The organism is Mesorhizobium amorphae, assembly GCF_014843845.1.
In the GTDB taxonomy this organism is placed as follows: domain Bacteria; phylum Pseudomonadota; class Alphaproteobacteria; order Rhizobiales; family Rhizobiaceae; genus Mesorhizobium; species Mesorhizobium amorphae_A.
The window spans coordinates 168,505-225,052 of record NZ_JHQS01000060.1; the positions used below are offsets into that span (position 1 = coordinate 168,505).

The following is a 56,548-nucleotide window of genomic DNA, read 5'->3' on the forward strand; positions in this document are numbered from 1 at the left end:
TCGCAGCAAAGCACGGTGAAGGGTGGCGTGCCGGCGGCGCGGCGGCGCGCCAGTGCCTCGCTCAGGAAGCCATGCGCGGTCTTCGGCGCATACGGGTTCGCCAGGTCATAGACAATGTCAGGATGGGCGGCGTCCAGCCCGCCGCCCGCTGCCCGCAGATAGGCTTTCTCGGTGATCGTCAGCGTGACGATGCGGGTGCGCGGATCGGTGAGCACGGCCAGCACCGCGCCCGGATCCTCCGGCGCCACCAGCATCGACAGGATCGAGCCGACGACACGCAGTTGTTCGCCGCCGCTGTCCCTGACCGCCAGCGAGTAGAGCCCGTCCTGCGGCGCCAGCGCGTCGCGTGTGTCGGCGCTGCGCAAGGAGACGCCGACAATGCCCCAATCCGTCTCTCCCGCCGCCAGGCAGTCGTCGACATAGGCAGCCTGGTGGGCGCGGTGGAAGGCGCCGACGCCGAGATGGACGATGCCCGGCGCGACGCGGCCGCGATCATAGGAGGGGATTGCGACCTGCTCCGGCAATGACCGCAGTGTCGTGTCGGACAGATGGCGGCTGGTCATGACACCAAAAGAAGCTTCAAACGGAGCGGCATGTCGATGTCCCTGTGCGGTGAGTCACACGCGGCCTAACACCTGTTTCCCGCTGCCGCAAGGACAGCCCGAGTGCCGTCGGCAACGTTGACATCATCCGTTACCGACCATACCGATACCCGACCCTGGAGCAGCCGCTTTTGCGCATATCTGGCGCGTCTCGTCGTCGAGCACAGGCTGCGTGAGGACGAGGCGCATGTGCTGGCCGGGGAACTGGCCTACACCTTTGCCAAGAAAGCCTATCGGCTCTGACGGGCTGTTCACGAGACATCCAATGATGGGCAGGCGCTGGATACAATGAGCAAGACCGACCTCAGGGCTTTCAGCCTTTCCGGCAAGAGCATTCTGGTCACCGGTGCCAACACCGGCATCGGCCAGGGCATCGCCGTCTCGATCGCGCGCGCCGGCGGCCGGGTGATCGGTGTCGGCCGCTCGGCGATGGATGAGACGGCTGACAAGTCCGCAGATGCGGGTGGACGTTTCGAGGCGGTGCGCTGCGACCTGGCCGACCCTAGGGCCGCGCAGGCGATGCTCGACCAGGTCTGGGATGAAAGCGGGCCGCTCGACGGGCTGGTCAACAATGCCGGTATCATTCGGCGTGCCGACGCCGTCGATTTGACAGAGACCGACTGGGACGACGTCATCGACGTCAATCTGAAGACGGTTTTCATGCTCAGCCAGGGCTTTGCTAGGCGCGTGCTTGCCGATCCGGGACAGCGCGGCAAGATCGTCAACATCGCCTCGGTGCTGAGTTTTCAAGGCGGCATCCGCGTCGCGTCCTACACGGCGTCGAAGCATGGCGTGCTCGGCATCACCAGGCTGCTCGCCTGCGAATGGGCAGCAAAAGGCATCAACGTCAATGCCATCGCGCCGGGTTACGTCGAGACCAACAACACAGAGGCGCTGCGCGCCGATCCCGACCGCAGCGCCGCCATCCTGGCACGCATTCCAGCGGGACGCTGGGGCAGACCGGAGGATATCGGCGATGCGGCCGTCTTCCTGCTGGCGCCGGCGTCGAACTATATGCATGGCGCCGTGGTGCCGGTGGATGGCGGCTGGCTGGCGCGATGAGGAACTCGTGATGACCGAGACAAAACTCTTCCGGCATGCCGGCGAGGGCGCATGGACGCCGACGCCCGACGGCAACCGCAGGCGCGTTCTGCTCCACACCGACGAGCTGATGATGGTCGAGTTCGCCTTCGACAAGGGCGGCATCGGCGCGCTGCATTCGCATCCGCATGTGCAGGCGAGCTATGTCGCCGAAGGCCGCTTCGAGGTTACCATCGACGGCAGGAGCGAAATTCTGGACGCGGGCAGCAGCTTCATCGTCCCGTCCAATCTGGTGCATGGCGTCAAGGCACTCGAGGCCGGACGCCTAGTCGACAGGTTTCACGCCGCACCGCGCCGACTTCCTCGGCTGACCGTTTTCGGGCCCTTCCAGAAATGGAAAACCCGCGCCTCCGGAGAGGCGCGGGTGTGTTGCCTGGGCGCTTGTGGCGCCGCGGTACTCAAAACATCGCCGCAGGACCGCAAGCCTGCCGCATGATGGTGAAAATAGACTTAACAGGGCTGGAACTGCCCAGCTTTATCGGCCAAGCAGGACGGCAGGTCTTTGGCGAGTCGAGCGCCAGCGGAATCGCGCGGGCGGACACAAATCCGCGCATGCACTTCAACAGCGGACGATACGGTGATGCAGATATCGGTGGCGAGCGTCCCCGCGGACAGACACGATACCAGGCGGCGTGTCCTGAAGGACGTGTTCGGCTTCGACGATTTCCGTCCCGGCCAGGCAGCCGTGACGGAGGCATTGCTGGCCGGGCGTCACGTGCTGGCGGTCATGCCGACGGGTGCGGGCAAGTCGCTCTGCTACCAGGTGCCGGCGCTGGTCCTGGGCGGGCTCACCATCGTCGTTTCGCCGCTGGTGGCGCTGATGCAGGACCAGGTCGCGGCGCTGCGCCTTGCCGGCGTCGCCGCCGACACGATCAATTCCTCTTTTGACCGCGAGGCCAATGTCGCGGCATGGCGCCGCGTCGCGGCGGGCCAGACGCGCCTGCTCTATCTCGCGCCGGAACGGCTGATGACCGATCGCATGCTCGACGCGCTTGCCAGGCTGGACATCAGCCTGATCGCCATCGACGAGGCGCATTGCATCTCGCAATGGGGGCCGGCGTTCCGGCGCGAATATGAGGAGCTGTCGCGGCTGCGCGACATTTTTCCGAAAGTGCCGATCATCGCGCTGACGGCAACCGCGGACGAGGCCACGCGCACCGACATCGAGGCGCGGCTGTTTGCCGGGCGCGTCGAAACGCTGGTGCTGGGTTTCGACCGGCCGAACATCAAGCTCGGCATTGAGCCCAAGCAGGACAGCAGGCGCCAGCTGCTGGATTTCGTGCGCCGTCATGCCGGCCGCAGCGGCATCGTCTACTGCCTGTCGCGCAAGAAGACGGAGGATGTGGCGGCTTTCCTTGAGAAGAACGGCGTCTCCGCGCTCGCCTATCATGCCGGCATGAGCAAGGAGGCGCGCGACGCCAACCAGAACAGCTTCATGACCTCGCCCGGCGTGGTGATGGTGGCGACCATCGCCTTCGGCATGGGCATCGACAAGCCTGATGTCGCCTATGTGTTTCACACCGATCTTCCGGGCAGCCTGGAGGCCTACTACCAGGAGATCGGCCGCGCCGGTCGCGATGGGCGGCCGGCCGAGGCTCGCATGCTGTTCGGCCTCGGCGATATCCGCATGCGCCGGCTTTTCATCGAGGACGAGGCAACGCCGGCGGAGCACAAGAGGCGCTCGCATGGCCGGCTCGACACCTTGATCGGCTATTGCGAGACGGCCGAGTGCCGGCGCCAGGTGCTGCTCGGTTATTTCGGCGAGGAAGCCTCGTCCTGCGGCAATTGCGACAATTGCCTGGATCAGGTGCCGCGCGCGGAGGGTGGAACGCAGGCACGCATCATCCTGGCGGCGATCGCCGAAACCGGCGAACGCTTCGGCGCCGCCCATGTCATCGATGTCCTGCTCGGCCATGAAACCGAGAAGATCCTGGCCAGAGGCCATCACAGGCTCGCCAGCTTCGGCAGCGGCGTGGCGCACAAGAAGGATTTCTGGCTGTCGCTGATACGGCAGCTTGTCGCGGGCGGATTTCTGATGCCGGATCCGGGCGGCCATGGTGGCCTCGCCATCGCCGAGAAGGGCCATGCGCTTGGCCGCGGCGAGATCCCGTTCCTCTATCGCGTCGAGACGCGGCTGCGCCGCGGCAAAATGCGTTCCGCCCAGGGTGCCGCCATGGACACGGAAAGCCTGGATGCCTCGCTGCTGGCGGCGCTCAAGACATTGCGGTTGCGGCTCGCCAAGGAGCGCCAGGTGCCGGCCTATGTGATCTTCTCCGATCGCACGCTGATCGACATGGCCGCGCGCTGCCCAAGCGACCTCGACGCCTTCGCCGAAGTGAACGGTGTCGGGGCGGCGAAGCTGAAGGAGTTTGGAGAGATATTTCTGGGCGCGATTGCGGCGCACGAAGGAAATCAGGTGGGAGAAGCGGGTGATTTGGCGAGATGAGTGAAGGCAGACGCCTGTCCGTCCGAGACGATCACGCCGCAGCACCGCCCCGGCCCCAGGCGCGCAATTAGATAAGTCAAAGGCAACTTTGGTGTGTTATAAACGCTGCGTTCTCGGTGCGGATACGAGATCGATGGATCAGGAAAGACTTCTAGCCGCAGTCCTCTTAGCTGATGTCGTGGGCAGCACGCCCCTCTATGAGCGCATCGGCGACGATGCCGCTCTGCAGCAGGTCTCGGATTGCCTTGACGCGATACGCGAGATCGTCGCCCGGCACGGCGGTGATTTCATTCACTCGAAGGGCGACGATGTGCTCAGCCTGTTCGAGAGGCCAGAGGGGGCGCTTAGGGCCGTCTGCCAAATCAGCCGCCAACTGACGAACGGGCCGCTGAACGCCCGGATCGGATTGCATTTCGGGGCGGTCATTCGCGCGCGGAGCGCGGTATTCGGCGACGTTGTCAATGTCACCGCAAGGTTGTCTACCACCGCAAACCCCGGCGAGGTGCTGATCAGCCAGAGCTTCTTCGAAGCCCTTTCCGCGGGCAGCCGCAGTGCCTTGCGGCTCCTCGACAAAATGGCCTTCAAGGGGAAGCAAGAACTCTTCGATGTCTATACCCTGAGGAGCGACGATGGGGCCCTCGGTACGCAGATCGCCAGCCGGGGCACCACTATCGACAGGCGCTCCGCCCCGCCGCGGCAGATCAATCTGGTCATCCGCTATGGAGATCAATTGCTATCCTGCCGAAACAGCGAACTAGTGACGATCGGCCGATCTCCGGAATGCAATATTGTCGTCGAGCGGCCCTGGGTTTCAAGGCACCACGCGACCTTCACTATTTCGAATGGCAGGGCCCGGCTTGTCGAGCGAAGCTCGTCGGGCACATTTGTGTCGATGGGACCCGGCCATGAAGTATTCGTACGCCGCGAAGATATTCTCCTCTTCGGCTCCGGCGTCATCTCGCCTGGACTGAGGTTGTCCCTCAGCGACGCTCAGGTTCTTCACTACGAAATTGTCTCAGACTGACCCGGCCGGACTCCTCCTGATCGTCGGCCGCCGGGGCCACCGGGATTTACCGGCAGGCGGGGGTGGGGGCGGTTTGTGGGGCCCCCTATCAGGCGACGGCCGCTAACTTCGCGTAATCCTGCGCCTAGCCCCACTACCGAGGCTGCGCCTTACCTTCCGATTTGCGACGCGACCGACATCATCGCCTCAGAGTTCGGGTGGGCGCCCAAGCCGCCATCGAAAACCTCGGAGAACGTCCAGCGAACGACGCCGTTGCGGTCGAGCAGGAACTGGCCCATGAGCTGGCCCACGCCGGTGGCAATCATTTGCTGGTCCGCTTCAGTGATATCGTAATTGTCTTTTTTGTTCAGATATTCGAGCGTGGCAAACGGATCCATCGGCTCAGGCATTTCGCCCGGCACGTTGAGCCGCATCGCCTTCACATCGCTCATCGAAGCCTTTTGCGGCCATGCGCTCTCGTCTTCGGTGATCTGCATATTCGGCAATCCAAAGGCGCGGTGTGAAGTCCGCTCCGGATCGGATGCCGCGAGCAGGCGGAGCATCGGATGGTACCGCAGATAAAGGCGCGCCCGCTCGATGGGCGTGTTCACCACCGTGAGGCTTTCGATGCCCTTCTCGTTGAGGGCTGGTGTGAGCAGCGAAACCGTCGCGATATGACGCCTGCAAAACGGACAATGGAGACCTCGATACAGCCCAACCAGCACTGGTTTCTCGCCTCGGAAATCGTCGATGGCGATCTTGCCCTCGCGGGTAATCGCGTCGAGCACGAAATTGGGCGCCGTTTCGCCAGGTTGCAGCGGGCCTATGTCGAGACGTTCTGACATGCTGATCCCTCCTCGCGGGCCAATCCACAACGGATGTGCGGCGGGTGGCTTGAGCCCATGTTGCGGCACATACGTCCTTGGGCATGCTGAAATGGCGGTCGGCCTAGGACGGCGTCGCGGTCGGCGCCGGTAGTCCATTTATAGCACGGAGGGCAACGCTTTTACACTAGATGGCGCCCACGAACGCTGGACCTTCTCGCGCAGACGATCCCACAGCCAACTGCTGGTCCTCGTCACTCCATAGCTCATTGCAACCGGATGTGAGTTAATCTCCGCTGGGTCGACTGAGCAACCCCCGGCTTCATCGGCAGCCGGGGGGTGGGGTGGCTTGTGGGGCCTCTATCCAGCGCCAGCCAACTCAAAGCGCAAGGTGACAGCCGACAAGCCGGGAGGAGGTTGTCGCTAAAGTCGTCGGCAGCCAAATCTCACTTGTGAAGTCGGCATTAGACAAAACCGTACACTTTTGTGAGAAGGTGTAGGGAAGGCTACGCCTTGGAGGGGAAATGCAGTCGGCCAATTTTGGCTTTCTTGCCGCCCATGATGTGCGGCTGGTGACGCTCGGCGGTTTTGCGGAGCGGTATTTCCGCGACGACCCCTCGACGGCCATCGTTAAACTGCGCAAACGTACTAATGGCGATGCAATGCTCCTCGTTGATCGCGAAGGCGGAAAGGTCCTGCGCTCAGTCGGCTTTGAGGACCCAGAGCAAGGAGCCCGCTACTTCGGATGGTTGTAGGGCGAGCCCGAGGGCGAATGGCAGGCGGCGGCGTATGTCCAGCGCACCATGCCGGACACAATGAAAATGAGTGGTCGACGCTCTCAGGGCTTTGTCTACAGATGCGGTGAACTGGGCCTGTTTGGCGGTCCAAGCAATGCTTAAAGATGCAGCCAAGGGTGCAGGCGGTCAAAATCCCATGTCGAAAAGAGAAATGAAACCAAAAAGATAGGGAAAATCAATGGCGGAGAGGGAGGGATTCGAACCCCCGATGCCCTTGCGAGCATGCCGCATTTCGAGTGCGGTGCATTCGACCACTCTGCCACCTCTCCGCGGTCATGGTCCGCCGTTGCCGGCGCGGCGCACTAGATAACGGCTGGGCGGGCAGGTTACAAGGCCCTATCTGCCTGATTTCCGGCTTCCGCGAACCACCGCGCTGTCGCGATGGCGCGACCCCTTCCGGGCAGGGTGTTTCAAGGGTGTCCTCGTCGCCTTGCCGGATGCAACCGGCGCTGCGGCCGGTGATGGCGCGGCGGGCGAGTCAGAGATACAGCCGCTTGCCTTGACTTCAGCCCAACCTTCGGTTAGGGACAGCGCGCAATCGGCGTGGAGGGGTCTTCCGCGCCGCTTGTTTTTTGAACCCGCAGACTGACAAAAAGACGGCCGAACCGCCTGAAGCGGTTCATCAAGGCCGACCGAACAGCGAAAGGCAAAAAATGTTCGCAGTCATCAAAACGGGCGGCAAGCAGTATCGCGTTGCCGCCAACGATCTCCTGAAGATCGAGAAACTCGAAGCCCAGGTCGGCGACATCGTCGAGATCGGCAATGTGCTGGCACATGGCGAGGGCGAGAACGTCACCTTCGGCGCGCCGTTCGTCGATGGCGCCACCGTCACCGCCGAAGTCGTCGAGCAGGGCAAGAACCGCACCGTCATCGCTTTCAAGAAGCGGCGCCGGCAGAATTCGCGACGCAAGATCGGCCACCGTCAGCTTCTGACCACCGTTCGGATCGCCGAGATCCTGCTGGGCGGAGCCAAGCCGGCGAAGAAGGCCGCGGCGAAGCCGGAAGCCAAGGCAGAGGCTGCCGTCGAGGCGAAGGCCGAGGCCGCGCCGAAGGAGGCAAAGGCCAAGAAGGAAGCCAAGGCAGAGGCAGCGCCTAAGGAAGAAGCCAAGGCCGAGACTGCTGCCGCCGCGCCGCTGTTCAAGGCGCCGAAGGGCGAGCCGGACGACCTGACCGTGATCAAGGGCATCGGCCCGGTCGCGGCCAAGGATCTTGCCGAGCAGGGCATCATCACCTTTGCGCAGCTCGCCAAGCTGACCGACAAGGATGTCGCCAAGATCGACGAGCACATGCCGTTCAGCGCCGACCAGATCAAGGACTGGCGCGAGCAGGCCAAGGCGCTGGCGAAGAAGTAGGAACGAACCGGCGAAACGCTCGCCGGATCGGACTTGAAACGGAACGCGAACGCGTTCATAAGACCATTCAAGCGCCCTCAGGGCGCATCGGAGTTAGTTAGATGGCACACAAGAAAGCTGGCGGTTCGTCGCGCAATGGTCGCGACTCGCATTCCAAGCGTCTCGGCGTGAAGAAGTTCGGCGGCGAAGCCGTGATTCCGGGCAACATCATCATTCGTCAACGCGGCACCTCGTGGCATCCCGGCGTCAATGTCGGCATGGGCACGGACCACACCCTTTTTGCGCTGGAAGCTGGCGCAGTCACCTTCAACAAGAAAGCCAACGGCCGAACCTACGTATCGGTGAACCCGATTTCCAAAGCAGCGGAGTAGCCGGTTCCGCACCACAACACCGGCGCCCATCTCGGGAACCGGTGTCTGGCCAGGCCAGGAAAAGGATCAGGGGAGATGGGTTTCCATCTCCCCTTTTTCTTGCGCCTGGAGGACTTTGACATGGTTGCCGAAGCGGACGACACGGACGACGAAAGTTACGCGATAGATTGCCCGGTACTGGCCACCGAGCGGCTGGTCATGCGGCGCCCGCGCGAAAGCGATATCAGGCAATTGGTGGCGCTCGCCGACAACCGCCATATCGCCGAAATGCTGGCCCGCATGCCGCACCCCTACGGCGAGGCCGAGGCTCGCGCCTTCCTCGCCATGACGGCATCGCGCCGCGCCGGCATCGTCTATGCGCTGACGCTGGCGGGAACCGACACTTTCGTCGGCTGCGCCGGCCTCAACACCACCGATCGTGGGCTGGAGCTCGGCTACTGGATCGGCGAACCCTACTGGAAGCGCGGCTATGCGACCGAGGCCGCGCACGCTCTGGTCGACCTCGCCTTCCAGAGGACCTCGACCCAGGTGCTGCAAGCCTCGACGCGGGTCATCAACCCGGCCTCGCGCCGGGTCATCCACAAGTGCGGGTTCCAGTATGCCGGCCAGGGCATGCTGAACTCGATCGTCGCCGGCCAGGTGCCGGTCGAGCGCTACCGCCTCGACAGGAAGACGTGGACGAGCCTCAGGAACTGGGTGCACTTTTAGGTGTGTCGATATTCAGGTGAGGCCGGCCTGCGAATGGCGGTTTCCTGCGCTTCCGGTGCTCACGTACTTTAAGTACGCTCCGCTCCGGTTCTCGGAGACCACCATTCTGGTCGCTCGCGCCCGTCTTCGACTCCGGCGCGGCCTGACCTGAATCTCGACACACCTCGGCGCATGGCCCGAAACCAAGGGTTTGGAAAGCATAGGCAAAGTCAGTTGCGGACTTGGGGTCAAGCTGTCTCCAGCCAGACCGGCAGATGGTCCGAACCGACCGCCTGCCGGTCGACCCACAGGCGCTTCAGCGCTCCGGCGAGCGAGGCTGAGGTGAAGACATAGTCGATGCGTTTGTGGCGGCTGACATCGTCGGGCCGTTTGGGATCGACCCAGGTGACGAGATCGGCCGTGTCGAGGCGCTGGGCGGCGTCGACGGCGAGGTCGGCGGTGAGCGGCATGCCGAACTCATGATCCGGGCGGCCGACCAGTTCGACATATTCGGGCGATCCGGGCAGCATGTTGAAGTCGCCCATGACGATGAAGGCTTCAGGATAGGGCAGGTCGGGCAGACCGATCTCGGGAATGCCGGACAGGCCGCCGCCTTCCAGCGCATAGTTCAGCAGACGCTGGCGCAGGAAGCGGATCTGGCCCTGGCGTTCAACCGGGCTGCGATGGTCGAGATGGGTGGAATAGAATCGGATGAAGCCGAGCGGCGTTTCGATCAGCGCTTCCAGCGCGCCGCGCTGGAAGTTCATCGCTTCCAGGCTGCGGCTGCGCGGCAAAAGGAGGTTGCGCGACAGATGAATGGGCGTTTTCGACAGCACCATGTTGCCGAGCTGGAACGTCGTGGTGATGGCGCGGCCAGCTTCCAGGTGAGAGCCGACATTGACCTCGAAATTGCTGCCATAGGCGGCAAAGTAATCGGGCAGCGCGTCGCCGAGTTCGGCCACCATGTCGTGGTTGCCGTTCCTGGGGTTGTTGCGGGTAACCTCCTGCAGCGCGATCACGTCGGCGCCGCGCACGGCGTCGGCAATGCGGGCGACGTCGTAGCGGCCGTCGAGCCCGATGCCGTACTGGATGTTGTAGGTCACAAGCTTCATGCCAGCATTCCCCGGCCCGGCGTTCTGCCCCGAATACCGAAATCGACCTTCGCCGGGGCACGTGCAGGCTCACAGTGCTACCGCGTCCCGCGCCTCAGCAAAAGCCGGCGTCGGCGCAATCCTTCGCAAAACGGCCTCGCCCTTCGCCTCGCCTTGGTTTAGAGCAATCGCGCAAGCCCACTAGCAGAAACCCGAAAATCCGATGAAATTTCTCGATCAAGCCAAGGTTTACATCCGCTCCGGCGACGGCGGCGCCGGTTCGGTGTCGTTCCGGCGCGAAAAATTCATCGAGTTCGGCGGGCCGGATGGCGGCGATGGCGGCCGCGGCGGCGATGTCTGGCTGGAGGCGGTCGACGGGCTGAACACGCTGATCGACTATCGCTACCAGCAGCATTTCAAGGCCAAGACCGGCACCCATGGCATGGGCCGCAACATGACCGGCGCCAAGGGCGCCGACGTGACGCTGAAGGTTCCGGCCGGAACCCAGGTCTTCGAAGAGGACAACGAGACGCTGATCTGCGACCTCACCGTGGTCGGCCAGCGCTTCCTGCTGGCCAAGGGCGGCAATGGCGGCTTCGGCAACCAGCATTTCAAGACCTCGACCAACCAGGCGCCGCGCCGCGCCAATCCCGGCCTGCCGGGCGAGGAGATGAACATCTGGCTGCGGCTGAAGCTGATCGCCGACGCCGGCCTGGTCGGCCTGCCCAATGCCGGCAAGTCGACCTTCCTGGCGGCGGTGACGGCGGCCAAGCCGAAGATCGCCGATTATCCCTTCACCACGCTGCATCCCGGGCTCGGCGTTGCCCGCATCGACGGCCGCGAATTCGTCATCGCCGACATTCCCGGCCTGATCGAAGGCGCACATGAGGGCGTCGGCATCGGTGACCGCTTTTTGGGCCATGTCGAGCGCACGCGGGTGCTGCTGCATCTGGTCTCCGCGCAAGAGGAAAATCCGGGCAAGGCCTACAAGACGGTACGCGCTGAGCTTGATGCCTATGGCAACGGGCTGATCGAGAAGGTCGAGATCCTGGCGCTGTCCCAAGTTGACATTCTCGATGCCGACGAGCGCAAGAAGAAGGCGGCTTCGCTGAAACGCGCCGCCGGCCGCGCGCCGATGCTGCTTTCGGCCGTCACCGGCGAAGGCGTCGAGGCGGTGCAACGGGCGCTGATGGCCGTTGTTGCCGAGGCGCGCGACAAGGTCGTCGTTCCGGTTGGCACGCGCTGGCAATGACCATGCAGTCGCTGAGGAAATACCGGCGTATCACCGTCAAGATAGGCTCGGCGCTGCTCGTCGACAGGACGACGGGGCTGAAGCGCGACTGGCTGGATTCGCTGGCCGACGACATCGCCGTGCTGGCCAATGGCGGCGCGGAGGTGATGGTCGTGTCGTCCGGCGCCATCGCACTCGGCCGCACCATTTTAGGCCTGGGAAAAAGGGCGCTGAAGCTTGAGGAGAGCCAGGCCGCCGCCGCCGTTGGCCAGATCGCGCTGGCCGGCGCCTGGTCGGATGCGCTTGGCAAGGGCGGCCTGAAATCGGGCCAGATCCTTTTGACGCTCGGCGACACCGAGGAGCGCCGCCGCTACCTCAACGCACGGGCGACGATCTCGACACTGCTCAAGATGAAGGCGGTGCCGGTCATCAACGAGAACGACACGGTGGCGACCTCCGAGATCCGCTATGGCGACAACGACCGGCTGGCCGCGCGCGTGGCAACGATGATGGGCGCCGACCTTCTGGTGCTACTCTCCGACATTGACGGGCTCTATACCGCACCGCCGGCGCGCGACCCGCAAGCCAAATTCATTCCGGTGGTCGACCGCATCACGCCCGATATCGAGGCGATGGCCGGGGCTGCCGCGTCCGAACTGTCGCGTGGCGGCATGCGCACCAAGCTCGACGCCGGCAAGATTGCGACTGCCGCCGGCACCGCCATGATCATCACCTCTGGCACCAGGCTGTCGCCGCTGATGGCGATCGAACGCGGCGAGCGCGCCACCTTCTTCAAACCAAGCGCCAACCCGGTGAAGGGCTACAAGACCTGGATCGCCGGCCAGCTCGAACCGGCGGGCCGGCTCACCGTCGATGCCGGCGCCATCGGTGCGCTCATGTCGGGCAAGTCGCTGCTGCCGGCCGGCGTCAAATTGGTCAGCGGCAATTTCTCGCGCGGCGACACAGTGGCAATCCTGTCGCCAGAGGGCCGCGAGATCGCACGCGGGCTGGTTGCCTATGATGCCGCCGATGCCGTAAGGATCGCAGGCCTGAAGACGGCCGAGATCGAAACGGTGCTCGGCTATGAGGCGCGCTCGGCGATGATCCACCGTGACGACCTTGTGGTGAGCCATGCGGGTGACCAAGTACAGGCCGGCGACCAAGTATTGGCTGGCGGCCAAATATCCAGCGGAGGATGAGCATGCTGAAGCTGCATGAAAAATCCGGGGATGACACTGTTGCGCTGATGGCCGATATCGGCCGTCGCTCCCGCGCGGCCGCCCGACCGCTGGCCATTGCCACCACCGAGTCCAAGAATGCCGCGCTGGTTGCCATGGCCGACGCGATTCTGCGTCGCGAGCAGGAGATACTCGACGCCAACGCCCTCGATGTCTCGAATGGTCACGAGTCCGGGCTTTCCGTGTCCTTCATGGACCGGCTGAAGCTCGATCCGGCGCGCATCCGCGCGATGGCCGATGGTATTCGCGAGATCGCCGAACTTAAGGATCCCGTCGGCGACGTCATCGCCGCATGGGAGCGGCCGAATGGCCTGCAGATCGAGCGCGTGCGCACGCCGCTCGGCGTCGTCGGCGTCATCTATGAGAGCCGGCCGAATGTGACGGCGGATGCCGGGGCGCTCTGCCTCAAGGCCGGCAATCCGGTCATCCTGCGCGGCGGCTCGGATTCGCTCAATTCGTCCGCCGCCATCCATACCTGCCTGGTCGAGGGGCTGAAGGCGGCCGGCCTGCCGGAAGATGCCATCCAGCTGGTGCCGACCACCGATCGCGCCGCCGTCGGCGAGATGCTTAAGGGGCTTTCCGGCAATCTCGATGTGATCATTCCGCGCGGCGGAAAAAGCCTGGTCGGGCGCGTGCAGAGCGAGGCGCGTGTGCCGGTCTTCGCGCATCTCGAAGGCATCTGCCATCTCTATATCGACCGTTCCGCTGATCTCGACATGGCGGTCAGGATCGCGGTCAACGCCAAGATGCGTCGCACCGGCGTCTGCGGCGCCGCCGAGACGCTGCTGGTCGATCGTGCCGTCGCTTCAACCCATTTGGTTCCGATCCTCGATGCGCTGCGCGCGGCGGGCTGCGAGATCCACGCCGATCAAGAGGTGCTGAAGCTGTTCTTCGACGCCAGGCCGGCGACCGAAGCCGACTGGGTGACCGAATATCTCGATGCCATCCTTGCGGTAAAGCTGGTCGACGGCGTTGCCGGTGCGGTCGAGCATATCGAGACCTTTTCCTCGCATCACACCGAGGCGATCGTAGCCGAGGATGCGCAGGTGGTCGAAAAGTTCTTCAACGAGATCGATTCGGCGATCCTCTTGCACAACGCCTCGACCCAGTTCGCCGACGGCGGCGAGTTCGGCATGGGCGCGGAGATCGGCATCGCCACCGGCAAGATGCACGCGCGCGGCCCGGTCGGGGTCGAACAGCTGACCTCGTTCAAATACCGCGTGCGCGGGTCTGGCCAGGTGAGGCCGTGACGTTTTTCGCCCCAAGGGCTTGAAGGTTGCGCCCAGCCACCCCCCTCTGTCCTGCCGGACATCTCCCCCTCAAGGGGGGAGATCGACTGTCCTTTCCGGTTTCGACAACTACCAGCGTTGCAGAATTTCTCCCGTCGGTGAAACTGCCAATCTCCCCCCTTGAGGGGGAGATGTCCGGCAGGACAGAGGGGGGTGCCTAGCACCATGCTGTCCCCTTCTGACCCCGCCGTCCCCTCCCACTACCTCCACATGCCGCACGCCGGCAAAGGCCTTGCCGTCGGGCTGTTCGGCGGCTCGTTCAACCCGCCGCATGCAGGTCACGCGCTGGTCGCCGAGATCGCACTGAGACGGCTGGCGCTCGACCAGCTGTGGTGGATGGTGACGCCAGGCAATCCGCTGAAGAGCACGCGGGAACTGGCGCCGCTCAGCGAGCGCCTGCAGCAGTCCGAGCAGATCGCCAAGAACCCGAAGATCAAGGTCTCCGCCTTCGAGGCGGCACACCATGTCCGTTTCACCGCCGACACGCTGGCGCTGGTCAAGGCGCGCAATCCCGGCGTCGACTTCGTCTGGATCATGGGCGCCGATAGCTTGCGCGACTTCCACCGCTGGCAGCGTTGGCGCCAGATCGTCATGACCTTCCCGATCGCCGTCATCGACCGGCCAGGGGCCACGCTCTCCTTCCTGTCTTCGGTCGTCGCCAAGACCTTCGACTATGCCCGCGTCGACGAGGGCGACGCGCCACGCCTCGCCCGCATGAAGGCGCCAGCCTGGACCTTCATCCACGGCCCGCGCTCGTCGCTGTCGTCAAGCGCCATTCGCAAGGCTGCAAAAGACTGACCAGGCCGCCCGGCCATGTCGCATTTGCGGCTGCGTTTGTTCGTTTGGTAGGCGATCCTGACCGGGCATGGCGATTTCAAAGAAAAATCGATTCGAAACCGGTTCGGAAGATGGCAACCCGCCGGCGCCGCTGATCGCCATTGCCAGCGTCGTGCTGTCGATGGCGCTGATCGCGGTCGGCAACGGGTTGATGTTCGCCTATATCCCGGTCCGCCTTGGCGTCGAGGGGTTCGATCCAACCTGGGCCGGGTTGATCATCACCGGCCTTTCCGCAGGCGGCCTTGCCGGCTGCATCTTGACAGGGCCGCTGGTGCGCAGGGTTGGACACGCGCGCGCCTTCATGGTGCTGTCGGCGCTGATTGCGCTCTCCAATGCCGCCATTGGCGCCGGGACCTACCCGCTGCTGTGGATCGCGGCGCGGGCGCTCTACGGCTTTGCCATATGCGGGCTGTTCATCGTCGCCCAGAGCTGGCTCAACGATGCGGTCGCCAACAGCATTCGAGGTCGGGTGATGGCGGTGTTCTACGTCGCCTATGTCGCCGGGCTCGGCGTCGGCTATGCCACGCTGGCGGCGATCGATATCCAGACCGCGGCCGCGCCGCTGATCGGCATCGCGTTTACCGCTCTGTCGATCCTGCCGGTCGGGATGACGCGGCTTGCCCAGCCGCCAGCGCCACAGGCAGCGTCGGTGGCACTCGGCCGCGCCTGGCGGATCTCGCCGGTCGGCGTCGCCGGCATGCTGGCCGTCGGCGGCCTTTCGATGGCGATCTCGGGCTTCGCGCCGATCCATGCCACCGCCAAGGGGTACAGCCAGGCCGATGTGGCCTTGCTCCTGGCGGCGATGCCGCTCGGCACGCTGATCCTGCAAATACCGCTCGGCTGGATCTCCGACCGCACCGACCGGCGCTATGTGCTGATCGCCGCCTCCGCACTGGCGGTGGCGGCGGGCATGCTTGCCATCGGCTTCGATGGCGGCGCGCTTGCGGCGCTGGTGGTGATCTACATCGTGTGGGACGGCGCCTCGGAATCGATCTATTCGCTGGCCAGCGCGCATGCCGCCGACCGCGCCAGCAAGAATGACATGGTGGCGCTGTCGAGCTCGCTTTTGTTTGCCTGGTCGCTGTCGGGCTTCGTCGTGCCGGGCATCGTGACCGGGCTTTCCGCCCTCTATGGCACACAGGCCTTCATCTACGTGGCGATCGTCATCGCCTCGGCCTTCTGCCTGTTCGTGCTGTGGCGGGTGCTGACAACGCAGCCGGTGCCGACGGCCGAGACCGGCAGCTTCGCGCCGATGAGCGCGCAGGCACCGTTGCCGGTGGAGCTTGCCTTCGCGCCGGATCAGCAGCGCGACAGCTGAAGGTGCCTCGCTATTGCCGGGTGCTGGAGGGTTCCGGCCGCTGCGCGTCCGGCGGCGGCGCGGGAATCGAAAGCCCTTCGGCATCGAAGGCCTGCTTGATGCGCTTGGTGAGATCGATCTGGGTGGCGAAGAAATCCGCCGCCGAGGTCCAGTAGCGCAAGGAGACGGCGACGCCGGTGTCGCCGACGGTCGAGACGAAGGCGATCGGCGCCGATTCCCGCCTGACGCGCCGTTCGGCGGCCGCGACACTGAGCATCGTTTTTTGCGCGAAATCGATGTCGTTCCACGAGCCGATGGTGAGCGTGATGTCGCCGCGGCGGACGCCGTTGCGGGTAAAATTGCGGACGGGCTGGTTCCACAGGGTCGAGTTGGGCGCCAGCACGTAGACGCCGTCGACCGTCCGTAGCCTGGTGGCGAACAGGCCGACCTCCTCGACGGTTCCTGAAATGGCACCGACCTCGACATATTCACCGATGCGGAACGGCCTGAGCGCCAGCAGCATGATGCCGGCCGCGATGTTCTGCAGCGTGCCCTGCAGCGCCAGGCCAATGGCGAGACCGATGGCGCCGACGGCGGCGATGATCGAGGCGGTCTGCACGCCGAACTGGCCGAGCACCATGATGACTACGAGGATCAGGATGGCGTAGCGGACGATCTTTGAGAAGAAATGGCGCAGCGTCGCGTCGAAGCCATGGATGTGTTTCAGACCGCCGGAGATCGAGCGCTCGGCGAGGCCGGCCACGATATAGCCGACAACGAGCAGGATGACGGCGCCGATGGCGGAGAATGAGTAGGAGACGATCAGGGTGCTGAGTTGGGCAAGGCCCGCCTGCACGGTGAGGAGCGTGTTCTGAGGATCGATAGGCATTCTGGGAAATCCGATTTTGGGGGGAAAGCCGATAAACCCGCCAATGAGCCCAAAGTTCCGATATTTGCAGGCATTTGGAACCAAACGCAGAGCATCGCGTTGGCGGCGGCCGCGACCCACGTCTTGAAACTGCAACGGAACTCTGCCTATCTAAGTGGTGTCACCTGATTTGGCGGGTGATTTGGTTGTTCTTGCTGCGAAAGGAAATACACTGAGAACAGCACTGCGGAAGAAGGCCGACATCGTGCCTTCGCCGGCCGGGATCAGCGTAAACGACGCCGTGTCCCGCGCCATCAAGACAGTCCTTGCCAGTCTGGAAGACTCCAAGGCCGAAAACATCGTCTCAATCGACATTCAGGGGAAATCGAGCCTCGGCGACTATATGGTTGTCGCATCGGGCCGGTCGCACCGTCATGTCTCGGCTGTCGCCGATCACCTCCTCAAGGCGCTCAAGGATGCCGGCCTCGGCATGGCGCGCGTCGAGGGGTTGGCCGGTGCCGACTGGGTCCTGATCGATTCGGGCGACATCATCGTCCATGTCTTCCGCCCCGAAGTCCGCGAATTCTACAATCTCGAAAAGATGTGGCAGGCGCCGGACCTCGAGGAAGAGACGCTCCACTGAGTCGCATCTGTTTTGATGCATGCCGCTCAGCATGCATCGACGGCTCTTCGAGGCAGGGATGAAGATTACGGTTCATGCCGTGGGCCGGATGAAAGCCGGCCCCGAGAAGCTGCTCGCCGACCGTTATTTCGAGCGCTTCGCCAAGAGCGGCCCTCCGGTGGGGCTCGAATTCTCAGGCGTTGTCGAGATTGCCGAAGGCCGCGCCCAGACCGCCAATGAGCGGCGGCGCGAAGAAGGCCAGAAGCTGCAGACGCAGCTGCAGCAAGGCACCGCGCTGATCCTGCTCGACGAACGCGGCAAAAGCTTTTCCTCCGAGGATTTCGCCGGCCGGATCGGCCTGCTGCGCGACGGCGGCCGCAAGGCGCTGGTCATCGCCATCGGCGGCGCCGACGGCCACGACCAGTCGCTGCGCGACCAGGCCGATCTGGTGGTGTCGTTCGGCGCGCTGACCTGGCCGCATCTGCTGGTGAGGGTGATGCTGGGCGAACAGCTCTACAGGATCGCCACCATCCTTTCGGGACATCCCTATCATCGCTCCTAGACCAGGCCGAATCCTGTGCATCGGTGCCCGCCGCCCGGATTTCCGCCCCAATGCGGCGGCATATTGTGCGCCATTGGCAAACCTATCGAACATGGTTGATTGTTCGTTAACGAAGCCACGCATAGAGTCGGGCTTCAATGTCTGAAATTGGACGAACCAGGGCGAGCATTCTGCGCGGCTGCGGCATTGCGGCGGCGGCGTTCGTGCTGTCGCTCGGTGCCGCCAGGGCCGAAAACACGCTCGACCTGGCGCCCGATCCGGACAAGAGCCGCGCCGAATACGAGCAGGTCTCCAAGGAGATCACGCTGTCTTCCGAGCGGCTGGCCAAGCTTGCGGCCGACATCGCGGCGGTCAAGAAGGATCATGCCTCGATCACCGCGGCGCTGATCCAGTCGGCGATGACCGAGCAGAAGCTAGGCCAGGACATCGAGGACATCGGCGCCAAGCTGGAGGGGCTGAAGGGCGAGGAGCAGAAGATCCGCGCCTCGCTGAACGCAAGGCGCGACGTGCTGGCCGAGGTATTGGGCGCGCTACAGCGCATGGGGCTCAATCCGCCGCCGGCAATCCTGGTCAAGCCGGAAGATGCGCTGTCGTCGGTGCGCAGCGCCATCCTGCTCGGCGCCGTGGTGCCGGAACTGCGCCAGCAGACCGATATATTGCTGGCCGACCTCAAGGAACAGACGCGGGTGACGGCCTCGATCGAGGCCGAGCGCGCCAGGCTGACGGAAGCGGTCGGCGAGCAGACGGCGGAAAAGAAGCGGCTCACCATGCTGCTTGAAGCCAAACAGAGGCTCGAAGCCGACACGCAAACGGCGCTGGCGGCGGAAAAGCAGCGCTCCGAGGCACTGGCGGCCAAGGCCGGCAGCCTGAAGGAGCTGATCGCCTCGCTCGAGGCCGACAAGGCGCGCAAGGCGGCGGACCAGGCCAAGGCCGGCGAGCAGAAATCGGCCGACGGCGACACGGCTCCGGCGCAAGAGGTTCCCGGACAAGCAGGGGCTCCGGCGCAGACGGAACTGGCTGCACTGCCGGTCCCCGAAGGCAACCGGCTGACCGCTTCAGCGCCGTTTTCGGCGCTTCAGGGACAGATCGCGCTGCCGGTCATCGGCAAGATAAAACAGCGTTTCGGCACCGATGACGGTAACGGCGCGGTGATGCTTGGTGACATGGTTGCGACACAATCGGGCGCCATCGTCACCGCGCCGGCGGATGGAAATGTGCTTTATGCGGGACCTTTTCGCTCCTATGGTCAACTCTTGATCCTGAACGCAGGCGACGGCTATCATGTCGTCCTGGCGGGGATGAGCAGAATCAGCGTCGCGACTGGCCAGCCGGTGCTCGCAGGAGAGCCGGTCGGCGCGATGGGAGAGGCCCGGGTGGCGAGCACCTCGGCCTCGAAGAATGGAAATGCCACGCCGGAGCTCTACGTCGAGTTCCGCAAGGATGGAAAACCCGTCGATCCGGCCCCATGGTGGGTGGACCGATTTTCTGGAAGGACGTGAGATGATGCGGAAACTGTCGCTTCTGTTTGCCGGTGCGCTGATGGGCGCATCTGCGATGAGCCTGGTCTACGGCGCACCCGGCTCGACGGCGAACGCTGCGGGCTCCGAGACCTACAAGCAGCTGGCGATCTTCGGCGACATCTTCGAGCGCGTCCGGGCGCAGTATGTGACGCCGCCGGACGACAAGTCGCTGGTCGAAAACGCCATCAACGGCATGCTGACCTCGCTTGATCCGCACTCCTCCTACATGAATGCCGAGCAGGCGCAGGACATGCGCGTGCAGACCAAGGGCGAATTCGGCGGCCTCGGCATCGAAGTCACCATGGAAAACGACCTGGTCAAGGTGATCACGCCGATTGACGACACGCCGGCCGCCAAGGCAGGCGTGCTTGCCGGCGACTACATCGCCAAGATCGATGGCGACGAGGTGCGCGGCCTGACCCTCAACGACGCCGTCGAGAAGATGCGCGGGCCGGTCAACACGCCGATCAAGCTTACCATCCTTCGCCAGGGCGCCGACAAGCCGATCGAGCTGACCGTCGTGCGCGACATCATCAAGGTCAAGGCGGTCAAGTTCCGGGTCGAGAACGACATCGGCTACATGAAGATCACCTCGTTCACCGAAAAGACCTATGACGACCTCGAGAACGCCATCGACAGCATCAAGAAGCAGGTGCCAAACGACAAGCTCAAGGGCTTTGTGCTCGATCTGCGCCTCAATCCGGGCGGCCTGCTCGATCAGGCCGTGAGCGTGTCCGACGCTTTCCTCGACCGCGGCGAGATCGTCTCGACGCGCGGCCGCGATCCGAAGGACGTCACCCGCTTCGACGCCCGTCCGGGCGACGACATCAAGGGCAAGCCGCTGATCGTGCTGGTCAATGGCGGCTCGGCGAGCGCTTCGGAAATCGTCGCCGGCGCGCTGCAGGACCTGCGCCGCGCCACGGTGGTCGGAACCCAGTCCTTCGGCAAGGGCTCGGTCCAGACCATCATCCCGCTCGGCGAGAATGGCGCGCTGCGCCTGACGACGGCGCTCTATTACACGCCTTCCGGCAAGTCGATCCAGGGCAAGGGCATCACGCCCGACATCAAGGTCGAGCAGCCGCTGCCGCCGGATCTGCAGGGCAGGGACCTCACGCGCGGCGAATCGGACCTCAAGGGCCATATCAAGGGCGCTGACGAGGGTTCGACCGGCTCCGGCTCGGCCGCCTATGTGCCGCCGGATCCGAAGGACGATCTGCAGCTGATCTATGCCGAAGAGTTGCTGCGCGGCCAGAAGACCGATCCGGCATTCCCGCCGAATCCGGACAAGGCCGTGCTCAACCAGTAAGGACCGAGTGGTCAGGGCAAGGCTCTGGCCGCCCGATCGAAGCAATGCGATGCTGCCGGGGCCGCGAGGTTCCGGCAGTTTGATTCGGGGGAACGCGGTTGGAGCGCCACGCGTCTGGGTTAACGCGCCGGCGATTGCGAATTTTGCGCAGCATGTCTCGTAAAAAGTGACTTCACTTAAGGGTCGTGCTTCCGGGGACACAAGTTGGCTGACATCAGCAAGGACATAGAACGCCCGCTCGGACAGACGATCCGGCCGCCGCGTGCCGCGTCGCGCGGGCTCAACGCCGGCATGGTCGGGGCCACGCTCGCCGTGCTGGCCGTGGTCGGTATCTCCGGCGCGATCGCGCTGCGCGAAAAGCCGTTCCGCAAGCCGGAAGAGGTTGCCGTTTCGACGCCGAAGGTGACGGCCGCGCCCGCCGTAGCGCCGGTTGCCGAGGCGGCGGCGCCCAAGACGGAAACGCCGCCCAAGGAAGCCCCGCCCAAGACCGGCGGGCCGCAGATCATCCATGTGCAGACCGAAGAAGGCGACGGTCCGCCGAAGGCGGCGATCGTCATTCGCGACCCCTCGGCGGTCGGCCAGAACCTGAAGATCGCGCATATTCCGGACAAGGCGCTGATCGAGACCAGCGAAACCGGGCCGCTGCCGATGCGTGCCGCCGACGGCAGGCGTCCGTTCGACGTCTATGCGCGGCCGTGGTCGGGATCGCGCGGCGCGCGCGTGGCGATCGTCATCGGCGGGCTCGCCGTGTCGCAGACCGGTACCCAGGCGGCCATCGCCAAGCTGCCGGCCGAGGTGACGCTGGCCTTTGCCCCGCAAGGCAACAGCATCGGCCGGTGGATGCAGGCGGCGCGGCAGAGCGGGCACGAGATCGTCATGCAGGTACCGCTCGAGCCGTTCGACTATCCAAACGTCAATCCCGGCCGCAACACGCTGACGGTGGCGGCGAGCCCGGACGAGAATTTGAAGAGCCTGCACTGGGCGCTGTCGCGGACCACCAACTATACCGGCGTGATGAACTATATGGGCGCCCGCTTCTCGGCCGATTCCACGGCGATGGGGCCGTTCATGGCCGAGCTAGGCAAGCGCGGCCTTGCCTATGTCGACGATGGTTCGTCGGCGCGCAGCCTGGCACCCGATCTGGCGCTCAAGGACGGCGTGCCTTTCGTCGCCGGCGACACGTCGATCGATGCGGTGCAGGACCGCGGCGCCATCCTTAAGAAGCTGGACGAACTCGAGGCCACGGCGCGGGCAAAGGGTTCCGCCGTCGGCATCGGCTCGGCGTTCGATCTGACGGTCGACACCGTGTCGTCCTGGGTGACGGAAGCCAAGAAGCGTGGCATCGAGATCGTGCCGATTTCGGCGGTGGCCATCGATCCGCAAAAAGGCTAGCAGCCGTTCTCGATAATTCTCTCCCGAGCGAATTCTCAAAAGCGGCGGAAAGCTGGAAAGACTGACTGATGGCGAAGACAAAACCGGTCGATCCCGAGACGCTGCCTTACCGCCCCTGTGTCGGATTGATGATCCTCAATGGCGAGGGGCTGGTCTGGATCGGTCACCGCATCGCCGAGCCGGACAGCGAATTCGCCGGCACCACGCAGCTCTGGCAGATGCCGCAGGGCGGCATCGACAAGGGCGAGGATCCGCTCGAGGCGGCCGAGCGGGAACTCTACGAGGAGACCGGCATGCGCAGCGTCTCGCTGCTGGCCGAGGCGCCGCACTGGATCAATTACGACCTGCCGGCGCATCTGGTCGGCATCGCCTTCAAAGGCCGCTATCGCGGCCAGACGCAGAAATGGTTCGCCTATCGTTTTCACGGCAACGAGAGCGAGATCCAGATCAACCCGCCACCGGGCGGCCACACGGCCGAGTTCGACCAATGGGCATGGCGCCCGATGCGCGACTTGCCCGACCTGATCGTGCCGTTCAAGCGCAAGGTCTATGAAGACGTGGTGGCGGCGTTCCGGCATTTGGTGGCGTAACCAGCGCGATCGCGCATGGTCGCTGCGTCGGTTTCGTGGTCTTATGGATGCTGAGCTGCTTCGCACAGGGTCGGTATGAACGACGCCTCCAAAAACGTTCCCGAAAGCATTGCCACGCAAGGTGAGCCGGTCAGTGAAGCGGTAGCCGGCGCCATCCTGGCCATCGATCTCGGCGCCATCCGTGAAAACTACCGGCGGCTGAAGGCGCAATTGGGCGGCGTGCCGTGCGCCGGTGTCGTCAAGGCCGATGGCTATGGCCTGGGCGCAGCCCCCGTGGCAAGGGCGCTGTCGGCCGAGGGCTGCACCACTTTCTTCGTCGCGCTGCTGGCCGAAGGCCTGGCGCTACGCAAGGCGCTCGGCCCCGGACCGGCGATCCACGTCCTCAACGGCCTGCCGCCTGGCTCGGAACCGGAAGCGGTTGCGGCGGAGCTGGTTCCCGTCATCAACAGCGCCGGCCGGCTGAAGGCCTGGGGTGAAGCCGGCCAGCAGGCCGGCCGCAAGCTGCCGGCCGCGATCCAGGTCGACAGCGGCATGTCACGGCTCGGCATGCCGCCGGCGGAGGTGCAGGCAATCGCAGCCGATCCGCGCGCTTTCGACGGTGTCGAAATCGTCCTGGTGATGAGCCATCTCGCCTGCGCCGACGAGCCACAGCATCCGGCCAATGAGCGGCAGTGGCTGACCTTCGAACGATTGCGCAAGATGCTGCCCGAGGCCCCTGCCTCGCTCGCCAATTCGTCCGGCATCTTCCTGGGGACGGCCTTTCATTTCGACCTCGTCCGCCCGGGGGCGGCGCTCTATGGCATCAATCCGACGCCGAGCGAACCGAATCCGATGCTGCCGGTGGTGCGGCTGCAGGCGAAAATCGTCCAGACGCGCAGCCTCGAAAAGGGCGCCGGCGTCGGCTATGGCCATACCTTTCGTGCAACCGGCCCGTTGGAAGCGGCGACGATCTCGCTCGGCTATGCCGACGGCTGGCATCGCCGCGCCGCCTCGGCCGCCTGGCTCGGTGCGGTCCGCCTGCCCTTTCTCGGACGCGTATCGATGGATTCGATCATCCTCGACATTTCCGCGCTCCCCGTGGGCACGCTCGGCGAGGGCGACCTTGTCGAACTGCTCGGCCCGTCGCAGAGCGTCGACGAGGCGGCCGGCCATGCCGGCACGATCGGCTATGAAATCCTGACCAGCCTCGGAGCCCGCTTTCATCGGCGCTACGTGCACGGATAGCCACGCGGTACTTGGCGGGCGCTCGAAAATCCGGCAGACAGAGCATGACGACCCGGCCTGACGAGACGTCGTCGTGGAGAGCGATGCGATGAAGATCTTCGTGCTGGGCGGCGGCGTGATCGGGGTCACCACTGCCTATTATCTCGCCGAGGCCGGCCATGAGGTCACGGTGTTCGACCGCCAGAAGGGGCCGGCGCTGGAAACCAGCTTCGCCAATGCCGGCGAGGTCTCGCCGGGCTATGCCTCACCTTGGGCAGGGCCTGGCATTCCGCTGAAGGCGATCAAATGGCTGCTGATGAAGCATGGTCCGCTGGTGGTGCGGCCGGCCTTCGATCCGCATATGTGGACATGGCTGCTCAAGATGCTGCGCAATTGCACGGCCGAGCGCTACGCGCTCAACAAGTCGCGCATGGTGCCTTTGGCCGAATACAGCCGCGATACGCTGAAGGCGCTGCGCGCGGCGACAGGCATCGCCTATGACGAGCGGACCAAAGGCACGCTGCAGCTGTTTCGCACGCAAAAGCAGCTCGACGGCACCGGCGGCGACGTCGAGGTGCTGAAGAAATACGGCGTCCCCTATGAACTTCTCGATCCCGAAGGCTGCATCGGAGCCGAGCCGGCCTTGGCCGGCGTGCGCGGCAAATTCGTCGGCGGCCTCAGGCTGCCCGGCGACGAGACCGGCGATTGCAAGATGTTCACCGACCGCATGGCCGAGCTCTGCGTGGCGCGCGGCGTGACCTTCGAATACGGGACGACGATCTCGTACATCGTCAGGACCCGCAATCGCATCAAACACATCAACACCGACAAGGGCGGACGATCGGCCGACGCCTATGTGATGGCGATGGGCAGCTATTCGGCCCAGTTCATGCGCAAAGTAAAGCGGCCGATCCCGGTCTATCCGGTCAAGGGCTATTCGATCACTGTGCCGATCAAGGACGCCGACGCGGCACCCGTCTCGACTGTGATGGACGAGACCTACAAGGTGGCGATCACCAGGCTTGGCGACCGCATCCGCGTCGGCGGCACGGCGGAGATTTCTGGCTTCGATCTCAGGCTGCACGAAACGCGCCGGCGCACGCTCGAGCATTCGGTCGGCGATCTGTTTCCGGGCGGCGGTGACCTCAAGGCGGCGAGCTTCTGGTGCGGCCTGCGGCCGATGACGCCTGACGGGCCGCCGCTGGTCGGCCAAAGCGAATTGTCCAACCTCTACCTCAACACCGGCCATGGCACGCTCGGCTGGACCATGGCCTGCGGCTCGGCCCGGGTGCTGGCCGACATCATCTCCAACCGGGTGCCGGAGATCAACGCGCGCGACCTCAGCCCAGACCGCTATCTGAAGTAGCTTTTGAGCATGATATTTACCGAAGCTTCGGTTCGAGATCACGCTTATCTCTTTGTTTGATGCAATTCCGGACGGAAAACCGCTGGACACTTTTCCTGGAATTGCTTCAGAACGCCTGCTTCACCCAGCCCTCTGAGAACAGCAGCCGGTAGGCCCAGGGGATCGTCACCTTGGTGGATACCGGGTTCGAATGGGCGAGATAGTCGTCATAGATTGGCTTCATGCGGCGGTAGAAGGCGGGATCGAGCACCATCATGCCGTTCTCCGAGTCGTGGAAGAAGCTGCGGTTGTTGAGGTTGACCGACGAGATCGTCACCAGCCTTTCGTCGATCATCATGATCTTGGAATGCAGCACGACGTCCGGCGCCTTGAATTCGCGGATGTCGATGCGGTCGCCATATTTCTCGACGAACAGCTTGTTGAGCGCGGTGAGGAACTTGCCGCCGATGTCGCCCTTGAGGTCGATGCGGCCGACGATATCGATCTTCACGCCGCGCGCCAGCGCCCGGTCGAAGGCCAAAGCGAGCTTCGGCGTCAGGTTGAGATAGGGATTGACGATCTGGATGTGGTGCTCGGCGGTGTCGACCAGCTCGACGAAGTAATCCTCCAGCGCATGCCCGTCCTCATAGGGCACGGAAATGAAATGCCGCGCCACGCCTGACGGTTGCCGGCCACGGGTACGGACCGGAATGGAGAAGGGCCGGGAGATGTTGGTGTCGGCATCGTGCAGCCACAGGGTCGAAAGATGCGCGGCGAGCGTTTCGACTGTTGCCGGGTCGGCGATCTCGATGTCGAAGTCGCTCCAGTTCGAATAGTAGTTCAGCGAGAAACCATCGGTCTTGCCGTATTGCTGCAAATAGGGGTAGCGCGACAGGTCGACCGGCTTGTGGAACAGGAAGCCGTCATGGATGTTGCGGCCGCCGATGATGACGCGCGAGCGGCCGGGGTCTTCGGCCAGCGTCGCCAGCATCTTGACGTGGTGGGTCTTGTGCAGCTGCGACAACTGCTCGTCGATCGGCGCGCCGCGGTCGGCCTGCCAGCGGTATTCCTGCAATTCGACATTGGGGAACTCCGCCGCCAGCCGGTGCAGCATGGCGTCGTCCTTCTCGCGCTCGAGCACGTCGGTCACCATGATGCGCACCTTGGTGCCCAAAGCGGCGTGGTGGCGGATCAGCCGCTCGATGACGCGGCCGGAAAAATCCGCCTTGAACTCCAGCGACGACAGATAGATCAGCCTGAGCTTTGGCGCGTGCGAGAAATCGAGCGGCAATTCCGGGTCGCCCTTGTCGAATGCGCTGTCCGGCAGCGTCGCGCCCAGCAAGGCTTCGACCTTGGCGTTAAAACCGTCGCGCGATTTGCGCAGCAGGCGCGGCTGCCGGAGCGGCATCGCGCAGGTCTGCGACAGCCAGCGGCTGGCGTAGAAGACGCGGTCGAGTTCCTCCAGCCACGCCGGATCAGGCTCCGGGCAGCGCTCGTAGAGGCTGTCGAGTGCGGCAAGCGCCGGATCGGCGTTCTCTTCGCGCAAGATGGTGAGCGGCGCGCCGGCCGGCGCCCGGCTGGAGCGGATTTTCAAGTCGCAGCGGTTCAGGGTCTCGTCCGGAAACAGGCTGATCGAGGTGTCGCTTGCCGGTAGGCGGAAGCTGAAGGCCGAACCCTGGGCTATGGTGCGGGAGCGGCCGCCGGCGCGGATCGCCAGCGCCCCGTCGCAGGTGCCGCCAATGTCGACCGCCTGGCTGCCGGCCTGGCGCAGCACGATCTCGACCGAGCGTGCCTGCAGGCCGGAAAAGGTGAACGTCTTCGCCTCGGAAGGCCGAGCCGCGGCATCGACATAAAGCGTCTGCCGCGACACCCGCCAGCGCGCCGTGAAGTGGCCTTCACCAGGTTTGCCGTGCGTCGGCGGCACCTGTGTTGCGGAGACAGGCTTTGCCAGCCGCTCCAGCGTCCGGTATGTCGCCTGAAAATCGCTGTTGGCGATGTCGTGGCGGTCGTGGCCGAAGGGGCCCGTGCCGTTCGCCCGGTCCATGGCACCGATCTCGTTGTGGGCGAGCAGCGCCAGGAACTGCTTCTCGTAATCGCTCTCGCCAGGGGTGCCGAAATACTGGGCAGCCGCGATGTCCGGTCCAGGCGCCTTGGCCGACAAAGACGGGCGCGTGCAGGCGGTTTCGCCGGAAAAGAAGTCGCATGTGCGGCCATGCGGGCCGGCGCAACCGGCCAGCGCTGTCACCGCCAGCCAGAGCAGGGCCAGGTATCCGATATTGTGCCTGCTCACCCTGTCGCCCCGTTCATCGTCTTGAGCTGGGCGGGATCGCGTGGCGGCATGAAGCCCTGCGGAAATACTTTGCAGACGGGGACAGCAAAGGTGGCGATCAAAAGCTCGGCCTCGTTGCGCATCGTCCTCCGCTCGGTCTTGTCGTCGCGGATCGCCCTTGCCGAGGCGACAAGCGCGCCGTCGCAATCGCAATGATCGTGGCGGGCGATGTAGCAGGCGTCATGGGTCTGGCAGGCGGCATCGAGACGGTCGACCGGCCGCAACGAGAGGTCGCCGCTGCGTGTGCCCGGACCGCAATAATTGCCGAAGACGAAAGGCGAGGGGCGGGCCAGGGCATAGCGGATCGGCTTCGGCATTCCGCTTCGGGCACCTTGGTCCAGGGGTTGGCGCAGCCCGACAGGAGAACCAGCGGCAGGATGGCAAGAACGACTCGCATTGTTTCCGCGCCAGCTTTCGAATGTGGTCCACCCGGCGCTTACCGCTCGGTGGCGGATGCCACACTGGCCGATTTTGTGGCAAGGGCAAGGCGCTCAGACGAACAGCGTTCGCTCGCGCTCCACTGCCTTGGTGATGAAATTGGCGACCACCTGGACACGGCGCAGCGGCCTCACCGATTCGTGATAGACCAGCCAGTAGGCGCGGCGGATCGGGGCCACGATGTCGACAGGCACCAGCTCCGGCATGGAGCGGGCGACGAAGGTGTGCAGGATGCCGATGCCGGCGCCGGAGCGCACCGCCTCGGCCTGGCCAAGCGCCGAGGAGATGGCGAAGCTGGTGCGCCAGTCGGCGCTGAACTCGGCCGCATAGTCGAGCGAGGGGCTAACGATGAGGTCGGGCACGTAGCCGATCAGCGTATGCTGGCCAAGCGCGGCTGCCGTTTGCGGCAGGCCATGCGCCTCGACGTAGGTGCGGGAGGCAAACAGGCCGAGCGTGTAGTCGACCAGCTTGCCCGCCACCAGCCGGCCCTCGGTCGGTCGCTCGACGGTGATGGCGATGTCGGCCTCGCGCCTGGACAGCGAAAACGAGCGCGGCACAGGCACCAGCTGGATGGTGAGTTCGCGGTGGAGTGTCGTCAGCTGGCCGAGGTGCTTGGCCAGGAAGGCGACGCCGAAGCCGTCGGGCGCGCCGATGCGCACCGTGCCCGAGATGTCGTCGCCTTCGCCGGCCACTGTCGAGCGCGCGGCGATCATGTCGCTCTCCATGCGCTCGGCAATGTCGAGGAAACGTTCGCCGGCCGGTGTCAGTTCGCTGCCGGTGGTGAGACGGCGAAAAAGTTTTGTCCTGAGTGCTTCCTCGAGCGCTGCGATGCGGCGCGAGACGGTGGCGTGGTTGAGTTCAAGGCGCTTTGCCGCGCCGAGGATCTGGCCGGCGCGCGCCACGGCGAGGAAGATGCGGACGTCATCCCAGTTCATGGGGGTGGTCCGCGTTAGTAACGAGCGCCGCGTTCCCGCCCACCCCCCTCTGTCCTGCCGGACATCTCCCCCGCAAGGGGGGAGATCGGATGTCCTGCCCGCCTTCGCAAATCTTCATCGCCGCAAAGGAGGCACCGGCGCTGAAGCTGACAATCTCCCCCCTTGCGGGGGAGATGTCCGGCAGGACAGAGGGGGGTGTGAAGGAACGCAGTCTCTCAATCCCTGCTGTTATCGAGCTGCACCCTATCATTTGCAGCAATTGATGCACAGCCACTCACCGCACTCTATTTTCTGCACAACGGTTGCGTTCTGGCTCGCGTTGCCATCGCCCCGGCAAAGGCGGACAATGCCTCATACAAAACAAGGGAGAGAGATCATGATCGAATACGGTCATTACATCGGCGGCAAGCATGTCGCCGGGACCAGCGGCCGCAAGCAGGACGTCATGCAGCCGATGGACGGCTCCGTGCGCGGCACGGTGGCGCTGGCTTCGCAGGCGGAACTGCGCGCGGCGGTCGAAAACGCCAAGGCGGCACAGCCGAAATGGGCCGCCACCAACCCGCAGCGCCGCGTGCGTGTGCTGATGAAATTCCTCGAACTGGTCGCCAGGGACTATGACCAGCTGGCCGACATCCTGGCGCGCGAGCACGGCAAGACCATCGCCGACGCCAAGGGCGACATCCAGCGCGGCCTCGAAGTGGTCGAAGTCTGCATCGGCGCGCCGCATATGATGAAGGGCGAATTCACCGACGGCGCCGGCCCCGGCATCGACGTCTATTCGATGCGCCAGCCGCTCGGCGTTGTCGCCGGCATCACCCCGTTCAACTTCCCGGCGATGATCCCGCTGTGGAAGATCGCCCCGGCCATCGCCTGCGGCAATGCCTTCATCCTGAAGCCTTCCGAGCGTGATCCGGGCGTGCCGATCCGCATCGCCGAACTGTTCCTCGAGGCCGGCCTGCCGGCCGGCATCCTCAACGTCGTCAATGGCGACAAGGAAGTGGTCGACGCCATCCTCGACGATCCGGACATCAAGGCCGTCGGCTTCGTCGGCTCGACGCCGATCGCCCACTACATCTATTCGCGCGGCACCGCAGCCGGCAAGCGCGTGCAGTGCTTCGGCGGCGCCAAGAACCACATGATCATCATGCCCGACGCCGACATGGACCAGACCGTCGACGCGCTGATCGGCGCCGGCTATGGCTCGGCCGGTGAGCGCTGCATGGCGATCTCGGTGGCCGTGCCGGTCGGCAACGACACCGCCAACCGGCTGATGGAAAAGCTGATCCCGCGCGTCGAGAGCCTCAAGGTCGGCCCGTCGACGGATTCATCCGCCGATTTCGGCCCGCTGGTGACGGCGCAGGCGCTGGAGCGCGTCAAGGGCTATGTCGACATCGGCGTCAAGGAAGGCGCCAAGCTGGTCGTCGACGGCCGCGGCTTCTCCATGCAGGGCTACGAGAACGGCTACTATATGGGTGGCTGCCTGTTCGACAACGTCACCGCCGACATGCGCATCTACAAGGAAGAGATCTTTGGGCCGGTGCTCTCGGTGGTGCGCGCGCCGACCTACGAGAACGCCATCAAGCTCGCCAACGACCACGAAATGGGCAATGGCGTCGCCATCTACACCCGCGACGGCGACGCGGCGCGCGACTTTGCCTCGCGGGTCCAGGTCGGCATGGTCGGCGTCAACGTGCCGATCCCGGTGCCGATCGCCTATTACACCTTCGGCGGCTGGAAGGCGTCGTCCTTCGGCGACCTCAACCAGCACGGCGCGGACGCGTTCCGTTTCTACACCAAGACCAAGACGGTCACCTCGCGCTGGCCGTCCGGCATCAAGGATGGCGCGGAATTCGTCATCCCGACGATGAACTAGCCGGACGTTTCTTCGCTTGCGCGTCCTCGCCTTCGGCTGCGGGCGCGCGGGCCGGCATCAAGGGCGCCGAGTTCGTCATCCCGACGATGAACTGATCCGTTTCGAATATCGACAATCAAAGGCCCGGCCAGGAACCGGGCCTTTTGCTTTCTGGGATTACGGATCGCGGCCAGTATCTGCCGGAATGCTAATGTGATGGAACCATGCGGGCAGCGGTGATTTTACCTCGCCAAGCGCCGCCGCGGAGGGCCGGCGGATCAATCGATGGGCGGTGGCGATTGCTTCGAGCGTCACCGGTGCAAGGAGGTGTGAGATGACTCGTCTCGATCCTTGCCACCGACACGCAAGGTCAGAATTGCACCATCATGGCGGGCGAAGGTCGGGACGGTGCGACGATGGTGGCTGCCCTGCCGGGTACCTGAAGGTTTTCCAAGGCTGTTTCGGCATGGCCAGACCGCGCCTGTTTTTCGGATCCAAAAGGGAACAAGCGGGCGTCCCCGCGCGGCGCCCGCTTGTTATTTTCCTTGGCCAGCACCATATATGGAACATAGCGGGAACATCCGCTGGACGGCAGACCGGAACACAGAAAGGAGCGACGCGATGATGACGTCGGAACCGGCCTGGGTCGCCCCGGCAAAATGAGGCCGTCAACCACCTCTTCTTGCCGGGACGCGATGGCAAAGGAGGTGCTTTATGGCACGCAAATCTCTGTCAGCTTGGGTGAAGACCCTGGTTCTTGCCGGTGCACTGGCGATGGGCACGAGTGCCGCCAGTGCCCAGTACCAGTTCTGCGTTGAGCACGGCGTTCTCGTCGCGCATCTGAGCGAGAATTTCCAGGAAAAGCAGTTTGCGTTCGGGCTGATCGGTCAGACCGCGATCATGGAAGTCTTTGTCGCTGAGAGCGGAACCTGGACGATCGTCGTCACCGATGTCGCCGGCACAAGCTGCATCATCGCGGCCGGCAACAATTGGGAAAACGTGGTGACCCAGCCCGGCCACGATGCGTGACGGAACGGGCGCTGTGCCTTGCGCGCCCGCCGTCAAAGCCGATGAACGATGGCCTCGCCGGCTGCATCGTCATGCGCCGATCTCCAGCCGCGTGATCCCCTGGTCGGCCAGCGTGAAGTTGTAATGGAGTGTCGCCGGACTGCCGGGGAAATTGCCCGACACGATGCCGGCGACCCGCCATGCATGGCCATCGACCGTCGCGTCGGCAACCTCGACCGTCACCCGATATTTGCGTGTGGTTGCTTCCATCCAGTCACGGATGGCCACTGCCCCCTGATGGGTTTCGCCTTCATCACGGACCGTGGCGTCCGGCGAGAAGGGGATGAGCATCCCGTCGATGTCATGCCTGTTCTTGGCGGCAAAATAATCCACCAGAGGCTGGGAAGTTTTACGGTCATGGGTTCGTCTCCGGTTCCGATTACCGCTGTCGACCTGACGTCCGCGGCGCTTGTCCGGGCCCTAAAATGAGATATGCTGAAGAAATGACAAGAACCGACGAAAAAGTAAGGTACTTACCTGAAAGTAAGGACGGGCCCGAAGGTGATGATGAGGGGCTAACGCCGTCGTCCGCGGCGAGCGGCGTCGAGAATGTGCTGCGCATTTTGGAAGGCCGTTGGAAACTGGTGATCCTGTTTCACCTGTTCGGCGGCAAGGTGCTGCGCTTTTCCGATCTCGAACGGGCGATCCCGGCGATCTCGCAGAAGATGCTGATCCAGCAGCTGCGGCAGATGGAGGCCGACGGCACCGTGCACCGCATCGTGCATCACCAGGTGCCGCCGAAAGTCGAGTACTGCCTGACCGACTGGGGCCAGGCGCTATGCCCGGCCCTCGATGCTTTGCTGAAATGGGCGGCGCAAAAGGAGCCGGCCGAACGCTGATTCCGATTTGTCTATCGCGTCGCCGCCGTCTCGGCATGGCCACGCAGCAGCGCCATCAGCCGCTTGGCGTCCTTGGCGGCGGATTCCTCGTCGCCATCGAGGATCGAGCGGATCAGCGCGACGTGGTGCTCGGCCGATTCGGCGAGCCCGGTATCGGCCTTGTAGCGGAACCAGAAGCGGCGGCTGTGGGTCTGCAGGGGTGCGGCAAGCCGCGCCGCGAACGGGTTGTCGGCGGCCAGCGCCAGCGCCTCGTCGAGCGCCTTGTCGGCCTGGATGAAGGCCAGCACGTTGCCCGAGATCACCGCCTTCTGCATGGCGAGTGCGGCTTCGTGAAACAGGTCGGCAGCCTCGCGGGTGACGAAGCGGGCGGCCGAGCGGGCCAGCACCACCTCGACGCCGCGACGCGCGTCGAGGACGCGCAGCCAATCGCCGGGATGGAGCGGAGCAATGGCGATGCCGGCACGCGGCCGGACGTCGAGCAAACTTTCCCAGGCCAGGCGCTGGATCGCCTCGCGCACCGGCGTGCGGCCGAGGCCGAGGCGTTCGATCAGCGCGCCTTCGGTGACGAAACTGGCGGGCGCCAGTTCGAGCGTCACGATCATGTGCTCAAGCATGCGGTAGGCCTTCGCCGCCGCTGGCTCGGAGCCAGATATATCATCCCACAATGCCATCGCGCCCTCTGATATATTTTAGATATATCATAACAGATTCCGCATTGACAGCGGGTTTCTTGTTAAATATATCACTGATATATCAGATGGAGAGATAGCTATGTGGACCGGAGTTTTCCCCGCCGTCACGACCAAATTCACCGAGGACGACCGCCTCGACCATGCCGAGATGGAGCGCTGCTTTACGCTACAGATGGAGGCCGGTTGCGACGGCATCATCGTTTGCGGCTCGCTCGGCGAAGGGCCGATGCTGTCGCATGACGAGAAGATCGAGGTGCTGAAGACGGCACAGAAGGTCGCCGGCAAGAAGCCGGTGCTGCTGACGGTCAACGAGGCCGGCACCCGCGAGGCGGCCAGCATCGCGCGCCGCGCCGCCAAGGAAGGCGCCAACGGACTGATGGTCGTGCCGAGCCCGATCTATCACACCAATGAGGAAGAGACGGTCGCGGCGCTCCGCGCCGTCGCCGAGGCCGGCGACCTGCCGGTCATGATCTACTCCAACCGGCTCGCCTACCGCGTCGACGTTACCGTCGACCAGATGGAGGAACTGGCGGCCGACAAGCGCTTTGTCGCCATCAAGGAATCCTCCGACGACATTCGTCGCTCGACTGAGATCATCAACCGCCTCGGCGACCGCTACGACCTGTTCACCGGCGTCGACAATCTCGCCTTCGAGGCGCTGTCGGTGGGCGCGATCGGCTGGGTGGCCGGGCTGGTCACCGCCTTCCCGCGCGAGACGGTGGCGATCTACCAGCTGATGAAGCAGGGTCGCCGCGAGGAGGCTCTCTCCATCTATCGCTGGTTCCGGCCGCTGCTCGACCTCGACGTGTCGACCTATCTGGTGCAGAACATCAAGCTGGCGGAAGTGTTTGCTATTCAAACCAACGACCGCGTGCGCATGCCGCGCCAGCCGCTGTCGGGCGAGCGCCGCAAGGCGGTCGAGAAGATCGTCAAGGACGCATTGGCAGGGCGGCCGAAGCTGCCGCAGTTCTAAGTAATCTCTTAGAAAATGGCGGCAGCCTGATAAGGGGCCCACGTGCAAGGAAATTCCAAATCGGCAGAAGAAGGGTGCCGCTCCTCATCCGCCCTTCGGGCACCTCCCCGTGAACAGGGAGAAGGAGAAGATATCGCCATCGTCGGTGGCGGCATCATCGGCATCTGTGCCGCCGCCTATCTCACCGAGGCGGGGAGAAACGTCACGATCTTCGATCGGACCGGCATTTGCGAGGAGACGAGCTCCGGCAATGCCGCCGCCTTCGCCTTTTCCGACGTGCTGCCGCTCGCGCACAAGGGCATGATCCGGCAATTGCCGAAATGGCTTGCCGATCCGCTGGGGCCGCTCAGCATTCCGCCCGCCTACCTGCCGAAACTCCTGCCCTGGCTGTTCCGCTTCTGGCGCGCCGGGCGGGCCGATCTCTACGAAGCCAGCCTTGCGGCGCAGGTCGGCATGATGCGGCTTGCCGAGGCGGAATGGATGGATCTGCTGGATCGCTCCGGCACGCGGCCGATGTTGCGCGAGGACGGCTCGCTGGAGCTTTATGAGAGTGAGGCCGAGTTCGGCGCCGCGCTGGCCGGCTGGACGGCGCGGCAGCGGTTCGGCGTCAATTTCCGGCATGTCGGGCGCGAAGAGCTGGCAACCCTGCAGCCGGGGGTCTCGCCGCGCTTCGTCAGGGGCACGTTTGTGCCAGGATGGAAAACCGTCGCCGATCCCAAACTACTCGGCAAGGCGGTCTGGGCCTATGCCGAGGGTCTGGGCGCCCGCTTCGAAAAAACCCGGATCGAGCGTGTCGATGCGGGTCAGGACGGTGCGACGCTGACGCTTGCCGATGGCACCACGCGACGGGCAAGGCAGCTCATCATCGCCGCCGGCGCATGGTCGCATCTGCTAGCGAAAAACCTCGGCGAGCGCATCCCGCTGGAGACCGAGCGCGGCTACAACACGACGCTGCCGAAGACCGCTTTCGACGTGAAGCGGCAACTGATCTTCTCCGGCCATGGCTTCGTCATCACGCCGCTCGAAACGGGCTTGCGCGTCGGTGGCGCGGTCGAACTCGGCGGCATCGAGCGGCCGCCGAATTTCGCCCGCTCGAAGGCCATGCTGGAAAAGGCGAAAGCCTTCCTGCCCGGACTCGATCCCGCCGGCGGTCGCGAATGGATGGGGTTCCGGCCGTCGCTGCCGGATTCGCTGCCGGTCATCGGCGGTGCCCGGAACAGCCCATCTGTCGTCTATGCCTTCGGCCACGGCCATCTTGGCCTGACCCAGTCGGCGGCCACCGGCCGCTTGATCCGCGATCTGCTTCTCGGGCAGACTCCGCCGATCGATCTCGCGCCTTTCAGTCCACAACGGTTTTGAGTTCCAGGAGACGTCATGGCCAAGCAATCCTTCTTCTGCATCGACGGCCATACCTGCGGCAATCCGGTGCGGCTGGTCGCCGGCGGCGGGCCGCTGCTCCAGGGTTCGACGATGATGGAGCGGCGCGCGCATTTCCTTGCCGAATATGACTGGATCCGCACCGGGCTGATGTTCGAACCGCGCGGCCACGACGTGATGTCGGGCTCGATCCTCTACCCGCCGACGCGCGAGGATTGCGACATCGCCATCCTGTTCATCGAGACCTCGGGCTGCCTGCCGATGTGCGGCCACGGCACGATCGGCACGGTGACGATGGCGATCGAGCACGGGCTGATCAAGCCGAAGACACCGGGGGTGCTGAGGCTCGACACGCCGGCCGGCCTGGTCATCGCCGAGTACAAACAGGTCGGCGAGTATGTCGAGGAGGTGCGCATCACCAATGTGCCATCCTTCCTCTATGCCGAGGGCCTGACGGTGGAATGTCCGCAGCTCGGCGAGATCAAGGTCGACGTCGCCTATGGCGGCAATTTCTACGCCATCGTCGAGCCCCAGGACAATTATCGCGACATGGCCGATCATTCCGCCGGCGACCTCATCGCCTGGAGCCCGGTGGTGCGGCAACGGCTGAACGACAAGTATACATTCGAGCATCCCGAGAATTCGGGCATCAACCGGCTGTCGCACATGCTGTGGACCGGCAAGCCGACACACCCTGAAGCGGATGCACGCAATGCCGTCTTCTACGGCGACAAGGCAATCGACCGCTCACCTTGCGGCACCGGAACCTCGGCGCGGATGGCGCAGCTTCATGCCAAGGGCAAGCTCAAGGCCGGCGACAGCTTCGTGCATGAATCGATCATCGGCTCGCTGTTCAAGGGCAGGGTCGAAATGGAAGCCAGCGTCGCGGGCAAGCCGGCGATTATCCCCTCGATCGGCGGCTGGGCGCGGATGACCGGACTGAACACCATCTTCATCGACGACCGCGATCCGTTCGCGCATGGGTTCATCGTCAAGTGACGTCGATTGGGCCGGCCTGAGATTCTTTGTCGGCTGAAACCTCCTGGCGAAACCAGTCGGCGAACTTGAGCGCTGCCGGTGAGGCTTGCGCCGACATCGTCAGGAAGTAGCCCTTGTCGCGGTTTGTCGCGACCTCCGACAGAACGATCAGGTCGCCGCGCCTCAACTCGTCGCGAAAAACCTCGACCGGACAGAGCGCCACGCCGTGACCGGCGATGACCGCCGTGGCAAGAATGTTGAAGTCGGCAAAAACCGGTCCGTTTCCCACATCGACCCCGGGCAATCCGGCCTCCAGAAACCATTCACGCCAGCCCTGGCGAGTCTCGTCGTGCAGAAGGTCGGCGACGGCGATGCCGGCCGGCGTGCGCAGATGCTCCCTGCCTGCGAGATAGTGCGGGCTGCACACCGGCCGATTGAAGCGTGAAAACAGCTTTAGGCTGGTGACGTCGGGAGATGGATCGGCACCGAGCGTGATCAGCACATCGTTCTGGCCGTCGCCGAGCCTCTCATCGGCCTTGGCGTAGGCGACCCTCATGCCGATACCGGGATGACGCGCGGTGAAGTCCGACAGACGCGGCACCAGCCAGCGGCTGGCGATGGATGGAATACAGCCTACGGACAACGTCTCAAGCCCGGCATTGCGTCGTATTCGGCGGCACGTGGCGCCGAGTTCGGCAAGCGCGCCGCTCGCCGAGGCCTGCAGGATCACCCCCGCTTCCGTCAGGCGGACCTTGCGGGCATCCCGGTGAAAGAGCGAGACGCCCAGCCATTCCTCCAGCCGCCTGATCTGGTGGCTGATGGCGGGATGGGTGACGTGAAGCTCTTCGCCGGCAGCCGAAAAGCTCAGATGGCGGGCAGCCGCCTCGAAAGCGCGAACGGCATTCAGTGGGATGTAGTCCATTTGTAAAATTTACTAACATATCGTGTGAGAAGCAATCATTTGAAATCCTGCCTTCGCTGCGGCATTCGTTGGCCAAACTAATGCCTTTGGAGGGAACGATCGTGTTTACAAGACAACTGACTGATGTAGAAAAAACTGACTTCTTCGTCGATTGGGGCAATGGCACAAGCCATCGCCTGCTGACGCAGCAGGACGGCATGGGCTTCACCGTCTGCCATACCATTGTGCGTGCAGGCAGCGAATCACGCCTGCACTACCGGAGGCATTTCGAGGCCTGCTACTGCATCGCCGGCGCGGGCGAGGTCGAAGACATGTCCGGCCAGGTGCACCGAATCGAGCCGGGCACGATCTATGTGCTCGACGAACATGACGAGCACTATTTGCGTGCGGACGCGGCCAGCGACATGGTCCTGGTCAGTGTATTCAATCCCCCGTTGAACGGCACCGAGCGGCACGTTCTCGGTCGGGACGGCGGCTCGGCTTACTGACCCTTGCCGCACGATCATCCCCTCTATCGGCGGCTGGGCGCGCATGACTGGACTGAACACCATCTTCATCGACGACTGCGACCCGTTGGCGCATGGTTCGTCGTCAAACAGGGAGAATCCTGACCAAGCGGAACAGCAAGAGCGCAAACGGGACGGCCTTGGCCGGCGCAACGATCCTGCCCATCACCTAATTTTGACGGCGATTTCTTCGAAATGGCGTGCATGATACGGCTGAATCGTCAAAGACATTGCGTTATGCCAATGATAGGGTCCGCGATAGTCCAGGGGTCGGATAGCGAAAAAACGGGCGATCGGATGGCGTGCCGGCAAAACACGTTCGACGATTGAAAAATCACGTTGCAATCCGGGCTCGAAACTTTACGACTAGGGGAAATACGAAAAGGAATGCGTCCACAAAGGCGACATTCCAGGGGAGCCACGGCAGTATGCAGTACTTCGTCCAGCAGCTTATCAACGGGCTGACGCTGGGATCGATCTATGGGCTGATCGCAATCGGCTATACGATGGTCTACGGCATCATCGGCATGATCAATTTCGCCCATGGCGACATTTTCATGGTCGGCGCCTTCACCGCCCTCATCGTCTTTCTCATCCTCGGCGCGCTGTTCTATTCAGTGCCGGTCGTCATCGCCCTGCTGATCATGATGATCGTGGCGATGCTTCTGACCAGCCTCTACAACTGGACCATCGAAAAGGTGGCTTACCGGCCGCTGCGCGGTTCGTTCCGGCTGGCGCCGCTGATCACCGCGATCGGCATGTCGATCGCGCTGTCCAACTTCGTCCAGGTGACGCAAGGGCCGCGCAACAAGCCGATCCCGCCGCTGGTGTCCAAGGTCTACACGATCGAGGGCGTCAGCGTGTCGCTGAAGCAGATCATCATCGTTCTGGTCACGGCAATCCTGCTGGCGATCTTCTGGTATCTCGTCAACAAGACCTCGCTTGGCCGGGCGCAGCGCGCCTGCGAGCAGGACCGCAAGATGGCGGCGCTGCTCGGCGTCGACGTCGACCGTACCATCTCCATCACCTTCATCATGGGCGCGGCCCTTGCCGCCGTCGCCGGCACGCTGTTCCTGATGTATTACGGCGTCGTGGTGTTCTCCGACGGCTTCGTGCCGGGCGTGAAGGCCTTCACCGCAGCCGTGCTCGGCGGTATCGGTTCGCTGCCCGGGGCCGTGCTCGGCGGGCTGTTGATCGGCTTCATTGAAAGCATGTGGTCGGCCTATTTCTCGATCGACTACAAGGACGTCGCCGCCTTCTCCATCCTGGCGATCGTGCTGATCTTCCTGCCTTCCGGCATTCTGGGCCGGCCAGAAGTCGAAAAGGTCTGAGCTCATGGCAGTCACCGTCTCTCCGGAGCGCGACGTCGTCGCCACTCCCGTGCAGCGCGCTTTCCGCGAGGCGCTCTATGCCGGCGCCATCGCGCTCGGCCTGTTCGTGTTGTTCATCGGCCTGAAGACCGACCAGAACATCTCGAACGAGCTGATCCTGTTGCAACGCTGGGGCCTCCTTGCCATCGTCGTCATCGCCACCGCCGTCGGTCGCTTCGTCTATGTCGGCTATGCGCAGCCGGCGATGGAACGGGCCAAGGCGCAAAAGGCCGCGGCGCCAGCGGCGGCCGCAACTGCGCCCGGCTTCGTACGCCGAAACTTCAACCAGATCGGCGTTGCCGTGCTGTTGCTGTATCCGGTGGTGATCGTGCTTATGTTCGGCTTCCAGGGTTCGCTGAAATGGGTCGACAATTTCGGCATCCAGATCCTGATCTATGTGATGCTGGCCTGGGGGCTGAACATCGTCATCGGCCTCGCCGGCCTGCTCGATCTCGGCTATGTCGCCTTCTATGCCGTCGGTGCCTATGCCTATGCGCTGCTCGGCACGCATTTCGGCCTGTCGTTCTGGATCCTGCTGCCGGCTGCCGGCCTGATGGCCGCGTTCTGGGGCGTGATGCTCGGTTTTCCGGTGCTCCGGCTGCGCGGCGACTATCTGGCGATCGTAACGCTGGCCTTCGGCGAGATCATCCGTCTGGTGCTGATCAACTGGCGCGAGGTGACCAACGGCTCGGCCGGTATCTCCGGTATCCCGAAAGTCACGTTCTTCGGCCTGATGTCGTTCAACGTTTCTGACCCGAACTACATTGCCAAGGTTTTGGGCATCGCCCAGTCGGGCGCCTACTACAAGATTTTCCTCTATTATCTGATCCTCGGTCTCTGCTTCCTCACTGCCTTCGTCACCATCAGGCTGCGCCGCCTGCCGGTCGGCCGCGCCTGGGAAGCGCTGCGCGAGGACGAGATCGCCTGCCGCTCGCTCGGCATCAACACCACCACCACCAAGCTCACCGCCTTTGCCACCGGCGCCATGTTCGGTGGCTTCGCCGGCTCCTTCTTCGCCGCGCGGCAAGGCTTCGTCAGCCCGGAATCCTTCGTCTTCCTGGAATCGGCGATCATCCTGGCCATCGTCGTGCTTGGCGGCATGGGGTCGCTGGGCGGCATCGCGGTGGCGGCGCTGGTGATGATCGGCGGCACCGAAATCCTGCGCGAGCTGAACTTCCTCAAGGTGGTGTTCGGTCCCGACTTCACGCCGGAACTCTACCGCATGCTGTTGTTCGGCATGGCCATGGTCATCGTCATGCTGTGGAAGCCGCGCGGTTTTGTCGGCAGCCGTGAGCCGACCGCCTTCCTCAAGGAGCGAAAAGCGGTATCGGGCTCCTTCACCAAGGAAGGTCACGGCTGATGAGTGCGAGCCCTTCCACGAACGACTTCATCCTGCAGGTCGAACATTTGTCGATGAAGTTCGGCGGCCTGATCGCCATCGGCGACCTGTCCTTCCAGGCCAGGCGCGGCGAGATCACCGCGCTGATCGGCCCGAACGGCGCCGGCAAGACCACCGTGTTCAACTGCATCACCGGCTTCTACAAGCCGTCGGAAGGCATGATCACGCTCAACCGGATTGACGGCTCGAGCTACCTGCTCGAGCGCTTGCCGAACCACGAGATCCCGGCACGCGCCAAGGTGGCCCGTACCTTCCAGAACATCCGCCTGTTCTCGGGCATGACGCTGCTGGAGAACCTTCTGGTCGCCCAGCACAACAAGCTGATGAAGGCGTCGGGCTATACGATGCTTGGCCTGTTCGGCTTCTCGAGCTACCGCAAGGCATCGGCCGAATCGATCGACCTGGCCAAGCACTGGCTGGAAAAGGCCAATCTCGTGGATCGCGCCGACGATCCGGCCGGCGATTTGCCCTATGGCGCGCAGCGGCGCCTGGAGATCGCGCGTGCCATGTGCACGGGGCCGGAACTTCTGTGCCTCGACGAGCCGGCCGCGGGCCTCAATCCGAAGGAATCGGCGGCGCTCAATGCGCTGCTGATGGACATCAAGAACAACACTGGCACCTCGATCCTTCTGATCGAACACGACATGTCGGTGGTCATGCAGATTTCCGACCATGTCGTGGTGCTCGAATACGGGCGCAAGATCTCGGACGGCAGTCCGCAATCGGTGCGCACCGACCCGCGCGTCATCGCCGCCTATCTCGGCGTTGACGATGAGGAGGTCGAGACGGTGCTGATCGAGGTCGGCGACGAGGACGTCATCGAGCAGCTGGACACTGGCCCCGACGCCGCGCACGGCCCGGGCACGTCGTCTTCGTTTCTCGCCGGACCGGTGACCGACACGATCGGCCATAGCGAGGGCGAGCGCGTCACGGTGTCGAAGGGCGCCTCGAAAGCAGAGCAGGTCGATGCAAAGGCCAATGCCGCGCCAAGAAAGCCTGCCGAGCGGGCCACGGCCAAGCCGACCGGGTCGACACCCAAGCCGCGCGGAGGGCGTAAGTAATGGCCGGTACAACGCTGCTCGATATAAAGGGCGTCGAGACCTACTACGGCAACATCCGGGCGCTGAACGGCGTCGACGTCAGCGTCAACCAGGGTGAGATCGTGGCGCTGATCGGCGCCAACGGCGCCGGCAAGTCGACGCTGATGATGACCATCTTCGGCGCGCCGCGGGCTCGTGCCGGCACGATCACCTTTTCCGGCACCGACATCACGCAGATGCCGACGCACGAAATCGCGCGCATGCGCATCGCCCAGTCGCCGGAGGGTCGCCGCATCTTCCCGCGCATGACGGTGATGGAAAACCTGCAGATGGGCGCCAGCCTCGACAACCTCAAATATTATGATGAGGATGTCGAGAAGGTGTTCACGCTGTTCCCGCGCCTGAAGGAGCGCATCGCCCAGCGCGGCGGCACGCTATCGGGCGGCGAGCAGCAGATGCTGTCGATCGGACGCGCGCTGATGGCACGGCCGAAGCTGCTCCTGCTCGACGAGCCGTCGCTGGGGCTGGCGCCGCTGATCGTCAAGCAGATATTCGACGCCATCCGCGAATTGAACCGCACCCAGGGGCTGACCGTATTCCTGGTCGAGCAGAACGCCTTCGGCGCGCTGAAGCTCGCCGCTCGGGGCTACGTCATGGTCAACGGCAATGTGACGATGAGCGGCACCGGCAAGGAGTTGCTCGCCAATCCGGAAGTGCGCGCCGCCTATCTCGAAGGCGGACACCACTGAGTTCAGGAGACATCAATCATGCAGGGCATTCTCTATGAGGAACCCTCGATCTGGCAGTTCTTCTTCGTCACCTGCCTGCTCGGCGGCTGGGCCGCATGGATGACGGGGAGGGCGAGCGCGCAGACCTGGCGCAGCTTCTTCCAGCTGTTCCTCTACATGCTGGGCCTCGGCATCGGCATCAGGTTCATCCATCACGCGCTGTTCGACGGCACGATGTTCTCGCTGCATTACTACATCGTCGATACAATCGTGCTGATGATACTGGGCTTCATCGGCTACCAGTACACGCGCACCAACCAGATGGTGACGCAGTATAATTGGCTCTACGAAAGAGCATCGCTTTTGAGCTGGAAACCGAAGGGTTGACGTTCATGATTAACGCCGCTTCGGGGATGAATCGGCGTGACAAGTGCCTGAAAATCGGCAAACTGAGCTTTCTGCGATAAGGGTGGGCATCGCATGAAAGTGTCATCCACGCCCACTCCGTAAATGGGAGCGTTTATATGAAAAAGTCACTCTTGTCCGCCGTGGCCCTGACCGCGTTCATCGCGTTCAGCGGCAGCGCGTGGGCTGACATCCTGATCGGCGTCGCCGGTCCGATCACCGGCCCGAACGCCGCTTTCGGCGCCCAGCTGCAGAAGGGCGCAGAGCAGGCCGTCGCTGACATCAACGCGGCCGGCGGTGTCCTCGGCCAGCAACTCAAGCTGAGCGTCGGTGACGACGTGTCGGATCCGAAGCAGGGCATCTCGGTCGCCAACAAGTTTGTCGCCGACGGCATCAAGTTCGTCGATGGCCACTTCAATTCGGGCGTCTCAATTCCTGCGTCGGAAGTCTATGCCGAGAATGGCATCCTCGAGATCACGCCTGCCGCGACCAATCCGAAGTTCACCGAACGCGGCATGTGGAACACGTTCCGCACCTGCGGACGCGACGACCAGCAGGGCAAGGTTGCCGGCGACTATGTCGCCAAGAACTTCAAGGACGCCAAGATCGCGCTCATCCATGACAAGACGCCTTATGGCCAGGGCCTTGCCGACGAAACCAAGAAGGCGCTCAACGGCAATGGCGTCACCGAAGCCATGTATGAAGGCATCAATGTCGGCGACAAGGACTTCTCGGCGCTCATCGCCAAGATGAAGGAAGCCGGCGTCTCCGTCGTCTATTATGGCGGCCTGCATACCGAGGCCGGCCTGATCATACGCCAGCTCGCCGACCAGGGCCTCAAGGCCCAGTTCATGTCCGGCGACGGCATCGTCTCGAACGAACTGGCCTCCATCGCCGGCGACGCCGTCGAAGGCACGCTGATGACGTTCGCTCCCGATCCGCGCAAGAACCCGAACGCCAAGGAGCTTGTCGAGAAGTTCCGCGCCGCCGGTTTCGAGCCGGAGGCTTACACGCTCTACTCCTACGCCACGATACAGATCATCGCGGCGGCTATCACCAAGACCGGCTCGGCCGACGATGCCCAGAAAGTCGCCGAGACGATCAAGTCGAGCGGCCCCTGGACGACGGCCATCGGCGACATCGGCTATGACGCCAAGGGCGACATCACCCGCCCGGACTACGTCATGTACACCTGGAAGAAGGGCGACGACGGCAAGTACTCCTACTTCGAGCAATAAGCCGGCAAACGTCTGAAATTGGAAAATGCCCGGCGCACCGCGCCGGGCATTTTTCATTGCTGGCGCGAACAAACCATTTAAATCGGTTTAGATGTCGCGCGAATCCGTTTGCACTGCAGCATTTTCACGTTAATCATTGCGGCAGCCCCCATCCTCTCCGCCTTTGGAGCGCAGTCCTTGGCCATCACGAAGATCCTTGTCGCCAACCGGTCCGAAATCGCCATCCGCGTCTTCCGCGCGGCCAACGAGCTTGGCCTCAAAACCGTGGCGATCTGGGCCGAAGAGGACAAATATTCGCTGCACCGCTTCAAGGCCGACGAAAGCTACCAGGTCGGGCGCGGGCCGCATCTCAGCAAGGACATGGGGCCGATCGAAAGCTATCTGTCGATCGAAGAGGTGCTCCGCGTCGCCAGGCTGTCGGGCGCCGACGCCATCCACCCGGGCTACGGGCTGTTGTCGGAAAGCCCTGAGTTCGCCGAGGCCTGCGCCGAGGCCGGCATAACCTTCATCGGACCCAAGCCCGAGACGATGCGCCGGCTCGGCAACAAAGTCGCGGCACGCAATCTGGCGATCGAGGTCGGCGTGCCGGTCGTGCCGGCCACCGAGCCGCTGCCGGACGACATGGAGGCAGTCAAGGCGCTCGCCAAGACCATCGGCTATCCGGTGATGCTGAAGGCATCGTGGGGCGGCGGCGGCCGCGGCATGCGTGCCATCCGCTCCGAGGCCGATCTCGCCCGCGAGGTCATGGAAGGCAAGCGCGAGGCCAAGGCCGCCTTCGGCAAGGACGAGGTCTATCTCGAAAAGCTGATCGAGCGCGCCCGCCATGTCGAGGTGCAGGTGCTGGGCGACACGCATCGCAACGCCGTGCACCTCTTCGAGCGCGACTGCTCGATCCAGCGCCGCAACCAGAAGGTCGTCGAGCGCGCGCCGGCGCCCTATCTCAGCGAGGCGCTGCGCCAGGAACTGTGCGGCTATGCGCTGAAGATCGCGCGCGAGACCGCCTATATCGGCGCCGGAACGGTCGAGTTCCTGCAGGACGCCGACACCGGCAAGTTCTATTTCATCGAGGTCAATCCGCGTATCCAGGTCGAGCACACCGTCACCGAGCAGGTGACCGGCATCGACATCGTCAAGGCGCAGATCCACATCCTCGACGGCTTCGCCATCGGCACGCCGGAATCGGGCGTGCCGGCGCAGAAGGACATAAGGCTGAACGGCCACGCGCTGCAGTGCCGCATCACCACGGAAGACCCCGAGCACAATTTCATCCCGGACTATGGCCGCATCACCGCCTATCGCGGCGCCACCGGCTTCGGCATCCGCCTCGACGGCGGCACCGCCTATTCGGGCGCAGTCATCACCCGCTTCTACGATCCATTGCTGGAGAAGGTGACGGCGTGGGCACCGACGCCGGCCGAGACCATCGCCCGCATGAACCGCGCGCTGCGCGAATTCCGCATTCGCGGCGTGGCAACCAACCTCACCTTCCTCGAAGCGATCATCAATCACCCGAGCTTCGCCGACAATTCCTACACGACCAAATTCATCGACACGACGCCCGAGCTGTTCCAGCAGGTCAAGCGCCAGGACCGCGCGACCAAGCTGCTCAACTATCTGGCCGATGTCAGCGTCAACGGCCATCCCGAGACGCGCGGCCGCCCCATGCCCAAGGCCGATGCGGCGGCACCGGTGGTGCCCTATCTCAACGGCAAGGTGCCTGGCGGCAGCAAGCAGAAGCTCGATGCGCTCGGTCCGGAGAAATTCGCGGCCTGGATGCGTGCGCAGAAAGAGGTTCTGGTCACCGACACGACGATGCGCGATGGGCACCAGTCGCTGCTCGCCACCCGCATGCGCACGCATGACATCGCCGGTATTGCCGGCACCTATGCGCGCGCTTTGCCGCAATTGCTGTCGCTCGAATGCTGGGGCGGTGCGACCTTCGACGTCGCCATGCGCTTCCTCACCGAGGATCCGTGGGAGCGGCTGTCGCTGGTGCGCGAGGCGGCGCCCAACCTTTTGCTGCAGATGCTCCTGCGCGGCGCCAACGGCGTCGGCTACACCAACTATCCCGACAATGTCGTGCAGCATTTCGTCCGCCAAGCGGCTAGCGGCGGCGTCGATCTGTTCCGCGTCTTCGACTGCCTGAACTGGGTGGAGAACATGCGCGTCGCCATGGACGCGGTCGGCGCCGAAGGCAAGCTGATCGAAGCCGCGATGTGCTACACCGGCGACATCCTCGATCCGGCGCGGGCCAAATACGACCTCAAATACTATGTCGGGCTGGCGAAGGAACTACAGGCCGCCGGCGCGCATATCATTGCGGTCAAGGACATGGCCGGGCTGCTGAAGCCGAGTGCCGCGCGCGTGCTGTTCAAGGCGCTGCGCGAGGAGACCGACCTGCCGATCCATTTCCACACGCACGACACGTCGGGCCTGTCGGCGGCGACGGTGCTGGCGGCGGTTGAAAGCGGTGTCGACGCCATCGACGCAGCGATGGATTCCTTCTCGGGCAACACCTCGCAGCCTTGCCTCGGCTCGATCGTCGAGGCGCTGAAGGGCACCGAGCGCGACCCCGGCCTCGACCCGCAATGGATCCGCAGCATCTCGTTCTACTGGGAAGCGGTGCGCAACCAGTATGCCGCGTTCGAGAGCGACCTTAAGGGACCGGCTTCGGAAGTTTACCTGCACGAGATGCCGGGCGGACAGTTCACCAACCTCAAGGAGCAGGCGCGCTCGCTGGGGCTCGAAACACGCTGGCACGAGGTGGCGCAGACCTATCACGACGTCAATCTGATGTTCGGCGACATCGTCAAGGTGACGCCGTCGTCCAAGGTCGTCGGCGACATGGCGCTGATGATGGTGAGCCAGGATCTGACCGTCGCCGATGTCGAGAACCCGAACAAGGACATCGCCTTCCCGGACTCGGTGGTGTCGATGCTGCGCGGCGATCTCGGCCAGTCGCCCGGCGGCTGGCCCGAGAAGCTGCAGAAGAAGGCGCTGAAGGGCGACAAGCCGATCGCGGCGCGGCCGGGTTCGTTGCTCAAGCCGGCCGATCTCAAGGCCAGCCGCAAGGAAATCGAGCAGAAGCTCGAACGCAAGCTCAGCGAATACGAATTCGCCTCCTGGCTGATGTATCCGAAGGTGTTCTCCGACTTCGCCGCCACGCAGGAGATCTATGGGCCGGTCAGCGTGTTGCCGACGCCGACCTATTTCTACGGCATGAAATCGGAAGACGAGATTTTCGTCGACATCGAAAAGGGCAAGACGCTGGTGGTGCGCTGCCTGGCGATCGGCGACGTCGACGAGAAGGGCATGGTCACCGTGTTCTTTGAGCTCAATGGCCAGCCGCGCCGCGTGAAGGTTCCGGATCGCGCACATGGCGCGTCGGCGGCCAAGGCGCGGCGCAAGGCCGAGCCGGGCAACGAGGCGCATGTCGGCGCGCCGATGCCGGGCGTGGTCTCCGCGCTTGCCGTTGCCGCCGGCCAGGCGGTCAAGGCCGGCGACGTGCTGCTCTCCATCGAGGCGATGAAGATGGAAACGGCGCTGCATGCCGAACGCGACGGCACCGTTGTCGAGGTGCTGGTCAAGGCCGGCGACCAGATCGATGCGAAGGATCTGCTGATCGCCTTCGGCTAAGGCGTGTCGATATTCAGGTGATGCCGGCCTGCAAACGCCGGCTTCCTGCGCTTCCGGTGCTCACGTACTTTTAGTACGCTCCGCTCCGGTTCTCGGAAACCATCTTGTTTGGCCGCTTCGCGTCCGTCTTCGACTCCGACTCGGCCTGAATCTCAATACACCTTAGGATGTGTCCAACCCTTCATGTCGCGTCGATAACGGCTTGACCCGCGCCGCCCGCTCGGGCATCGAACCCGCTCGAATTTGCCGCGGCGAGAATCGCCTGAGCGCGGCGCCGAAAAGACGCGGAGAGAAAGATGGCCGACGACATCACCGAGACCAGCCAGACTGTTGCCGCCGGCCAGTTGCGCGCGTTCATCGAGCGCATCGAGCGGCTCGAGGAAGAGAAGAAGACGATTTCCGACGACATCAAGGAAGTGTTCGCCGAAGCCAAGGGCACCGGCTTCGACACCAAGGCGATGCGCTCGATCATCCGGCTTCGGAAAAAGGATCAGGCCGAGCGGCAGGAAGAGGAAAGCATCCTCGACCTCTACAAGGCCGCTCTCGGCATGGTCTGAGACCGGTCCGCTTTTCCGTGGAGGGCCGAGGCTTTTCGTCCCCTTCCCGCGGTTGCCGGCTTCTAGAGCAATTCCAGGAAAAGTGCGTAGCGGTTTTCCGTCCGGAATTGCGTAAAAACAAATACTTAGAGTGGGGCAGCGATTCTATCAAAAGCTGAACCGCTCTAGGCTTGAGCCGATTACCTTCGCGCATGACCCGCGCGGAATGGTCTCCCGAGCCTTCGAAGCGCGCTGTCGCGCCGGAGGCCACAGGAAGGGGCTATTCCGGCGATAGAGTTGAGTCAGGCGCAGATCTCGGCGAGTTCTGCCAGGAGCATCTCTGGACTTAGCTCCAATGCCCTACTTCAAAGTAGCCGCGGCACGTGTTCAAATTCCATGTTCACCAGCCGCCACGGCTGGTGCCTGGACTTTGGAAGGAGCATGCGGGATGGCAGGTCTCTGGCAATTCGCATCGGCAGCGCTTGCTGCATCGGCGCTCATGGCATTGACGGCGCAGGCAGCGCCGGTTTTGCCGCAAGCGCCGGCAAATCTCTTCGCAGGAGGGCGATATCATCCTTGTCGGCACGAAATCCGTATCGACTTCGAAATCGTCCAGCTCGTCGAAATCGACGTCGAAGAGCTGCTCCGGCGGGTCTTGCAGCAGTGACAGGGATCGCGACCGCGACAGAAGTACAAACGGCAGCACGTCGACCAGCACCAGCACCTCGACGAGCTCGTCCAGCAACTCGAATTCCAATTCGAACTCGAACTGATCGAACCCGCCTCAACGCTCCAGAGCCTTGTCGTGACGGCAACGCTTGGGAGACGGCCAGCGGGGCCTGAGTGGCGATTTCTATTGTCTTAGCGTTAGCTCGCTAAGCTGAATCGTCGCGCGAGGGTATCGCGCGCGGGCAGCCGATGCCGTTTGGATCTCGGCGCCCACCTTGGGCTGGCGGCCGACGTCGTCGGTTGGCAACATGCCCTTCCTTCGGCATCTTTCGTCACCCCGCCAGGGGTACATTTTCCCTTCCCATATGCCCTATGACCGGTTGACTAAGAAACATGACTCTCCCAGTCAACATTGAACTTGACTCAAGTAGTCAACAATTAGCGGTCCGGTGACCGCCGTCCGCGGCGGCCGAAGCAGTGGGGCATATCGAAATGGCATTTCATCGTGGTGGCGACGTGGCTGGACGTGGCGGAGTCCTTTACCGGAGAAGGCTGATCGCCTGCCTGTCGACGCTGCTTTGCGCAGGTCATGCGGCGGCGCAGGAAAGCGGCGCTTCCGCATCGGGCGGCACGACGGTGCTGGAGCAGATCACGGTGAGCGACAAGGCCGCCCAAAGCGCATCCGAGGATGACAGCAAGACGGTCGTCGCCAAGCGCAGCTCCGGCGCAACCAAGACCGACACGCCGCTGATCGAGACGCCGCGCTCCGTCTCGGTGGTGACGCGCAAGGAGATGGAGCAGCGCGGCGCACAGGACATCATCGAGGCGGTCCGCTACTCGGCGGGCGTGACCACCGGCGCCTATGGCTTCGATCCGCGTTTCGACCAGATCTACATTCGCGGCTACAGCACGACGACGATCGGCGATTACAAGGACGGCCTGCGCCAGCCATACATGAACTACGGCACCTTCCGCACCGACCCCTATTCGCTCGAGCGCGTCGAGGTGATCAAGGGGCCGGTGTCCGTCCTCTACGGTGCCGGCACGCCCGCCGGCATCATCAACAAGGTGTCGAAACTTCCCACCGAAGAGAAGATCCGCAAGGTGGAGCTGCTCTACGGAACGCAGGACAGGGCGCAGGCCGCATTCGATTTCAGCGGCCCGGTTCAGGAGGGCAGCAACGATTTCCTGTACAGGGTCGTCGGCCTGGCACGGAACGGCGAAACCAATTTCGACATCGCCGACGACCGCTATTTCCTTCAGCCTTCGCTGACCTGGTCTCCGGATGCCGCCACGTCGTTTACGATCTATGGGCTGGTGCAGGCTGACGAGACCGACACCGACGTCGGCGCCGTGAAGGACCCGTCGGGAAAGATTCTCCAGCTGCGCTCCAGCGATCCGGACTACGATTACCAGAAGGTGCGGCAGCAGCAGATCGGCTACAAGTTCGAGCATGAGTTCGACGGCGGCATCACGTTTCGACAGAACCTTCGCTATTCGCATCTGGACCTGAGATCGCGCTATCTCGGCATCTATGACTGGACGGGCACCGTCGCCCATCGCGGCGCGAGCTCGATCCGCGACGAGATGAACGTCTTCCAGGCCGACAACCAACTCGAAGCCAAGTTCGACACCGGGCCGCTGGCGCATACAGTGCTCTTCGGTCTCGACTATACGAACGTGACGTCTTCCTTCGGCTACGGCTTGGACTTCGTCACCAATCCGGCCTACGACTTCGACATCGCCAACCCCACCTATGGTGTCTCCGGCCCGACGCCGGATTACACTTTCATGCAGTCCGACGCGGATCTGCGCCAGACCGGCCTCTATGTGCTGGACCAGATCGAAATGGACAAATGGCGCTTCACGCTTGGCGGCCGCCAGACCTGGGTCGAGCAGACCCGCGTTCAGCTTCTGAGCGACGGCTCCGAGGATGTGAAGAAGGACGCTTTCAGCGTCCAGGCCGGCGCCCTCTATCTGTTCGACAACGGCGTCGCGCCTTTCGCCAGCTATGCGACCTCGTTCGAGCCGATCAACAACCAGTCGGCGTCGGGCGGCATCCTCAAGCCACAGGAAGGTGAGCAGTTCGAACTGGGCGTCAAGTACCAGCCGCCGGGAACCGATATGCTGCTCTCGGCGGTCGCCTATCATCTTGTTGAGAAGAACAAGCCGGTCGTCGTCGACGCCAATCTGGGGACATACCGTTCGCTGGGCGAGGTGACCAGCAATGGTCTGGAGCTGGAGGCGCGCGCCGCCATCATGAACGGGTTGGACGTAGTCGCCGCCTACACCTACAACCATGCCGAAATCACCGCAGGCGACGGTGTCGGCAATGCGCCGGCCGTCACGCCCGAACATGTGGCGACCCTCTGGGCGAACTACACGTTCGATCAGAGTTCGACCGTTTCGGGCCTGTCGGTGGGGGCCGGGGTGCGGTTCCTCAGCGAGACCTATACGGACACCGCCAACACCAGCAAGAATGACGCGGCCTTCTATCTTGATGCCTCCGCATCCTATGATTTCGGCGCCATCGACAAGAAGTATGACGGCGTCACCGCGGCCTTTGCCGTCCGCAACATTGCCGATGATCGCGCGACGGTGTGCAACGAAGGCTATTGCTATCTCGGCCAGGGCCGCAACATGACCGCGTCCCTGAAATACCGCTGGTAGGTTCCGCGCTCCCAGGCGATGGCCGGGCGTGACCGTTGCATGTCAGCATAATGGTGTGATGTAAGGCAGCCTCGGCTATCCATGAGGCTGCAACGAGCATCGAACCAACCATGAGCGAATTCGATTTCGGCGCCCGCCGCGGTTCGGAATTCCGGCATCGCTGCTTCTGGGCGCTGTTTGCGGAACGGCATCCGGAAGAAAGGGCCAGGCTGGCCCGGCGCGGACCCTGGTTCTGGCAGCGCGGGCTGCCGGACTTCGCACTGGTCCTTTCCATGTATGTCGCGCCGGCGCAGAACCATGCCGGCGTCTTCTTCGGCCGCAATGAGAAGTTTGGCGCCACCGAGGTCTGGTCGCGGCTGAAGCCGTTCCAGCCGGCGATCGAAGACAGGCTGAAGCTCAGGCCGGAACAGAGTTGCCAGGGGCTCGGCATCAATTCGCTGTGGCGCGTGAACTGCTTTGCCGAGGACAATTGGCCGGCGATGGCCGACTGGCTGGTGACGGAATGCTCGCGCTTCGAGCGCGCTGTGACCGAAGTGCTTGGCAGCGACGGCTCGTGAATCAACTGCCGCTATCCCGACGGGATCGCGATGGCCACAAACGGGGTTTGGCCCGGTCAGTTCGGCTTCGACGTATCGCGGCCGATCTCGTCCAGATGGTTTTGCAGCGTCAGATGGTCGAGCGCGTCCACAGGCAGGTTGGTGAACAGCGAGATGCGGTTGTTCAGCATGCGATAAGCATCGGCGAAGGCAAGGTGCATCTCGGCGTCGGTCCCCGCCGCCTTGGCCGGGTCTGGTATCGCCCAGAGCGCCGTCATCGGATGACCGGGCCAGATCGGGCAGGTCTCGTTCGCGGTGTTGTCGCAGACCGTGAAGACAAAGTTCATTTCCGGTGCGTCAGGCGCGGCAAACTCGTCCCAGCCTTTCGAGCGGGCAAAACTCGTATCGTAGTTGAGGCTTCCCAGCAGTTGCAACGCATAGGGATTGACCGTGCCCTTCGGCTGCGAACCGGCGGAGAAGGCCTTGAACTTGCCGGCGCCGATCCGGTTGAGAATGGCCTCGCCCATGATGGATCGCGCCGAATTGGCGTTGCAAAGAAACAGGACGTTGTAGAAATTGTCGCTCATCTCAAGACCTCCCTGGCAGGCGACTGGATGATTGGCCGGCAGTTCCGGCAGGATACCCTTACCTATGATACCAACAAGAGGCGACGTAGGAAGGTTTCACGACGGTTTGATGACAAACGTTCAATTCGAAGGCTCGCGCGTGCCCGATGATCGCCTCGCGTCGACAGGTTTGCTGCGTTCTGCATGTCGGCGGCCTTCAAAAAGAAGACCGCGGCAATGAGTGATCCTGAGCCCTTCGCAGGCGAAGGTGGCAAGGCAGGCCGCACGCTGGGCTTCTTCCGCTCGCGCTGGCAAGGCCTGGTGCCGCTCGACCAGCTGTTCTGGCGCGACCTGGTGCTTGTCGGCACGGCGATCAACATCGCTTTGTCGGTGGTGGCGCTGATCCTGCTCGGGATGAAGCTGTCGCTGGCCGTGGTCCTGGCGGTGCATTTCCTGCCAGTGCCCTACAATATCTTCCTGACCTTTGCCGTCTGGCGGACGGCGGAAAAATCCGGCGGCACCAAGGCTTCGCTGATGATGTTGGGTTCCGCGCTTTGGCTGATCCTGGTCGTCGTGGTCTGACAGGCTCGAATGCCTGTTTACCGGCAAAGAAAAAGGCGACCGAAGCCGCCTTTTTGCATTTTGATCTGCTTGCCGCTCTATCTCTTTGCTCGGACGCATTCCGGACGGAAAACCGTTCACACTTTTCCTGGAATTGCTCAGGCGGCCGGCTCGAATTTCAGCGCCACGCCGTTGATGCAATAGCGCAGGCCGGTCGGCGGCGGGCCATCTTCGAAGACATGGCCGAGATGGCTGCCGCAGCGGGCGCAGTGGCATTCGGTGCGGACCATGCCGTAGCTGCGGTCGATCGTGTTCTCGACGGAGCCCGGCACCGGGTCGTTGAAGCTCGGCCAGCCGGTGCCGCTCTCGAACTTCAGCTTGGATTCGAACAGGGGCTGGTCGCAGCCGACGCAGGAAAAGGTACCGGCGCGCTTCTCGTAGAGCAGGGCGCAGCTTCCGGGACGTTCGGTGCCATGGTTGCGCATGACGGCAAATTGCTCCGGAGTCAGCCGGGCGCGCCATTCGGCGTCGGTGCGGGTAACGGGGTAGGTGTGGGTGTCCATGAAGAATCTCCTCGGCCTTGACGGCTCGTTGTTGATTGCAACCTCATATTCGCACCAAGATAGGCATTTGTTACGGCGTTTGCCCGGATTTTCGATCGCGCTCTCAGGCAATAGCCGCGAGATAGCGCGCGACCGAAGCGGCGAATGCCGCTTTCGCGCCGCCGATGATGTTCTGGCCCCACCAGGCGCCATGGATATGGTCGAACTCGAAAGGTTCCAGCGCCGCCGCGATGCGGCGCACAGCCGTCGCGTTCAGCGGGATGTAGTTCGGGTAGCTGTACATGAAGCTGACATGACGGCGGGTCGGCGTGACTTGCAGGATGTCGCCGGACAGCAAGGCATTGCCGCCGTCGCGCTTCCAGTGCATCACCTGGCCACCAGCAAAGTGGCCGCCGCAGCGGATGAGTGTCAGCGATGGATTGATGGCAAGCCTCTCGTCTTCCCAACTAACGATGGCAGGATGCGGCCGCATGATCCATTGACGGTCGTCGGCGTGGAGATAGATCGGCACGCCGCCAAACGCTTCGCTCCACTCGACCATCACCGAATAATAGTGACAGTGCGAGATGGCGATGGCAGCCAGGCCGCCACGGCGGTTGATCTCGGCCACCGCCTCGTCGCTGACCATCGAGATGCAATCCCACAGCACATTGCCGTGCGGCGTTTGCGCCAGCAGCGCCCGCTGGCCGATGGCGAAGCGCGGCTCGACGCCGAAGGCGAGCACGCCGGCGTCGTCCTTCATCACAAGCCGATGCGTGGCGGCGAGCTCTTCCGGCGTGATCCAGGCCTGGCCCTCCCAGCGCACGAACTGCCGTTCGTCCTCGCAGATCGGGCAGTGTTGCGGCGGCGCATCGCTCGCCGCGAACTGGACACCGCATTGCAGGCAGAGAAAGCAGGTCATGGTGGCTCCGGGAGACTGCTCAGTGCTTGCGCGAAAGCTGCTTCGTCGCGGCCTCGAGCCCGGCCAGCGTCAGCGGGAACATGCGGCCGCCGAAGATGTCGCGGATGATAGTGATCGAATGGGTAAAACCCCAGTTCTTCTGGTTTTCCGGGTTGAGCCAGACGGCATTCGGCCATTGCTGCAGCAGGCGGGCCAGCCAGACGACGCCGGCCTCCGGATTCCAGTGCTCGACCGAGCCGCCGGGGTGTGCGATCTCGTAGGGGCTCATCGAGGCGTCGCCGACTATAATCACCTTGTAGTCCGGCCCGTATTTGTGGAGCAGGTCGAAGGTCGGGATCGTCTCGGCGAGACGGCGGCGATTGTCCCGCCAAACGCCTTCGTAGAGGCAGTTGTGGAAGTAAAAATATTCGAGCTGGCGGAATTCGGCGCGGGCGGCCGAAAACAGCTCCTCGACGCTTCTGATGTGGTCGTCCATCGAGCCGCCGACATCGAAGAACATCAAGAGCTTCACCGCGTTGCGCCGCTCGGGCCGCGTCTTGACGTCGAGATAGCCGTGCTCGGCGGTGGCGTGGATGGTGCCGGGCAGATCGAACTCCTCCTCGGCACCCTCGCGCACCCAGCGGCGCAGCCGCTTCAGCGCGATCTTGATGTTGCGGGTGCCAAGTTCGACGGCGTCGTCGAAATTCCTGAACTCGCGCTTGTCCCAGACTTTGACCGCGCGGCGGTGGCGGCTTTCATGCTGGCCGATGCGCACGCCTTCGGGATTGTAGCCATAGGCGCCGAAGGGCGAGGTGCCGCCGGTGCCGATCCATTTCGAGCCACCCTGGTGCCGGCCTTGCTGCTCCTCCAGCCGCTGTTTCAGCGTTTCCATGAGCTTGTCGAAACCGCCGAGCGCCTCGACCAGTTTTTTCTCCTCGTCGGTCAGGTGCTTTTCGGCCAGCCGCCGCAACCATTCCTCGGGGATGTCTGCGATGTCGACAGCGGCGCTTCCGTCTAGCGCCTCGACGCCCTTGAAGACATGTGCAAACACCTGGTCGAAGCGGTCGATGTGGCGTTCGTCCTTCACCAAAGCGGCGCGGGCGAGGTAGTAAAAGCCCTCGACATCATAGTCGACCAGCCCGGCCTCCAGCCCCTCCAGCAGCGACAGATACTCCCGAAGCGAGACGGGAACCCGTGCAGCCTTCAGTTCGAGGAAGAAGGGGATAAACATGGCGCTATCTACAGCAGATCATACTCGATGAATCCCG

At 63.7% G+C, this 56,548-nt stretch carries 54 protein-coding genes, 1 tRNA gene and 3 pseudogenes (2 of these 58 running past the window's edge); 41 read left to right on the forward strand and 17 right to left on the reverse strand.

Annotated elements, in window-relative coordinates:
- A protein-coding gene (locus tag DH08_RS25875) for a mannitol dehydrogenase family protein (protein ID WP_192181980.1) crosses the window boundary here: on the reverse strand, positions 1-563 show its beginning. It extends 937 nt beyond the left edge of the window; the window shows 563 of its 1,500 coding nt (coding positions 1-563); its start codon is at positions 561-563; its stop codon lies beyond the left edge, outside the window.
- A gap of 102 nt (positions 564-665) precedes the next feature.
- Here DH08_RS25875 and DH08_RS25880 point away from each other — a divergent pair, with 102 nt between their 5' ends.
- The 5 genes and pseudogenes from DH08_RS25880 to DH08_RS25900 all read left to right on the forward strand — a co-directional run bounded on the left by DH08_RS25880 (position 666) and on the right by DH08_RS25900 (position 5,173).
- Complete coding sequence (locus DH08_RS25880; RefSeq protein WP_192182087.1) at positions 666-845, forward strand: hypothetical protein; 180 nt, start codon at positions 666-668, stop codon at positions 843-845.
- A gap of 45 nt (positions 846-890) precedes the next feature.
- Complete coding sequence (gene kduD / locus DH08_RS25885) at positions 891-1,664, forward strand: 2-dehydro-3-deoxy-D-gluconate 5-dehydrogenase KduD (RefSeq protein WP_192181981.1); 774 nt, start codon at positions 891-893, stop codon at positions 1,662-1,664.
- A gap of 10 nt (positions 1,665-1,674) precedes the next feature.
- Positions 1,675-2,014: pseudogene (locus DH08_RS25890) on the forward strand (cupin domain-containing protein).
- Between the two features lie 269 nt (positions 2,015-2,283).
- A complete protein-coding gene (gene recQ, locus DH08_RS25895) occupies positions 2,284-4,149 on the forward strand; it encodes a DNA helicase RecQ (protein WP_192181982.1) in 1,866 nt (621 codons plus the stop codon).
- Between the two features lie 133 nt (positions 4,150-4,282).
- The gene (locus tag DH08_RS25900; RefSeq protein WP_192181983.1) at positions 4,283-5,173 is read left to right on the forward strand and encodes an FHA domain-containing protein; all 891 of its coding nucleotides are present in this window, start codon (positions 4,283-4,285) and stop codon (positions 5,171-5,173) included.
- A 149-nt stretch (positions 5,174-5,322) separates the two neighbouring features.
- On the opposite strand, the gene DH08_RS25905 is transcribed toward DH08_RS25900, so the two are convergent.
- Positions 5,323-5,997 carry a peroxiredoxin-like family protein gene (locus tag DH08_RS25905; RefSeq protein ID WP_192181984.1) on the reverse strand — a complete coding sequence of 225 codons (675 nt, stop codon included), beginning with the start codon at positions 5,995-5,997 and terminating at the stop codon, positions 5,323-5,325.
- Positions 5,998-6,500: 503 nt separating this feature from the next.
- On the opposite strand from DH08_RS25905, the gene DH08_RS25910 reads away from it, so the two are divergent.
- Complete coding sequence (locus tag DH08_RS25910) at positions 6,501-6,731, forward strand: hypothetical protein (RefSeq protein WP_192181985.1); 231 nt, start codon at positions 6,501-6,503, stop codon at positions 6,729-6,731.
- A 221-nt stretch (positions 6,732-6,952) separates the two neighbouring features.
- Here DH08_RS25910 and DH08_RS25915 read toward each other — a convergent pair.
- Positions 6,953-7,042: transfer RNA gene (locus DH08_RS25915), tRNA-Ser, on the reverse strand.
- 384 nt (positions 7,043-7,426) lie between these two features.
- Between DH08_RS25915 and DH08_RS25920 the strand changes: the two genes are divergently transcribed.
- From DH08_RS25920 to DH08_RS25930, 3 genes are all read left to right on the forward strand, one after another.
- Positions 7,427-8,125 (forward strand): 50S ribosomal protein L21, encoded by a 699-nt coding sequence (locus DH08_RS25920; protein WP_192181986.1) that lies wholly within the window; start codon positions 7,427-7,429, stop codon positions 8,123-8,125.
- Between the two features lie 101 nt (positions 8,126-8,226).
- Complete coding sequence (gene rpmA, locus DH08_RS25925) at positions 8,227-8,496, forward strand: 50S ribosomal protein L27 (RefSeq protein ID WP_006206376.1); 270 nt, start codon at positions 8,227-8,229, stop codon at positions 8,494-8,496.
- Between the two features lie 120 nt (positions 8,497-8,616).
- Complete coding sequence (locus tag DH08_RS25930) at positions 8,617-9,204, forward strand: GNAT family N-acetyltransferase (RefSeq protein ID WP_192181987.1); 588 nt, start codon at positions 8,617-8,619, stop codon at positions 9,202-9,204.
- A 227-nt stretch (positions 9,205-9,431) separates the two neighbouring features.
- On the opposite strand, the gene DH08_RS25935 is transcribed toward DH08_RS25930, so the two are convergent.
- Positions 9,432-10,295, reverse strand: a complete 864-nt coding sequence (locus DH08_RS25935) for an endonuclease/exonuclease/phosphatase family protein (protein ID WP_192181988.1) — start codon at positions 10,293-10,295, stop codon at positions 9,432-9,434.
- Between the two features lie 202 nt (positions 10,296-10,497).
- Here DH08_RS25935 and obgE point away from each other — a divergent pair, with 202 nt between their 5' ends.
- The 5 genes from obgE to DH08_RS25960 all read left to right on the forward strand — a co-directional run bounded on the left by obgE (position 10,498) and on the right by DH08_RS25960 (position 16,187).
- The gene (gene obgE, locus DH08_RS25940) at positions 10,498-11,526 is read left to right on the forward strand and encodes a GTPase ObgE (protein ID WP_006206379.1); all 1,029 of its coding nucleotides are present in this window, start codon (positions 10,498-10,500) and stop codon (positions 11,524-11,526) included.
- A 2-nt stretch (positions 11,527-11,528) separates the two neighbouring features.
- Entirely contained in the window at positions 11,529-12,704 is a 1,176-nt protein-coding gene (gene proB / locus DH08_RS25945) for a glutamate 5-kinase (protein WP_192181989.1), read from the forward strand.
- Positions 12,705-12,706: 2 nt separating this feature from the next.
- A complete protein-coding gene (locus tag DH08_RS25950) occupies positions 12,707-13,993 on the forward strand; it encodes a glutamate-5-semialdehyde dehydrogenase (protein ID WP_192181990.1) in 1,287 nt (428 codons plus the stop codon).
- A gap of 204 nt (positions 13,994-14,197) precedes the next feature.
- The gene (locus tag DH08_RS25955; protein ID WP_192181991.1) at positions 14,198-14,830 is read left to right on the forward strand and encodes a nicotinate-nucleotide adenylyltransferase; all 633 of its coding nucleotides are present in this window, start codon (positions 14,198-14,200) and stop codon (positions 14,828-14,830) included.
- 67 nt (positions 14,831-14,897) lie between these two features.
- Complete coding sequence (locus tag DH08_RS25960; RefSeq protein ID WP_192181992.1) at positions 14,898-16,187, forward strand: MFS transporter; 1,290 nt, start codon at positions 14,898-14,900, stop codon at positions 16,185-16,187.
- A gap of 10 nt (positions 16,188-16,197) precedes the next feature.
- Here DH08_RS25960 and DH08_RS25965 read toward each other — a convergent pair whose 3' ends face one another.
- Complete coding sequence (locus DH08_RS25965) at positions 16,198-17,055, reverse strand: mechanosensitive ion channel family protein (protein WP_192181993.1); 858 nt, start codon at positions 17,053-17,055, stop codon at positions 16,198-16,200.
- 244 nt (positions 17,056-17,299) lie between these two features.
- Here DH08_RS25965 and rsfS point away from each other — a divergent pair, with 244 nt between their 5' ends.
- The 8 genes from rsfS to DH08_RS26005 all read left to right on the forward strand — a co-directional run bounded on the left by rsfS (position 17,300) and on the right by DH08_RS26005 (position 25,595).
- Positions 17,300-17,677, forward strand: a complete 378-nt coding sequence (rsfS, locus tag DH08_RS25970; protein WP_006206388.1) for a ribosome silencing factor — start codon at positions 17,300-17,302, stop codon at positions 17,675-17,677.
- Positions 17,678-17,735: 58 nt separating this feature from the next.
- A complete protein-coding gene (gene rlmH, locus DH08_RS25975) occupies positions 17,736-18,218 on the forward strand; it encodes a 23S rRNA (pseudouridine(1915)-N(3))-methyltransferase RlmH (protein ID WP_192181994.1) in 483 nt (160 codons plus the stop codon).
- Positions 18,219-18,355: 137 nt separating this feature from the next.
- Positions 18,356-19,717 carry a murein hydrolase activator EnvC family protein gene (locus tag DH08_RS25980; RefSeq protein WP_192181995.1) on the forward strand — a complete coding sequence of 454 codons (1,362 nt, stop codon included), beginning with the start codon at positions 18,356-18,358 and terminating at the stop codon, positions 19,715-19,717.
- Position 19,718: 1 nt separating this feature from the next.
- The gene (locus DH08_RS25985) at positions 19,719-21,044 is read left to right on the forward strand and encodes a S41 family peptidase (RefSeq protein WP_192181996.1); all 1,326 of its coding nucleotides are present in this window, start codon (positions 19,719-19,721) and stop codon (positions 21,042-21,044) included.
- A gap of 204 nt (positions 21,045-21,248) precedes the next feature.
- Positions 21,249-22,436 carry a divergent polysaccharide deacetylase family protein gene (locus DH08_RS25990; protein WP_192181997.1) on the forward strand — a complete coding sequence of 396 codons (1,188 nt, stop codon included), beginning with the start codon at positions 21,249-21,251 and terminating at the stop codon, positions 22,434-22,436.
- Positions 22,437-22,504: 68 nt separating this feature from the next.
- Positions 22,505-23,026, forward strand: a complete 522-nt coding sequence (locus DH08_RS25995) for an RNA pyrophosphohydrolase (RefSeq protein WP_192181998.1) — start codon at positions 22,505-22,507, stop codon at positions 23,024-23,026.
- A 75-nt stretch (positions 23,027-23,101) separates the two neighbouring features.
- On the forward strand, positions 23,102-24,250 hold the full coding sequence (gene alr / locus DH08_RS26000; RefSeq protein ID WP_192181999.1) for an alanine racemase: 1,149 nt from the start codon (positions 23,102-23,104) through the stop codon (positions 24,248-24,250).
- Positions 24,251-24,338: 88 nt separating this feature from the next.
- Complete coding sequence (locus DH08_RS26005; RefSeq protein ID WP_192182000.1) at positions 24,339-25,595, forward strand: D-amino acid dehydrogenase; 1,257 nt, start codon at positions 24,339-24,341, stop codon at positions 25,593-25,595.
- Positions 25,596-25,701: 106 nt separating this feature from the next.
- Here the strand turns inward: DH08_RS26005 and DH08_RS26010 are convergent, their stop codons facing one another.
- From DH08_RS26010 to DH08_RS26020, 3 genes are all read right to left on the reverse strand, one after another.
- Positions 25,702-27,864, reverse strand: a complete 2,163-nt coding sequence (locus DH08_RS26010) for a phospholipase D-like domain-containing protein (RefSeq protein WP_192182001.1) — start codon at positions 27,862-27,864, stop codon at positions 25,702-25,704.
- Positions 27,861-28,220 carry a phospholipase A2 family protein gene (locus DH08_RS26015; protein WP_246801003.1) on the reverse strand — a complete coding sequence of 120 codons (360 nt, stop codon included), beginning with the start codon at positions 28,218-28,220 and terminating at the stop codon, positions 27,861-27,863. Before DH08_RS26015 ends, DH08_RS26010 begins: the two co-directional genes overlap by 4 nt.
- Positions 28,221-28,394: 174 nt before the next feature.
- On the reverse strand, positions 28,395-29,276 hold the full coding sequence (locus tag DH08_RS26020; protein ID WP_192182002.1) for a LysR family transcriptional regulator: 882 nt from the start codon (positions 29,274-29,276) through the stop codon (positions 28,395-28,397).
- A 376-nt stretch (positions 29,277-29,652) separates the two neighbouring features.
- On the opposite strand from DH08_RS26020, the gene DH08_RS26025 reads away from it, so the two are divergent.
- Together DH08_RS26025 and DH08_RS26030 are read left to right on the forward strand one after the other, a co-directional pair.
- Entirely contained in the window at positions 29,653-31,149 is a 1,497-nt protein-coding gene (locus tag DH08_RS26025) for a CoA-acylating methylmalonate-semialdehyde dehydrogenase (RefSeq protein ID WP_192182003.1), read from the forward strand.
- A gap of 693 nt (positions 31,150-31,842) precedes the next feature.
- Positions 31,843-32,157 (forward strand): hypothetical protein, encoded by a 315-nt coding sequence (locus tag DH08_RS26030; protein ID WP_192182004.1) that lies wholly within the window; start codon positions 31,843-31,845, stop codon positions 32,155-32,157.
- Positions 32,158-32,226: 69 nt separating this feature from the next.
- Here the strand turns inward: DH08_RS26030 and DH08_RS26035 are convergent, their stop codons facing one another.
- Positions 32,227-32,529, reverse strand: coding sequence for a nuclear transport factor 2 family protein (locus tag DH08_RS26035; RefSeq protein ID WP_345892447.1), 303 nt, complete (start codon positions 32,527-32,529; stop codon positions 32,227-32,229).
- A gap of 110 nt (positions 32,530-32,639) precedes the next feature.
- Between DH08_RS26035 and DH08_RS26040 the strand changes: the two genes are divergently transcribed.
- Entirely contained in the window at positions 32,640-33,035 is a 396-nt protein-coding gene (locus DH08_RS26040; protein ID WP_192182005.1) for a winged helix-turn-helix transcriptional regulator, read from the forward strand.
- Between the two features lie 11 nt (positions 33,036-33,046).
- On the opposite strand, the gene DH08_RS26045 is transcribed toward DH08_RS26040, so the two are convergent.
- Entirely contained in the window at positions 33,047-33,706 is a 660-nt protein-coding gene (locus DH08_RS26045; protein ID WP_192182006.1) for a GntR family transcriptional regulator, read from the reverse strand.
- A gap of 100 nt (positions 33,707-33,806) precedes the next feature.
- On the opposite strand from DH08_RS26045, the gene DH08_RS26050 reads away from it, so the two are divergent.
- The 3 genes from DH08_RS26050 to DH08_RS26060 are packed head-to-tail and all read left to right on the forward strand — an operon-like array spanning position 33,807 to position 37,076.
- Entirely contained in the window at positions 33,807-34,700 is an 894-nt protein-coding gene (locus DH08_RS26050) for a dihydrodipicolinate synthase family protein (protein ID WP_192182007.1), read from the forward strand.
- 42 nt (positions 34,701-34,742) lie between these two features.
- The gene (locus tag DH08_RS26055; protein ID WP_192182008.1) at positions 34,743-36,059 is read left to right on the forward strand and encodes an FAD-dependent oxidoreductase; all 1,317 of its coding nucleotides are present in this window, start codon (positions 34,743-34,745) and stop codon (positions 36,057-36,059) included.
- 15 nt (positions 36,060-36,074) lie between these two features.
- The gene (locus DH08_RS26060; protein WP_192182009.1) at positions 36,075-37,076 is read left to right on the forward strand and encodes a 4-hydroxyproline epimerase; all 1,002 of its coding nucleotides are present in this window, start codon (positions 36,075-36,077) and stop codon (positions 37,074-37,076) included.
- Here DH08_RS26060 and DH08_RS26065 read toward each other — a convergent pair.
- Positions 37,069-37,977 carry a LysR substrate-binding domain-containing protein gene (locus DH08_RS26065; protein ID WP_192182010.1) on the reverse strand — a complete coding sequence of 303 codons (909 nt, stop codon included), beginning with the start codon at positions 37,975-37,977 and terminating at the stop codon, positions 37,069-37,071. The genes DH08_RS26060 and DH08_RS26065 overlap by 8 nt on opposite strands.
- 101 nt (positions 37,978-38,078) lie before the next feature.
- Here DH08_RS26065 and DH08_RS26070 point away from each other — a divergent pair, with 101 nt between their 5' ends.
- From DH08_RS26070 to DH08_RS26115, 10 genes and pseudogenes are all read left to right on the forward strand, one after another.
- Positions 38,079-38,465 (forward strand): ectoine synthase, encoded by a 387-nt coding sequence (locus DH08_RS26070; protein WP_192182011.1) that lies wholly within the window; start codon positions 38,079-38,081, stop codon positions 38,463-38,465.
- Positions 38,466-38,472: 7 nt separating this feature from the next.
- A pseudogene (locus DH08_RS37215) lies at positions 38,473-38,562 on the forward strand (proline racemase family protein); the annotation flags it as partial.
- 349 nt (positions 38,563-38,911) lie between these two features.
- Positions 38,912-39,814: a branched-chain amino acid ABC transporter permease gene (locus DH08_RS26080; RefSeq protein ID WP_192182012.1), complete on the forward strand. Its 903-nt coding sequence runs from the start codon at positions 38,912-38,914 to the stop codon at positions 39,812-39,814.
- A gap of 4 nt (positions 39,815-39,818) precedes the next feature.
- Positions 39,819-41,213, forward strand: a complete 1,395-nt coding sequence (livM, locus tag DH08_RS26085; RefSeq protein WP_192182013.1) for a high-affinity branched-chain amino acid ABC transporter permease LivM — start codon at positions 39,819-39,821, stop codon at positions 41,211-41,213.
- Positions 41,213-42,298: pseudogene (locus tag DH08_RS26090) on the forward strand (ABC transporter ATP-binding protein); the annotation flags it as partial. The gene livM and the pseudogene DH08_RS26090, both read left to right, overlap by 1 nt.
- A gap of 14 nt (positions 42,299-42,312) precedes the next feature.
- Positions 42,313-43,041 (forward strand): ABC transporter ATP-binding protein, encoded by a 729-nt coding sequence (locus DH08_RS26095; protein ID WP_192182015.1) that lies wholly within the window; start codon positions 42,313-42,315, stop codon positions 43,039-43,041.
- Between the two features lie 18 nt (positions 43,042-43,059).
- On the forward strand, positions 43,060-43,407 hold the full coding sequence (locus tag DH08_RS26100; RefSeq protein ID WP_006204856.1) for a DUF6867 family protein: 348 nt from the start codon (positions 43,060-43,062) through the stop codon (positions 43,405-43,407).
- A gap of 137 nt (positions 43,408-43,544) precedes the next feature.
- Positions 43,545-44,663 (forward strand): branched-chain amino acid ABC transporter substrate-binding protein, encoded by a 1,119-nt coding sequence (locus tag DH08_RS26105; RefSeq protein ID WP_192182016.1) that lies wholly within the window; start codon positions 43,545-43,547, stop codon positions 44,661-44,663.
- Positions 44,664-44,840: 177 nt separating this feature from the next.
- Complete coding sequence (pyc, locus tag DH08_RS26110; protein ID WP_192182017.1) at positions 44,841-48,299, forward strand: pyruvate carboxylase; 3,459 nt, start codon at positions 44,841-44,843, stop codon at positions 48,297-48,299.
- 296 nt (positions 48,300-48,595) lie between these two features.
- The gene (locus tag DH08_RS26115; RefSeq protein WP_006204859.1) at positions 48,596-48,856 is read left to right on the forward strand and encodes a DUF2312 domain-containing protein; all 261 of its coding nucleotides are present in this window, start codon (positions 48,596-48,598) and stop codon (positions 48,854-48,856) included.
- A 379-nt stretch (positions 48,857-49,235) separates the two neighbouring features.
- Here DH08_RS26115 and DH08_RS26120 read toward each other — a convergent pair whose 3' ends face one another.
- Positions 49,236-49,559, reverse strand: a complete 324-nt coding sequence (locus DH08_RS26120; protein ID WP_192182018.1) for a hypothetical protein — start codon at positions 49,557-49,559, stop codon at positions 49,236-49,238.
- A gap of 437 nt (positions 49,560-49,996) precedes the next feature.
- Here DH08_RS26120 and DH08_RS26125 point away from each other — a divergent pair, with 437 nt between their 5' ends.
- Both DH08_RS26125 and DH08_RS26130 read left to right on the forward strand, forming a co-directional pair.
- Complete coding sequence (locus tag DH08_RS26125; RefSeq protein ID WP_192182019.1) at positions 49,997-52,174, forward strand: TonB-dependent siderophore receptor; 2,178 nt, start codon at positions 49,997-49,999, stop codon at positions 52,172-52,174.
- A gap of 110 nt (positions 52,175-52,284) precedes the next feature.
- Positions 52,285-52,731 carry a hypothetical protein gene (locus tag DH08_RS26130; protein WP_192182020.1) on the forward strand — a complete coding sequence of 149 codons (447 nt, stop codon included), beginning with the start codon at positions 52,285-52,287 and terminating at the stop codon, positions 52,729-52,731.
- A gap of 56 nt (positions 52,732-52,787) precedes the next feature.
- Here the strand turns inward: DH08_RS26130 and DH08_RS26135 are convergent, their stop codons facing one another.
- A complete protein-coding gene (locus DH08_RS26135) occupies positions 52,788-53,297 on the reverse strand; it encodes an arsenate reductase ArsC (protein ID WP_192182021.1) in 510 nt (169 codons plus the stop codon).
- A 216-nt stretch (positions 53,298-53,513) separates the two neighbouring features.
- On the opposite strand from DH08_RS26135, the gene DH08_RS26140 reads away from it, so the two are divergent.
- Complete coding sequence (locus DH08_RS26140) at positions 53,514-53,858, forward strand: hypothetical protein (protein ID WP_192182022.1); 345 nt, start codon at positions 53,514-53,516, stop codon at positions 53,856-53,858.
- Positions 53,859-53,995: 137 nt separating this feature from the next.
- Here DH08_RS26140 and msrB read toward each other — a convergent pair whose 3' ends face one another.
- From msrB to DH08_RS26160, 4 genes are all read right to left on the reverse strand, one after another.
- Positions 53,996-54,400: a peptide-methionine (R)-S-oxide reductase MsrB gene (gene msrB, locus DH08_RS26145; RefSeq protein ID WP_192182023.1), complete on the reverse strand. Its 405-nt coding sequence runs from the start codon at positions 54,398-54,400 to the stop codon at positions 53,996-53,998.
- 103 nt (positions 54,401-54,503) lie between these two features.
- Positions 54,504-55,301 (reverse strand): MBL fold metallo-hydrolase, encoded by a 798-nt coding sequence (locus tag DH08_RS26150; RefSeq protein WP_192182024.1) that lies wholly within the window; start codon positions 55,299-55,301, stop codon positions 54,504-54,506.
- Positions 55,302-55,320: 19 nt separating this feature from the next.
- Complete coding sequence (locus tag DH08_RS26155) at positions 55,321-56,511, reverse strand: vWA domain-containing protein (protein ID WP_192182025.1); 1,191 nt, start codon at positions 56,509-56,511, stop codon at positions 55,321-55,323.
- Positions 56,512-56,519: 8 nt separating this feature from the next.
- A protein-coding gene (locus DH08_RS26160) for a GNAT family N-acetyltransferase (protein WP_192182026.1) crosses the window boundary here: on the reverse strand, positions 56,520-56,548 show its final stretch. Its footprint extends 418 nt past the window's final position; only the last 29 of its 447 coding nucleotides appear in the window; its start codon lies off the right edge, out of view — the gene reads right to left on this strand; it ends in the stop codon at positions 56,520-56,522.

Coding starts and splice junctions, on each gene's coding strand:
- DH08_RS26115 (WP_006204859.1), top strand. CDS start 48,596: ATGGCCGACGACATCACCGAGACCAGCCAGACTGTTGCCGCCGGCCAG.
- DH08_RS26020 (WP_192182002.1), bottom strand. CDS start 29,276: ATGAACTGGGATGACGTCCGCATCTTCCTCGCCGTGGCGCGCGCCGGC.
- DH08_RS26150 (WP_192182024.1), bottom strand. CDS start 55,301: ATGACCTGCTTTCTCTGCCTGCAATGCGGTGTCCAGTTCGCGGCGAGC.
- kduD (WP_192181981.1), top strand. CDS start 891: ATGAGCAAGACCGACCTCAGGGCTTTCAGCCTTTCCGGCAAGAGCATT.
- DH08_RS26095 (WP_192182015.1), top strand. CDS start 42,313: ATGGCCGGTACAACGCTGCTCGATATAAAGGGCGTCGAGACCTACTAC.
- rlmH (WP_192181994.1), top strand. CDS start 17,736: ATGAAGATTACGGTTCATGCCGTGGGCCGGATGAAAGCCGGCCCCGAG.
- proB (WP_192181989.1), top strand. CDS start 11,529: ATGCAGTCGCTGAGGAAATACCGGCGTATCACCGTCAAGATAGGCTCG.
- msrB (WP_192182023.1), bottom strand. CDS start 54,400: ATGGACACCCACACCTACCCCGTTACCCGCACCGACGCCGAATGGCGC.
- DH08_RS26050 (WP_192182007.1), top strand. CDS start 33,807: ATGTGGACCGGAGTTTTCCCCGCCGTCACGACCAAATTCACCGAGGAC.
- DH08_RS26040 (WP_192182005.1), top strand. CDS start 32,640: ATGACAAGAACCGACGAAAAAGTAAGGTACTTACCTGAAAGTAAGGAC.
- DH08_RS25965 (WP_192181993.1), bottom strand. CDS start 17,055: ATGCCTATCGATCCTCAGAACACGCTCCTCACCGTGCAGGCGGGCCTT.
- DH08_RS26135 (WP_192182021.1), bottom strand. CDS start 53,297: ATGAGCGACAATTTCTACAACGTCCTGTTTCTTTGCAACGCCAATTCG.
- DH08_RS25960 (WP_192181992.1), top strand. CDS start 14,898: ATGGCGATTTCAAAGAAAAATCGATTCGAAACCGGTTCGGAAGATGGC.
- DH08_RS26005 (WP_192182000.1), top strand. CDS start 24,339: ATGAAGATCTTCGTGCTGGGCGGCGGCGTGATCGGGGTCACCACTGCC.
- DH08_RS25980 (WP_192181995.1), top strand. CDS start 18,356: ATGTCTGAAATTGGACGAACCAGGGCGAGCATTCTGCGCGGCTGCGGC.
- DH08_RS26030 (WP_192182004.1), top strand. CDS start 31,843: ATGGCACGCAAATCTCTGTCAGCTTGGGTGAAGACCCTGGTTCTTGCC.
- DH08_RS26080 (WP_192182012.1), top strand. CDS start 38,912: ATGCAGTACTTCGTCCAGCAGCTTATCAACGGGCTGACGCTGGGATCG.
- DH08_RS25950 (WP_192181990.1), top strand. CDS start 12,707: ATGCTGAAGCTGCATGAAAAATCCGGGGATGACACTGTTGCGCTGATG.
- DH08_RS26125 (WP_192182019.1), top strand. CDS start 49,997: ATGGCATTTCATCGTGGTGGCGACGTGGCTGGACGTGGCGGAGTCCTT.
- DH08_RS26140 (WP_192182022.1), top strand. CDS start 53,514: ATGAGTGATCCTGAGCCCTTCGCAGGCGAAGGTGGCAAGGCAGGCCGC.
- DH08_RS26100 (WP_006204856.1), top strand. CDS start 43,060: ATGCAGGGCATTCTCTATGAGGAACCCTCGATCTGGCAGTTCTTCTTC.
- obgE (WP_006206379.1), top strand. CDS start 10,498: ATGAAATTTCTCGATCAAGCCAAGGTTTACATCCGCTCCGGCGACGGC.
- DH08_RS26060 (WP_192182009.1), top strand. CDS start 36,075: ATGGCCAAGCAATCCTTCTTCTGCATCGACGGCCATACCTGCGGCAAT.
- livM (WP_192182013.1), top strand. CDS start 39,819: ATGGCAGTCACCGTCTCTCCGGAGCGCGACGTCGTCGCCACTCCCGTG.
- DH08_RS25985 (WP_192181996.1), top strand. CDS start 19,719: ATGATGCGGAAACTGTCGCTTCTGTTTGCCGGTGCGCTGATGGGCGCA.
- DH08_RS26065 (WP_192182010.1), bottom strand. CDS start 37,977: ATGGACTACATCCCACTGAATGCCGTTCGCGCTTTCGAGGCGGCTGCC.
- DH08_RS25930 (WP_192181987.1), top strand. CDS start 8,617: ATGGTTGCCGAAGCGGACGACACGGACGACGAAAGTTACGCGATAGAT.
- recQ (WP_192181982.1), top strand. CDS start 2,284: ATGCAGATATCGGTGGCGAGCGTCCCCGCGGACAGACACGATACCAGG.
- DH08_RS25910 (WP_192181985.1), top strand. CDS start 6,501: ATGCAGTCGGCCAATTTTGGCTTTCTTGCCGCCCATGATGTGCGGCTG.
- alr (WP_192181999.1), top strand. CDS start 23,102: ATGAACGACGCCTCCAAAAACGTTCCCGAAAGCATTGCCACGCAAGGT.
- DH08_RS26155 (WP_192182025.1), bottom strand. CDS start 56,511: ATGTTTATCCCCTTCTTCCTCGAACTGAAGGCTGCACGGGTTCCCGTC.
- DH08_RS25935 (WP_192181988.1), bottom strand. CDS start 10,295: ATGAAGCTTGTGACCTACAACATCCAGTACGGCATCGGGCTCGACGGC.
- DH08_RS26015 (WP_246801003.1), bottom strand. CDS start 28,220: ATGCCGAAGCCGATCCGCTATGCCCTGGCCCGCCCCTCGCCTTTCGTC.
- DH08_RS25905 (WP_192181984.1), bottom strand. CDS start 5,997: ATGTCAGAACGTCTCGACATAGGCCCGCTGCAACCTGGCGAAACGGCG.
- DH08_RS26105 (WP_192182016.1), top strand. CDS start 43,545: ATGAAAAAGTCACTCTTGTCCGCCGTGGCCCTGACCGCGTTCATCGCG.
- DH08_RS25955 (WP_192181991.1), top strand. CDS start 14,198: ATGCTGTCCCCTTCTGACCCCGCCGTCCCCTCCCACTACCTCCACATG.
- DH08_RS26045 (WP_192182006.1), bottom strand. CDS start 33,706: ATGGCATTGTGGGATGATATATCTGGCTCCGAGCCAGCGGCGGCGAAG.
- rpmA (WP_006206376.1), top strand. CDS start 8,227: ATGGCACACAAGAAAGCTGGCGGTTCGTCGCGCAATGGTCGCGACTCG.
- DH08_RS25920 (WP_192181986.1), top strand. CDS start 7,427: ATGTTCGCAGTCATCAAAACGGGCGGCAAGCAGTATCGCGTTGCCGCC.
- DH08_RS26025 (WP_192182003.1), top strand. CDS start 29,653: ATGATCGAATACGGTCATTACATCGGCGGCAAGCATGTCGCCGGGACC.
- DH08_RS25900 (WP_192181983.1), top strand. CDS start 4,283: ATGGATCAGGAAAGACTTCTAGCCGCAGTCCTCTTAGCTGATGTCGTG.
- DH08_RS26130 (WP_192182020.1), top strand. CDS start 52,285: ATGAGCGAATTCGATTTCGGCGCCCGCCGCGGTTCGGAATTCCGGCAT.
- DH08_RS25995 (WP_192181998.1), top strand. CDS start 22,505: ATGGCGAAGACAAAACCGGTCGATCCCGAGACGCTGCCTTACCGCCCC.